This window comes from Kitasatospora sp. NPDC002543 (assembly GCF_053594915.1).
Genome location: NZ_JBSFWR010000005.1, coordinates 115,344 through 162,901 on the forward strand (window position 1 = coordinate 115,344; position 47,558 = coordinate 162,901).

Genomic DNA, 47,558 nt, shown 5'->3' on the forward strand with positions numbered 1-47,558 from the left:
ACCCGGACCTGCTCAGCACCTACGGCGACCGGGGCAACGCCCTGGTCGTGGAGCGCCGGGCCCGCCAGCGCCACCTCAACGTGACCCGGATCGACGTCCGCTCCGACCAGGCGATCCCCACCAGCGGTGACATCTACCTGATCGGCGGCGGCGAGGACCGCCCGCAGCGCCTGGCCGCCGAGCGGCTGCGCGCCGACACCGGTCTGGTCCGGGCCTCCGAGAACGGCGCGATCATCTTCGGCGTCTGCGCCGGCTTCCAGATCATGGGCCACGAGTTCATCAACGACCTCGGCGAGCGGGAGCCGGGTCTGGGCCTGCTCGACGTCTGGACCACCCGCGGCGAGGGCGCCCGGTGCGTCGGCGACGTGCTCGCCGACGTCGACCCCCGGCTCGGCCTGCCGCAGCTGACGGGCTTCGAGAACCACCAGGGCGTCACCCACCTCGGCCAGGGCGTGCAGCCCTTCGCCAACGTCTCCGTCGGCCGGGGCAACGGCACCGGCGACGGCACCGAGGGCGCCTGGCGGGACACGGTGTTCGGCACCTACCTGCACGGCCCGGTGCTGGCCCGCAACCCCGCCGTGGCCGACATGCTGCTCAAGCTGGCGCTGGACGTCAACGCCCTGCCGCCGGCCGACACCACCTGGTACGACGCGCTGCGCGCCGAGCGCATCGCGGCCGCGACGCGCCCCCAGTAGTACATCCGTACGCCCCCGGCCGGGTGCCCGCCATGCGGTCACCCGGTCCGCGGGCGGCCCCGGACGTACCACAATGGGGCTGCCTACTGCACACCCTCCTCGGCAGCAGGCTGCAATTCCGCGCGGGGGCGCCGACGGCGCCGCTCCCGCGTCGGCTCCTGCCCGGCCGGACCAGGGGCCGTATGCTCGACTTCACGGCCGTTTTCGGGCGTTCTGTCCGGATCGGCCGGCCATTCACCCCTCGGCCACCTCCCCGCCACCACGGCGCGGGAGCGCCCCGTTACGGTGACGGCTCGTCGTCCCAGCCTGTAGTCCGGCCGTTCCTCGGTTCTGCTCGGGAGTTGCAAAGCTAATGCGTATTGGAGTGCTGACCAGCGGCGGTGACTGCCCCGGCCTGAACGCGGTGATCCGCTCCGTGGTCCACCGGGGGGTGGTCGACCACGGCGACGAGATCATCGGGTTCGAGGACGGGTGGCGCGGATTCCTGGAGGGCCACCACCGCCCCCTGACCCTGGACTCGGTGAGCGGCATCCTGGCCCAGGGCGGCACCATCCTCGGTTCCTCCCGGGTCCAGCCCAGCCACCTGCGGGACGGCGTCGAGCGGGCCAAGAAGTACTGCTCCGACCTCGGCCTGGACGCGGTCATCCCGATCGGCGGCGAGGGCACCCTGAAGGCCGCCAAGCTGATGAGCGACGCGGGACTGCCGATCGTCGGCGTGCCGAAGACCATCGACAACGACATCGCCGCCACCGACGTGACCTTCGGCTTCGACACCGCCGTCTCGGTCGCCACCGAGGCGCTGGACCGGCTGAAGACCACCGCCGAGTCCCACCAGCGGGTCATGGTCGTCGAGGTCATGGGCCGGCACACCGGCTGGATCGCGCTGAACGCGGGCATGGCGGCCGGCGCGCACGCCATCGTCGTCCCGGAGCGCCCGTTCCACATCGACAAGCTCACCGAGGTCGTCCGCGAGCGCTTCGACCGCCAGAAGAAGTTCGCCATCGTGGTCTGCGCCGAGGGTGCCAAGCCCGAGCCCGGCACCATGCACTGGGAGGAGGGCACCAAGGACATCTACGGCCACGAGCGGTTCACCGGCATCGCCACCCAGCTCTCCCGCGAACTGGAGCACCGCCTCGGCAAGGAGGCCCGCCCGGTGATCCTCGGCCACACCCAGCGCGGCGGCACCCCGACCGCCTACGACCGGGTGCTCGCCACCCGCTTCGGCTGGCACGCCGTCGAGGCCGTCCACAAGGGCGCCTTCGGGCACATCACCGCGCTGCAGGGCACCAACATCAACCTGGTGCCGCTGGCCGAGGCCGTCGCCGAGCTGAAGACCGTCCCGCAGGAGCGCTACCTGGAGGCCGAGACGGTCATCTGACCGCCCCCGCCCTCCCCGAGGGCCCCGGACCGCGCCACGCCGTCCGGGGCCCTCGCGTCCACCGCCTCCGGTGGGCGCCGCCCCGCCCCGCCCGTTAGCGTGTCCGGCATGGAGATCCTCGCGTACGGAGTGCAGGCCGACGAGCGCCCGCTGCTGGAGGAGGCCTTCGCCGGCCGGCACAAGCTGCGCTGCCTCGACGTGTTCCTCAACCGCGACACCGCCCCGCTCGCCGCCGGCTACCCGGCCGTCAGCAGCAGCGTCAACGCCGTCCTCGACGCCGAGACCCTCGCCGTCCTCGCCGCCGGCGGCACCGGGCTGATCGCCCAGCGCTCCACCGGCTTCAACAACATCGACCTCGACGCCGCCGCCGACCTCGGCCTCACCGTCGCCCGCGTCTCCCACTACAGCCCGTACGCCGTCGCCGAGCACGCCTGGACGCTGGCACTGGCCGTCAACCGGCGCCTCACCCGGGCCGCCAACCGATCCCGCGAGTTCGACTTCCGCCTCGACGGCCTCCTCGGCCGCGACATCCACGGCATGACCGTCGGCGTCATCGGCACCGGCAAGATCGGCGAGTGCTTCGCCCGCATCGCCGCCGGCTTCGGCACCGAACTCCTCGGCTGGGACATCGCACAGAACCCCGCCTGCCTCGACCTCGGCATGCACTACACCGAACTGCCCGAACTCCTCACCCGCGCCGACCTGGTGAGCCTCCACGTCCCCCTGCTGCCCGCCACCCACCACCTGATCGACGACGGCGCCCTCGCCCGGATGAAGGACGACGCCATCCTCATCAACTCCAGCCGCGGCGGCCTCGTCGACAGCGCCGCCCTCGTCGAGACCCTGCGCGCCGGACGCCTCTCCGGCGTCGGCCTCGACGTCTACGAGGAGGAGACCGGCGTCTTCTTCACCGACCGCTCCATCCACGGCATCACCGACGACACCCTCGCCCGCCTCGTCACCTTCCCCCAGGTCCTCGTCACCAGCCACCAGGCCTACTTCACCCGCACCGCCGTCGGCCAGATCATCGACGCCACCGCCCGCAACATCGACGACCACGCCGCCGGCCGCACCAACGAGAACACCCTCGTCCCCAAGCGCTGACCCCGGGGCCTCCGCGCACGGGGGTGCGGCCGGCCGGGCCGGTCGGCCGCACCCCCGTCCGGGGCTACAGGGTGCTGGTGAGGCGGTCGGTCAGCAGCCGGGTGAAGCGCGCCGGGTCGGGCAGGTCGCCGCCTTCGGCGAGCAGGGCGCTGCCGTGGAGGAGTTCGGCGGTGTCGGCGAGCGCCGGGTCCTCGGCGTTCGCCCCGTGCGCCTGGCGCAGCGCGATGACGAGGGGGTGGGTGGGGTTGAGTTCGAGGATGCGCTTGACGGCCGGGAGTTCCTGGCCCATCGCCCGGTACATCTTCTCCAGGGTGGGGGTCAGGTCGTGGGCGTCGCCGACCAGGCACGCGGCGGAGGTGGTCAGGCGGGTGGAGAGGCGCACCTGCTTGACGTGGTCGGCCAGGGTGCCCTGGAGCCAGTCGAGGAGGGCGGCGAAGTCCTGTTCGCGCTGGGCCTTCTCGGTCTTCGCCTCGTCGCCGCCGTCACCGTCGGCGTCGCCGTCGAGGTCGACCTGGCCCTTGGCGATGGACTGGAAGCGGTGGCCGTCGAAGGCGGGGATCTGGTCGGTCCAGACCTCGTCGACGGGGTCGGTGAGGATCAGGACCTCGTAGCCCTTGGCGGTGAAGGCCTCCATGTGCGGGGAGTTCTCCACCATGGCCCGGTTCTCGCCGGTCAGGTAGTAGATGGTGTCCTGACCGTCCTTCATCCGCGACACGTACTCGCGCAGCGTGGTCGTCTTCTCCGGGTCGTCGGTCGAGGCGGCGCGGACCAGCTCCAGCAGCGCGTCGGTGTTGTCGCGGTCCTCGAGCAGGCCCTCCTTGAGGACCCGGCCGAACTGCTCCCACAGCGCGGTGTAGGCCTCGGGCCTGTCGGCCTGCGTGCTCTTGAGCGCGCCGAGGACCTTCTTGACGAGGCGCCGGCGGACGGCGGTGATCTGGCGGTCGTGCTGCAGGATCTCGCGGGAGACGTTCAGCGACAGGTCGTGGGCGTCCACGACGCCCTTGACGAAGCGCAGGTAGTTCGGCATCAGCGCGTCGCAGTCGTCCATGATGAACACGCGCTTGACGTACAGCTGCACGCCCCGCTTGGTGTCACGGGAGAACAGGTCGAACGGGGCGTGGGCGGGGATGAACAGCAGCGCCTCGTACTCGAACGTGCCCTCGGCGCGCATGTGGATCGTCTCGGCCGGGGCCTGCCAGTCATGGCTGATCTGCTGGTAGAAGTCGCTGTACTCGGCCTCGGTCACCTCGCTGCGCGGGCGGGCCCACAGCGCCTTCATCGAGTTCAGCGTCTCCAGCTCGCCCGCGGCTTCGTCCGCGCTGCCGGACTCGGGGCCGGACTCCGCGCCGGGTTCGGCGGGCGCGGCGGGCGCGGCGGGCGCCACGGATTCGGCGGCCATCCGGATGGGCCAGCGGATGAAGTCCGAGTACTGCTTGACGATCTGACGGATCTTCCACCCGGCCAGGTAGTCGCCCAGACCGTCCTCGCCGTCGACGGGCTTGAGGTGCAGGGTGACCGACGTGCCCACCGGAAGGTCATCGGCCTCCGCGATCGTGTAGCTGCCCTCGCCGTCGGACTCCCACGCGGTGCCCTGCTCGGTGCCGGCCCGGCGGGTGTGCAGGGTGACCTTGTCCGCGACCATGAACGCCGAGTAGAAGCCCACGCCGAACTGGCCGATCAGGCTCTGCGCCGCCTCCGCGTCCTTGGCCTCCTTGATCTTGGCCAGCAGGCTCGCGGTACCGGACTTGGCGATGGTGCCGATCAGGTCGACGACATCGTCGCGGGTCATGCCGACGCCGTTGTCCCGCACCGTCAGGGTGCGGGCGTCCCGGTCGACGTCCAGCCTGATGTGCAGGTCGGAGGTGTCGACGGCGAGACCGGTGTCGGTGAGGGACTCCAGGCGGAGCTTGTCGAGCGCATCGGAGGCGTTGGAGATCAGCTCGCGCAGGAAGATGTCCTTGTTCGAGTAGATCGAGTGGATCACCAGCTGCAGCAGCTGACGGGTCTCCGCCTGGAACTCCAGCGTCTGGGTCGGGCTGGCCACGACAGGATTCTCCTTCGAGAGGCAGTAGGGGGTTCGGATCGGGTCAGGCCACCGGAGCCGGTCGACGTGCTGCGGCCGGCCCCGGGGACGTTCTCATGCGACGGAGGGGGCCGGTGGGAGTGCCCGGCACGGCAGCGACGGCCGGGAACGAGGCCGGGCCCACCCCGGCCGGGCCGGCGGCCCGCTCACCCATGCCGTCACCTCCGCTGACCGGACACCTGTCGTCGTTCGGGTGACATGGTATCGCGGGCCCCCCGAGGGCAGGCGCTGCCGCCGCGGCCGCCCCCGACGTGCTCCGCCCGCCGCACCGGGAGTCGAATCGGTGAGCGAAGTCGCCTCCCGGAAGCGGGAGTTCCGGCAATAAACCACTGGCCGAGCGCGCCACCCCGGGAGACGCTGAGCGCCATGACAACAACCTTGATCACGGGCGCCAACAAGGGCCTCGGCCACGAGACCGCCCGCCGCCTGATCGCCGAGGGCCACACCGTCTACCTGGGAGCGCGCGACACCGGCCGGGGATCCGCGGCCGCGGCCGCGCTCGGCGCCCGGTTCGTACAGCTCGACGTCACCGAGGACGCCTCCGTCGCCGCCGCGGTGGCCACCATCGAGGCCGAGGGCGGTCTGGACGTCCTGGTCAACAACGCCGGCATCGAGGTGCGGTCGCCGGAGGACGAGATCATCGGTGCCGCGGAGCTGACCGCCGACGTGCTGCGGGAGGTGTTCGAGACCAACGTGTTCGGCCTGGTCCGGGTGACCCACGCCTTCCTGCCCCTGCTGGAGCGCTCCCCCGCCCCGGTCGTCGTCAACGTCAGCAGCAGCCTGGCCTCGCTGGCCATGGGCGGCAAGGGATACCCGGGGGCCGCCTACCCGACCTCCAAGACCGCGGTCAACATGCTCACCGTCCAGTTCGCCAAGGCGTTCCCGCTGATGCGGATCAACGCCGTGGAACCCGGATACACCGCGACCGATCTGAACGGGCACCAGGGCGCGCAGACCGTCGAGCAGGGCGCCGAGATCATCGTCCGGATGGCCGGGATCGGACCGGACGGCCCGACCGGCGGCTACTTCGACGCGGCGGGCAGTCTGCCCTGGTAGTCCCCCGGTCCGGCCCCGCAGTCGGCACCGGTGTCCCGGTCACCGCGGCGGCCGCCGCTGGACGGACGCGCCTGGAACCACGCCGCCGCTGGACGGTTTGCACGTCTGGACCGGCGCGCGGGCGGGCATCCCACCATCACCCCGCCGATGGGCCCGGCTGAGACTCCCCCACGAGTTCAACCGGGCCTCCGGCCGGCGGCCGGGCCCGGGCGCGGCTCCCCCCACGGAGCGGCAACCGGGCCCACACGGTGTTCAACCAGCGACACGCAGCGTACATGCCACATCCACCCAGCGCTACCTCCCGGGGGAACCGCCGTCCGCGACAACGGTCCCGGCGGCCCCACGACCCTGGGGGCCGTCCCGGCCGAGCAGCTCCCGGTACCAGGGGGCGGCCTCCGGGAGGCGGGCCAGCGGACCGGGGCCCGGCGGGCAGTCCGCGAGCCCCCAGATCCGCTCGCTGCGGTACCAGTGATCGCGGGCGACCAGGCCGAACTGCCGCTCGGAGACCCGGCCGGGCACTGCGGCCAGCAGCCGGCGGCACTCCTCCCAGGGAACCGCCGGACCTTCCGGGACGGACAGCAGGCCGAGATCGGCCAGGGCGGCCAGCAGGTCCCCGCAGCGAACCGGTTCGGGGTGGGAGGCGTGGTGGACGCCCCGCGGGGCGACCCGGCCGTCCAGCGCGAGCGCGGTGATCAGCCGGGCCAGGTCGGTGCGGTCCACCATCGAGAGCCGGGCGTCGCCGCCCTCCCAGCGGACCGGCACCCGGCGGACCAGCTCGGCCACCGCGGGCACCACCCAGCGGTCGCCGGTTCCGGTCACCAGCCCGGGGCGCAGCACGCAGCCGCCGGCCGCCAGCGCGTGGCGCTCGCCGAGCAGCCGGGTGCGGCTGGCCTCGGACACCGGGGCGGGCGGCACCTCGTCCACCTCGATGCCCGCGTGGGGGCCCTCGCCGTGGACCGCCGCCGTGGAGAGGTGGACGATCCGCCGCACCCCGGCCCGGGTGGCCGCGGCCATCAGGGTGGCGGTGCCCCGGTCGTTCACCGTCTCGCACTCCTCGGCGCCACCGGCCACCCGGGAGGCGAGGTGCACCAGCGCCCCCGCGCCCGTACAGAGCTCCGTGAGCGCCTCCCGGTCGGCGAGGTCGCCCGCCACCCAGGCGGTGCCCGGCGCGGCCTCCTGCGGCGGTTTGCGGGCCAGCGCGCGTACCCGGACGCCGCGCGCCACCAGGGCCGCCAGCACGCCCGAGCCGATGAATCCGGTCGCCCCGGTCAGTGCGACCACGGGGCGCGCCCCGGGCGCGGGTTCCGCCGCCATCTCCGAGCCTCCCTGCCGACCGGTCGGTCAGTCTAGCCAGCACGAGCCAGGCGGGGAGACACCCGCACGGAGGGGGTGGGGGGTGGCCCGAGGTAAGGCCCGCCTAGGCTGTATGCCAAGCGAAAAGGGGCGAACCGGACCCGCACCGGGGACCACGAGGACGGAAAGCAGGACCCGCCGATGGGCGACGGAATGTCAGGAATGCACCACCACGGCGGGATGACCCAGCTAGGCCCGTTCACCTTGTCGAACGTCTGGACCTGGTCCCCCGACTGGGTGTTCCTGCTCGGCGGGCTGGTCGTCCTGGGGCTCTACGCGGCGGGCGTGGTGCGGCTGTACCGGCGCGGCGACCGCTGGCCGATCGGCCGGATGGTCGGCTGGGCGTCGGGTGTCGCCAGCATGCTGCTGGTCACCTGCAGCGGGCTGAACGACTACGGCATGGCGCTGTTCAGCGCGCACATGATCCAGCACATGGTGCTCTCGATGCTGACGCCGATCCTGCTGCTGCTCGGCGCCCCGATCACGCTGGCGCTGCGGGCGCTGCGCCCGGCCGGCAAGGGCCGTCCGCGCGGGCCGCGCGAGCTGCTGGTGGCGCTGCTGCACAGCCGGTACGTCCGGATCATCTCGCACCCGGCGTTCACCATCCCGATGTTCATCGCGAGCCTGTACGGGGTCTACTTCACCCCGCTGTTCGACTTCCTGATGCAGTACCGCCTCGGGCACATCTTCATGATGGTGCACTTCCTGCTCACCGGTCTGGCCTTCTTCTGGCCGATCATGGGCGTGGACCCGGGCCCGCACCGGCCCGGCCACGTGATGCGGATCATCGAGCTCTTCATGGGAATGCCGTTCCACGCCTTCTTCGGTGTGGCGGTGATGATGGCCGGCCACCCGCTGGTCACGACCTTCACCGTGGAGGGCGCACCACCGGGGACGAACCTGCTGGAGGACCAGAAGCTGGCCGGGGGCATCACCTGGGCGTTCGGCGAGATCCCGACGGCGATCGTGCTGATCGCGCTGGTCTACCAGTGGATGGGCTCCGAGCAGCGGCAGGCCCGCCGCCGCGACCGCTCCGAGGAGCGCACCGGCGACGCCGAGCTGGAGGCGTACAACGCCTACCTGGCCTCGCTGCACAAGCGCGACCAGCGCGCGGGCGCGGCTCCGGCCGCCCCGGCCGCGCCGATCAGCGGCGCCCCGGCGGCCGAGGCCGGCTGAGGCCGCGGCCACCGCGGAACCCCTGTTCCCGGGAACCCCCGTTCCGGTTCCGGAACGGGGGTTCCGCCGTTTCCGGCCGCCCGTCGACGGCCCGCCGCCCCGTCGCGGCCCGCCCCTGCCCGGCCCGGCCCCGGAACGCCGGTTCCACCGGAGGCCGGAACGGTCGTTCCGCCGGATGCGTTCGAACGGATATGCACGTCCTGCTCATCGTCGCCGTCCTGCTCTGCGGGTCCGTCCTGCTCTGGCTGCTCGGCTTCCTCGGCCTGGCGCTGTACCACCACCGCAGTCGGCCCGCGCCGGCCGACTCCGACTACCTGGTGGTCCTGGGCGCCGCGCTGGACGGCTGTGAGCCCGCTCCCCCGCTGGCGGCCCGCCTGGACGCCGCGCTGGAGCGTTTCGCCGCCGAGGAGGCCGCCGGGTACGCCCCGCTGGTCCTGGTGACCGGCGGAAAGGGCCCGCACGAGGAGTGCACCGAGGCCGCCGCGATGGCCCGCTACCTGGTCGACCGGGGCGTTCCGGCCGAGCGGATCCGACGCGAGGAGCGGGCCGTGAACACCGCCGAGAACCTGCGCTTCAGCGCCGCCCTGATGGCCGCCGAGCGCCCCGGCTACCGCTGCACGGTGGTCACCAACGGCTTCCACACCGTCCGCTCCGCCCTGGCCGCCCGCCGGGCCGGCGCCCCCGCCGCCGTGCTCGGCGCGGACGGCCCGCTGGCCCACGGCCCGTACCTCCTGCTGCGCGAGGCCGTCGGCACCGCCCTCGCCCTGCTCGGCCGCGCCTGAGCGCCCGGACCTCAGGATCCGGGCCGGGCAGGATCCGCACGCCGGGCGGGATCCGGGCCCGGGCAGCCCGGAGGCCCCGGGTCCGTTTCCGGACCCGGGGCCTCCGTCAGCTCAGCTCGACCGGTTTCAGCCGAGGTTGGCGAGCGCCTCGTTGAAGGTCTTCGACGGGCGCATCACGGCCGCGGCCTTGGCCGGGTCGGGCTGGTAGTAGCCACCGAGGTCGACCGGCGAGCCCTGGACGGCGATCAGCTCGTCGACGATGGTCGACTCCTGCTCGCTCAGCGTGGCGGCCAGGCCGGCGAAGGCCTGGGCCAGCTCGGCGTCGGCGGTCTGCGCGGCCAGCTCCTGGGCCCAGTACATGGCCAGGTAGAAGTGGCTGCCGCGGTTGTCGATGCCACCGAGGCGGCGGCTCGGCGACTTGTCCTCGTTGAGGAAGGTGCCGGTGGCGCGGTCCAGGGTGTCGGCCAGCACCTGGGCGCGGGCGTTGTCGGTGGTGCCGGCCAGGTGCTCGAAGCTGGCGGCCAGCGCGAAGAACTCACCCAGGCTGTCCCAGCGCAGGTAGTTCTCCTTGACGAGCTGCTGGACGTGCTTCGGGGCGGAGCCGCCGGCGCCGGTCTCGAACAGGCCGCCGCCCGCCATCAGCGGGACGACCGACAGCATCTTGGCGCTGGTGCCCAGCTCCAGGATCGGGAACAGGTCGGTCAGGTAGTCGCGCAGCACGTTGCCGGTCACCGAGATGGTGTCCTCGCCACGACGGATGCGCTCCAGCGAGAACGTGGTGGCCTCGACCGGGGACATGATCTCGATCTGCAGGCCGGTGGTGTCGTGCTCCGGCAGGTACTGCTTGACCTTCTCGATCAGCACCGCGTCGTGGGCACGGTTCTCGTCCAGCCAGAACACGGCCGGGACGCCGGTGGCGCGGGCGCGGGTGACGGCCAGCTTGACCCAGTCCTGGATCGGCAGGTCCTTGGTCTGGCAGGCACGGAAGATGTCGCCCGGCTGGACGGCCTGCTCCAGCACCACGTTGCCCTCGGCGTCGACCAGGCGGACGGTGCCCGCGGCGGCGATCTCGAAGGTCTTGTCGTGCGAGCCGTACTCCTCGGCCTTCTGGGCCATCAGACCGACGTTCGGCACGGAGCCGATGGTCGCCGGGTCGAGGGCGCCGTGGGCGCGGCAGTCGTCGATGACGGCCTGGTACACGCCGGAGTAGCTGCTGTCCGGCAGCACGGCGAGGGTGTCGGCCTCCTTGCCGTCCGGGCCCCACATGTGGCCGGAGGTGCGGATCATGGCCGGCATCGAGGCGTCGACGATGACGTCGCTCGGCACGTGCAGGTTGGTGATGCCCTTGTCGGAGTCGACCATGGCCAGGGCCGGGCCCTCGGCCAGCTCGGCCTCGAAGGAGGCCTTGATCTCGGCACCCAGGTGCGGCACGTTGTCGAGGCCGGCCAGGATGCCGCCGAGGCCGTTGTTCGGGTTCAGGCCGGCGGCGACCAGCACCTCGCCGTACTTGGCGAAGGTCTTCGGGAAGAAGGCGCGGACCACGTGGCCGAAGATGATCGGGTCGGAGACCTTCATCATGGTGGCCTTGAGGTGCACCGAGAACAGCACGCCCTCGGCCTTGGCGCGGGCGACCTGCGCGGCCAGGAACTCGTTCAGGGCGGCGACCCGCATCACCGAGGCGTCGACGACCTCGCCGGCCAGCACCGGCACCTTGTCGCGCAGCACGGTGGTGGTGCCGTCCTCGCCGAGCAGCTCGATGCGCAGCGCACCGTCGGCGGCGACCACGGCGGACTTCTCGGTGGACCGGAAGTCGTTCTCGCCCATGGTGGCGACGTTGGTCTTGGAGTCGGCCGTCCAGGCACCCATGCGGTGCGGGTGGGTCTTGGCGTAGTTCTTGACCGACTGCGGGGCACGGCGGTCCGAGTTGCCCTCGCGCAGGACCGGGTTGACGGCGCTGCCCTTGATCTTGTCGTAGCGGGCGCGGACGTCCTTGTCCTCGTCGGTCTGCGGGTCGTCCGGGTAGTCCGGCAGGGCGTAGCCCTGGGCCTGCAGCTCCGCGACGGCGGCCTTCAGCTGCGGCACCGAGGCCGAGACGTTCGGCAGCTTGATGATGTTGGCGCTCGGGGTCTTGGCCAGCTCACCCAGCTCGGCCAGGGCGTCGCCGATCCGCTGCGCCTCGGTCAGACGCTCCGGAAAGCTCGCGATGATCCGCCCGGCCAGGGAGATGTCGCGGGTCTCCACCCGCACACCCGCGGTCGAGGCGTAGGCCTGGACCACCGGCAGGAACGAGTAGGTCGCCAGGGCCGGAGCCTCGTCGGTGTGCGTATAGATGATGGTCGAGTCAGTCATCGGTACTCCGCTTCACGTCTCCAACGTCTTGACGTCAAGATATCTCGTCACGGGCCTCCCGCTCCACCTCCCCCCGTCTTCGGGCGCGCTCCGGTCCGCCCGGAGGACGCCGGGGCCCTCCCCGCGGGGCGCTCCGGCGGCCGCGGCGCGGCCGCGAAGGGGGCTCGGCCGGGGTGGTCCGAGCGCGCCGGCGGGGGTGGCGACGGGGGGACGCACTCCACGGTCGTCCGGGTCGGGGCCCGGGGCAAGCGGAGCGCTCGACCGGTGGTTTAGTCCACTCGGGTGAGTCGGACGTCAGGAGTGCGTCAACGCACGACCTCATTCGGTCAACGGCGCGTCAGGACCGGCGATGCCCGGGCCGGGCCGTCCTAGCGTCGGGGAAGTAGTTCCGGCAGGCACCACCACTCCACCCGGGAGCATCCGCATGGCCCGCGTCGTCTGGCACGTTCCGGTCACCACCTCCGGCACCGGAAGCACCACCGCACTCCGCCTGTTCCGTCTGCGCGACGGCCGCCGCTGCGCGGTCGGATTCTCCAGCCCCGAGGCCCTCGCCGCCCTGCTCGGGCCCGACCAGGCCCACACCGAGCTCGGCGAGGCCGCGCTCCGCGACCTCACCGCCCCGCTCGGGATCGACACCCTGGTGCTGGACCCGCGTCTGGTCGCCCCCGCCGTCACCACTCCGGCCGGCGCCACCCCGGCCGCACCGCCCGCCCCGAACCCGACCGCCCAGCTCCAGCACCGGTGACCGCCCCGCTACAGCTGGTCCCGGACGATCCGGCCCCGACGGGCCGGGCCCGGCCCGCCCGGGACCTGCACGCGATCGCCCGGATCAGCCACGGCCCGGTCCCGCTCGACTTCGACCGCCTCGCGGCGGAGTTCCCGGCCGTGCAGGGCGGCCTGTGCCTGGCCGGCGAGGCCGATATCGAACTGCGTCTCGCCTGCACCGGCCCCGAGGAGTTGCGGACGATCGCCGCCGCCCTGCACCGCGCGGGCGCCGCCAGGGTGCACATCGACCTCGTCCTGCGCTCCCTCACCCCGGCGCCGGTCGTCCTGCGGCCGGTGCCGTGACCGGCGCCGGCCGCTGAACCCCGCGCCCCGCTCCCGGCCTGGGAGCGGGGCGCTCAGTCCTCCTCCCCGGGCCGGGGGTTCGGGTTGACCGCCTGGCCGTCGATGGGCTGGCCCCAGACGTCGTCCCCGGCCGCGTCGACGCAGTAGCCGCTGCCCTCCACGTGCCCGCCCGCGCTCCGGCACTGGCCGGCGGTGACGTCCCGGCGCCCGGTCGCCGCGGCCGCACCGGCGGTGGCGAGCACGGCCCCGGCGGCGGCGACGAGCAGGAGGACGGAGGCGGTCGCGGCGGCCACCCGGGCCCGGAGTGAGCTGTTCATGCGGACCACCCCAGCACGCCGCCGGGCCCCCGGCGACCACAGGACGCCCGCCCGGGTGGCCACCGCGGCGCGCCGGCCCGCGCTACTCGCGCGCCAGCGCCCCGATGGCCGCGAGCAGCAGCGCCGAGCCCGCCAGCAGGCCCGCCGTCAGCGGCTCGCCGAGGAGCAGCACGCCGATCACCGCCGCGGTCGCGGGCTCCAGCAGGACCAGCACCGCGGCCGTCGCGCCGGGCACGGCGGTCAGGCCGGTGAAGTACCAGCGGTAGGCGAACAGGGTGGGCACCGTACCGAGGAAGAGCAGGGACACCGCGGTCACCACCGGGTCCCCGCCCACCGGCAGAACGCCCTGGAGGCCCTGGACGGCCGCGAGCGGGAGCAGGCAGAGCAGCCCGGTGGTGAAGGCGCCGGCGCCGGCCCGCGCCGAACCGCCGCCCCGGGCCCAGAGGGTGAGGCCGCTCTGGCCGGCACCCGCGAGGACGGCCAGCGCGATGCCGAGGGCCGGGCGCGGGCCCGCCGCCGGGGCGGCCGCCAGCAGGGCCAGGCCGGCCAGGGCCAGGGCCACCGCGGCCGCCGAGCGGCGGGTCAGGCGCTCGCCGAGCAGCAGGTGGGCGCCGAGGCTGGTGAACACCGGGCCGGCGCCGATGGTGATCAGGGTGCCGAGCCCGAGCCCCGCGCAGCGCACGGAGGCGAAGTAGGCGCACTGGCTGACCGCCAGGCCGAGCCCGGTCAGCACGGCGGCGCGCCACCTGGCGGCGCCCCGGGCCGTGCGCGGGGCGGGGCGCCGCCCGCGGGTCGGCAGCAGGGCCAGGCAGAGCGCGGCGACGCCGAAGCGCCAGCAGGAGACGCCCGCCGGGCCGAGCCCGCCGGTGCGCATCAGCAGCGCGGACACGGCGCCGCCCACGCCCCAGGCGACGGCGGCGGCGGAGATGGACAGGAGGCCGCGCCGGAAGGGCACGGCGGCGTACGAGGTCATGCGTCGGTACTCCACGATGAGTTGCCGGTACTGGTCCGCTGGGGTCGCGGGCGGCAGTCATCGCCCCGGCTGCGGGCAGGTCCCGTCGGGCCGGAGTGGGTGGAGGGGGCCGCCCGCTAGCGGGCCGGCGGCGGAAGGATCACGTGACGCACGGGGCCAGCCTACGCGCCCCGCCGTCCCCGTTCGCGATCTTTCCCCCACCCCGGGCGGGGCCGTAGCGTCACTCGGGCCGGGGTTCCCGGCGGAGCGCACCCCTCGACGAGGACGAAGGAGCGGAACGCGATGGACCAGCTGACGTACGACGAGGTCGAGGCCGCCGGGAAGCGGATCGCCGGGCGGGTGCGCCCGGTCGCGGTGGCGCCGGGGGACGGTGGCGGGCGGGCCTGGCTGGCGCTGGAGTTCCTCCAGCACACCGGCAGCTTCAAGGCGCGCGGCGCGCAGAACTTCCTGCTCGCCCACGCCGCGGCGGGCACCCTCCCGGACGCCGGGGTGACCATCGCCTCCGGCGGCAACGCGGGCCTCGCCTGCGCCTGGGCGGCCCGTGAACTCGGTGTCCGGGCAACGGTGTTCCTGCCCCGGACGGCTTCCCCGGTGAAGCTGGCGCGGCTGCGCTCGTACGGCGCCGAGGTGCGGCTGGCGGGCCGGGAGTACGCCGAGGCGCTGGCCGCCTGCGAGGAGTTCGCGGCCGGCAGCGGGGCGCTGTCCTCGCACGCGTACGACCACCCGCTGATCGCCGCCGGTGCCGGGACGGTCCTGGCGGAGCTGCGCGCCGCGGTGCCGGGGCTGGACACGGTGGTGGTGTCGGTGGGCGGCGGCGGGCTGTTCGCCGGGGTGGCGGTGGCGGCCCGGGAGCACGGTGTCCGGGTGCTCGCCGTGGAGCCGACGGGCAGCCGCGCGCTGAACGCCGCGTTGGAGGCGGGCCATCCGGTGGACGTGCCGGTCGACTCGGTCGCCCAGGACGCGCTCGGGGCCCGTCGCGCCACCGCCCTCGCCGTGGACGCCGCCGCGCACCCGGGCGTCCGCTCGGTGCTGGTCGACGACGAGGCGATCGTGCGCGCCCGCCGGCGGCTCTGGGAGGACCGCCGGATCGCCGTCGAGTACGCGGCCGCCACCGCGTTCGCCGCCCTCGACCGGGCCGAGGGCGAGCGCGTCGCGGTGCTGCTCTGCGGGGCCAACACCGACCCGTCCGATCTGGTGGACTGACGCCGCTTCGCTGTACGGAGGTCACTATTCCCATCACCGAATGAACCGCCTATGATGCGCCCCCACACGGCTCGGCCGGAATTCCCGGGAAATCGATCGAATACGTAAGAGACCGAACGCGATCACACCCCCTACCTGCAAGGATGTCCCGAAAAGAATGTAAACATTCAGTAATGAAATCTGTGCAGAGGGCACCGAAAAGTCCTAGTGTGTGGCAACTCTCATCGCTCCGAGCACCCGGAGCCCCCACCCACAGAGAGATCTTTCATGGCTTCCCTCAACCAGATCTCGCCGCCCGACCAGGGCACCGGCTCCGAATCCGGGACCACCCACCGGTCGCTGCGCCGACACGTCGGCCTCATCGGCCTCATGTGGGCCTCGGTCGGCTCGATCATCGGCTCCGGCTGGCTCTTCGGCGCCAAGGAGGGCGTGATGGCGGCCGGCCCGGCCGCCGTCCTGTCCTGGGGCATCGGTACGGTCGCGATCGTGCTGCTCGCGCTCGTGCACGCCGAGCTCGGCAGCATGTTCCCGGTCTCGGGCGGCACCGCGCGCTACCCGCACTACGCCTTCGGCGGCCTGGCCGGCATGTCCTTCGGCTGGTTCTCCTGGCTCCAGGCGGCCACCGTCGCGCCGATCGAGGTCGAGGCGATGATCGGCTACGCCCGGCACTGGTCCTGGGCGGGCGGCCTGCTCAACGACAACAACACCCTCACCGCCAGCGGCTTCGCCGTCTCCACGGTGCTCATGGCGGTGTTCGTCGCGGTGAACTTCCTCGGTGTGCGCGTCCTGGCCCGCACCAACAACATCGCCACCTGGCTGAAGATCTTCGTCCCGCTGCTCACCATCTTCGTTCTGGCCGTGACCAACTTCCACGGCTCCAACTTCACCTCGCACGGCTTCGCGCCGTTCGGCGCCCCGGGCGTGCTCGCGGCGATCAGCACCAGCGGCATCATCTTCGCCCTGCTCGGCTTCGAGCAGGCCATCCAGCTCGCCGGTGAGAGCCGCAACCCCAAGCGCGACATCCCCCGCGCCGTGCTGGGTTCGGTCGTCATCGGCAGCCTGATCTACACCCTGCTCCAGGTCGTCTTCATCGGCGCGCTGCCCGTCAGCGCCTTCGCCAACGGCTGGGACAAGCTCGACTTCCCCGGCATCGACGGCCCCTTCGCGGGTCTCGCCACCGTGATCGGCCTCGGCTGGCTGGCCTGGGTGCTCTACATGGACGCCGTGATCTCCCCCGGCGGCAGCGGCCTGATCTACACCACCTCGACCTCGCGCATCTCCTACGGCCTGAGCCGCAACGGCTACGCCCCCCAGCGCTTCGAGGAGCTCGACAGGAACGGCGTGCCGTGGTTCGGCCTGGTGATCGCCTTCGTCACCGGCGTGATCTGCTTCCTGCCGTTCCCGAGCTGGCAGGAGCTGGTCGGCTTCATCACCTCCGCCAGCGTGCTGATGTACGCCGGCGCCCCGCTGGCCTTCGGCGCGATGCGCCGCCGCCTGCCCGCGCACGAGCGCCCGTACCGGCTGCCGGCGGGCGAGCTGATCTCCCCGGCCGCGTTCGTGGTCTCCAGCCTGATCATCTACTGGTCCGGCTGGCACACCCTCTCGCGCCTGGGCATCGCGATCGTGCTCGGCTACCTGCTGCTCGGCAGCTACGCCGCGTACGCGATCAGGAAGGGGCTGCCGAACGCGCCCCGGCTGAGCTGGAAGTCCGCCCAGTGGCTGCCGCCCTACCTGGTGGGCCTCGGCCTGATCTCCTGGCAGGGCACCTTCGGCGACGGCACCGGCAACCTCCCGATGTGGTACGACATGGCCCTGGTCAGCGTGTTCTCGCTGGTCATCTACTACTGGGCGATCCGGGTCGCGCTGCCCGCCGAGGCGATCGAGCAGGAGATCTCCGACGTCGAGGTGGTCGACGAGGGCGGCCACTGACCGACCCCGGACCGACGGAAGGGCCCGCCGTGCGACCGGCGGGCCCTTCCGCGTCCGCGCCGAGGAGGGGAGGCGGCGGCGGGTGGGTCAGGTGGGTCAGAGGCCCAGGACCGTGCGCAGCACCGTGGTGAGCTCGGCCTGCGCGTCCTGCGCCGGACCGGTCGAGCGCCAGGCCACGAAGCCGTCCGGGCGGACCAGCACGGCGCCCCGGGGGCCGATGCCGTGCAGGGCGGCGAAGTCCGCGCCGGGCTCCGGCGCCAGGTCGTCCTCGGCGCCGTCGCCGATCCGGAAGCCGTCCAGCGGGACGGCCAGCCGGTCGGCCGCGCGCCGGGCGCCCGCCTGCCAGTCGCCGCCCTCGGGACCGGTGAGCAGCACCATCGCCTGCTCGTAGAGGTCCAGCGTGGACAGCCGCACCCCCGCCCGCAGCAGCCACTGGTGCGGGGCCCGGCTGCCCGGCTCGCCCGCCGACTCGAACTGCTCGGGGACCACCGGCCCGGTCCGGTCCGCGCCGACCACCGCGCCCACCGGGTAGCGGTAGCCGAGCGCCACGGCCAGCACCCCGGCCTGCCGGCCGACGCCCGGCACCACCGCGTAGCCGGGGTGGCTGTGCTCGGCGGAACGCGCCGAGGCCCGCTCGCCGGTCACCTGCGCGACCGGGCGGCGCTCCTGCCCGTACGTCTCCAGCAGCCTCGGCCCGGCCCAGCCGCACAGCACGGCGGCGATCTTCCACGCCAGGTTGTGGGCGTCCTGGATGCCGGTGTTGGAGCCGAACGCGCCGGTCGGCGACATCTCGTGGGCGGAGTCCCCGGCGAGGAAGACCCGCCCGGCGCCGTACCGCTCGGCCACCCGCTCGGCGGCGTGCCAGGGCGCGCGGCCGGTGACCTCGACGTCCAGCTCCGGCATGCCGACGGCGGTGCGGATGTGCCGCTCGCAGCGCTCGTCGGTGAACGCCTCCAGGGGCTCGCCGTGCTCGGGGTGCCAGGGCGCGTGGAAGACCCACTCCTCCTGGTTGTCGACCGGCAGCAGCGCGCCGTCCGCCTCCGGGTTGGTCAGGTAGCAGGCGATGAAGTGGCGGTCGCCGACCACCTCGGCCAGCCGCTTCGCCCGGAACGTGATGCTGACGTTGTGGAACAGCTCGCCCTTGCCGGACTGGCCGATGCCCAGCCGCTCGCGGACCGGGCTGCGCGGACCGTCCGCGGCGATCAGGAACTCCGAGCGCACCACCCGACGCTCGCCGGTCTCCCGGCTGCGCAGCACCGAGGTGACGCCGTCCGCGTCCTGCTCGAAGGAGACCAGCTCGGTACCGAACCGCAGGTCGCCGCCGAGCTCGCGGGCCGCCCGCAGCAGCACCGGTTCCAGGTCGTTCTGGCTGCACAGGCACCAGGCGCTGGGGCTGAACCGGGCCAGCCGGCCGCCCGGGTCGATCTCACGGAACAGCCACTCCTGCTCGGCGCCGGTCAGCGAGGGCGCCTGGAGGATGCCGTGGTTGGGGGCCAGGATCGAGGCGGCCTCGCGGATCGCCGGCTCGATCCCGGCCACCCGGTACAGCTCCATGGTGCGGATGTTGTTGCCCCGCCCCCGCGGGTGCCGGGAGGTGTCGGCGTGCTTCTCCACCAGCAGGTGCCCGACCCCGAGCCGCCCCAGGAAGAGTGCGGCCGACAGCCCGACCAGCGAGCCGCCCACGATCAGGACCGGCACCCGGTCGTCAACCTTCGGATTCATCAATTGCTCCGCCCTGTCAGGGGATTCCGCGGCCCGGCGACTGGGCCCGGCACCGCCCTCGACGGACCCGCTCGACCGGGGGCCCCGCTCTTCCATCCCCCGCCGGACGGGGCCCGTGCCGCCCCTTCGCCCGGATGGCCCGCAAATCTCGCGCCGCGCCCGGTGCGCCGCCCACGATCGACCTCAGGCCTGGCGCCGACGTGCCCGGCCGTACCGCCGCCGCACCGCCCTCCCAGGCCGGGCAGCACCCGCCGGGCACGGCCGACACGGCCCGCAGCGTGCGGCCCAGAGCAGAAAGTGGATCATGACAACTCTGTCCGAACCCCAGCCGAAGCAACAGGACGAGGCCGACACCCGGCTGCGGGTGGTGCTGATGCTGGAGATCCAGGACGGCGCCCAACAGCGCTTCCTCGACGTGTACGAGCAACTGCGCCACCAGGTGGCCTCGGTTCCCGGCCACGTCAGCGACCAGCTGTGCCAGTCCATCAACGACCCCCGCCAGTGGCTGATCACCAGCGAGTGGAAGGACCAGGAGACCTTCCTGGAGTGGGTGGACAGCCCGGCCCACCGGGAGATGGTCAAGCCGATGCACGGCTGCGTCAGCGACAACTTCCGCTCGCTGCGCTACGCCGTGCTGCGCGAGACCTCGGCGGCCGGCTCCACCGGCACCCGGGCCCCGATGGAGGTGCCGCCCGGGCTGCCGCGCACCGCGCCCGCCGGGCACGTCGGCCCGCCCAAGGCCGAGCCGGGCCCGGACGGGGTGGTCCGCCACGCGCTGACCTTCACCGTCAAGCCCGGCAGCGAGCCCGAGGTGGCCCGCATCCTGGCCGGCTACGCCTCCCCGCGGGCCGAGGTGGACGAGCACACCCGGCTGCGCCGCACCTCGCTGTTCATGCTCGGCAACCGGGTGGTCCGGGCCGTCGAGGTGGTCGGCAACCTCGGCGACGCGCTGCGCCACGTGGCGATGCAGCCCGAGGTGCGGGCCGTCGAGGAGGCGCTCAACCCGCACCTGGAGGAGGCCCGGCAACTGGGCGACCCGCAGGCCGCCCGGGCGTTCTTCGCCAGGGCGGCGCTGCCCGCCCGGCACCAGGCGATCGCCAGCTCCCCCGCCTCCGCCCGGCTGCACCGGCACGCCGTGCTCTACCCGGTCCGTCCGGGCGGCGGGCAGGACGTGGCCGAGCTGCTGGCCGAACACGACAACCTGGCCACCGCCGACCCGACCGGGCCGGTCGCGGCGGCCACCGTCTTCCACCGCGAGGACGTGGTGGTGCGCCTGGTCGACCTGCGGGTGCCGGCCGAGGCCGACCCGGCGGCCGCCCTCGGAGTGGCCGACGACCGGCGGGCCGCCGCACTCGCCGGACTGCTCGACCTCGGCCCGCACGGCGACCTGCGCACCGTCGCCGGGCTCGGCGCCTTCCTCGCCGCCCGCGCCATGAACCCGGTCACCGACCGCAAGTCCGCCGACCCGATCAACAACTGACGGTCCGTCACATCACGGGAGATCCTCCATGACCACGCAGCCCCCAAGGATCGTCAGCGTCCACGAGGCACCGGAGAACCGCCGCCACGGCGCCGAGCTGCGCACCATGCTCACCCCGACGAGCTGCGGCGCCACCAGCGGCTTCATGGGGCTGGCGATCGTCAAGCCCGGCGAGCGGATCGGCGAGCACTACCACCCGTACTCCGAGGAGTTCGTGTTCGTCGTCTGCGGCGACCTGGAGGTGGACCTGGACGGGAAGCCCCATCCGCTCAAGCCGGACCAGGGCCTGATGATCCCGATCAACATGCGCCACCGCTTCCGCAACGTCGGCGACACCGAGGCCCGGATGGTCTTCCACCTCGGACCGCTCGCCCCGCGCCCCGACCTCGGCCACGTGAGCACCGAGGGGACCGCGGCGGCCGGTCCGCCGGAACACGCCAAGGTGGGCTCGTGACCCGGCGCGTCGCCGTCACCGGGATCGGTGTGGTCGCACCCGGCGGGGTCGGCGTCCCGGCGTTCTGGGACCTCCTGACGTCCGGCCGCACCGCGACCCGGGGCATCACGCTCTTCGACCCCGCCGGGTTCCGCTCCCGGATCGCCGCCGAGGTCGACTTCGACCCGGCGGCCCACGGACTGAGCCCGGAGGACGTCCGACGGGCCGACCGCTACGTGCAGTTCGCGATGGTCGCGGCCGACGAGGCGATCGCCGACGCCGGCCTGGACCTGGCCGCCGAGGACCCCTGGCGGATCGCCGTCTCGCTCGGCACCGCCGTCGGCGGCACCACCCGACTGGAGCACGACTACGCCCTGGTGAGCGCGGCCGGCGCCCGCTGGGACGTGGACCACCGGCAGGCCGAGCCGCAGCTGCACCGGGCGTTCGCACCCAGCACCCTGGCCTCCGCGGTGGCCGAACGGACCGGCGCGCACGGCCCGGTGCAGACCGTCTCCACCGGCTGCACCTCCGGCCTGGACGCGATCGGCTACGGCTTCCAGGCCGTCGAGGAGGGACGCGCCGACATCTGCGTCGCCGGCGCCTCCGACTCCCCGATCTCGCCGATCACCGTCGCCTGCTTCGACGCCATCAAGGCCACCAGCGAGCGCAACGACGACCCGCGGCACGCCTCCCGCCCCTTCGACGCCGACCGCGACGGCTTCGTGCTCGGCGAGGGCGGCGCCGTCCTGGTACTGGAGGAACTGGAGCACGCCCGCCGCCGCGGCGCCCGGATCTACGGCGAGATCGGCGGCTTCGCCACCTTCGGCAACGCCTACCACATGACCGGCCTCACCAAGGAGGGGCTGGAGATGTCCCGGGCGATCGACCACGCGCTCGTCCACGCCCGGGTGGACCGCACCGACGTGGACTACGTCAACGCGCACGGCTCGGGCACCAAGCAGAACGACCGGCACGAGACCGCCGCGGTCAAGCGCTCGCTGGGCGCGCACGCCTTCAAGACCCCGATGAGCTCGATCAAGTCGATGGTCGGGCACTCGCTCGGTGCCATCGGCGCCATCGAGGTCGTCGCCTGCACCCTGGCGCTCGCCCACGGCGTCGTGCCGCCGACCGCCAACTACGAGACTCCGGACCCGGAGTGCGACCTCGACTACGTGCCGCGCACCGCGCGTGAGCTGCCGCTGAGCCACATCCTGTCGGTCGGCAGCGGATTCGGCGGATTCCAGTCCGCCGTCGTGCTCAACAGAACGGGGTGAGTTCCATGACGTCACGTCAGCAGGGCCGCCGGGCGGTGGTCACCGGCCTCGGCGTGGTGGCGCCGAACGGTGTCGGGGCCGACGCCTTCTGGAAGGCCACCAGGCAGGGCGTGAGCGTCCTCGACCGGATATCCCGCGAAGGCTGCACCGGGCTTCCGCTCCGGATCGCGGGCCAGGTGAACGGGTTCGATCCGCAGTCCGCGATCGACAACCGCTTCCTGGTGCAGACCGACCGCTTCACCCACTACGCGATGGCCGCCGCCGACCTGGCGGTGGCGGACGCCGGGTTCCGGCCGGACCCGGAACAGCCCTTCGCGGTCGGCGTGGTGACCGCGGCCGGCTCCGGCGGCGGCGAGTTCGGCCAGCGCGAGCTCCAGCAACTCTGGGGCCAGGGGCCGAGGTTCGTCGGCCCGTACCAGTCCATCGCCTGGTTCTACGCGGCCAGCACCGGCCAGATCTCGATCCGCGGCGGCTACAAGGGCCCCTGCGGGGTGGTCGCCAGCGACGAGGCCGGCGGGCTGGACGCCCTCGCACACGCCGCCCGGGCCATCGAACGCGGCACCGACGCGGTGGTGGTCGGCGCCGCCGAGGCCCCGCTGGCGCCGTACTCGATGGTCTGCCAACTCGGCTACCCCGAGCTGAGCCTGGCCGAGGAGGCCGAGCGGGCGTACCTGCCCTTCACCGAGCAGGCCTGCGGCTTCTCCCCCGCCGAGGGCGGCGCGATGCTGCTGCTGGAGGACGAACAGGCGGCCCACCTGCGCGGCGCCCGGGTCCGGGCCCGGCTGGCCGGCCACGGCGCCACCTTCACCGGGGCGTCCCGCTGGGCGGAGTCCCGGGAGGGGCTGGCGGCCGCGATCCGGATCGCGCTGGACGAGGCCCGCATCGCGCCCGAGGAGGTCGACGTGGTCTTCGCGGACGCCCTCGGGGTCCCGGCCGCCGACCGGGCGGAGGCCCTGGCGCTGGCCGACGCGCTCGGCCCGGCCGCCGAGCGCGTCCCGGTCACCGCGCCCAAGACCGGTACGGGGCGGGCCTACTGCGGCGCCCCGATGCTCGACGTGACCGCGGCCGTGCTGGCCATGGAGGACGGCGTGCTGCCGCCGACCCCCAACGTCACCGAGGTCTGCCACGACCTCGCCCTGGTGACCGGCCGTGCCCGCCCGGCCGAACTGAACACCGCGCTGGTGCTCAGCCGCGGGCTGATGGGCTCCAACTCCGCGCTGGTGGTCCGGCGCGCCCAGCCCTGAACCACCCCGTCACACCATCGAAGGGAAACCCCGTGAGCAACACCCTCAGCTATCCGGAACTCGCCGAGCTGCTCCAGACCCGGGCCGGTGTCACCGTCGACCCGGGCGCGCTGGCGCAACCGGGCGCGGAGTTCGACACCTTCGGCATCGACTCGCTCGGGCTGCTCGGCGTGGTCGGCGAGCTGGAGAACCGGCACAACCTCAAGGTCACCTCGGGCGCCGAGTCGGCCAAGACCCCGGCCGAGTTCCTGGAGCTGGTCAACTCGTCCCTCGCCACGAAGGCCGGTGCCTGACATGCCCGGACACACCGACAACGAGATCGTCATCGCCGCGCCGCTCGACCTGGTCTGGGAGATGACCAACGATCTGGAGAACTGGCCGCAGCTGTTCAGCGAGTACGCCTCGGTGGAGGTGCTGGACCGGCAGGGCGAACTCGTCCGGTTCCGGCTCACCATGCACCCGGACGACAACGGCCAGGTGTGGAGCTGGGTCTCCGAGCGCGAGACCGACCGGGACGCGCTCGCGGTGCGCGCCCGCCGGGTCGAGCCCGGCCCGTTCGAGTTCATGGAGATCCGCTGGGAGTACGCGGAGGTTCCGGCCGGCACCAGGATGCGCTGGGTCCAGGACTTCGCGATGAAGCCGACCGCCCCGGTCGACGACGAGGGCATGACCGGCCACATCAACCGCAACTCGAAGGTCCAGATGCAGCTGATCCGGGAGAAGGTCGAGAAGCGGGCGGCGGAACTGTGACCGGCGCGCACCGGGCGCTGATCGTCGCCCGGATGAAGCCCGAGGCCGCGCCGGACATCGCCGAGGTGTTCGCCGAGTCCGACCAGGGCGAGCTGCCGCACCTGATCGGTGTCACCGGCCGCAGCCTCTTCCAGTTCGGCGACGTCTACCTGCACCTGATCGAGGCCGACCGGCCGCCGGGCCCGGCCGTCGCCAAGGTCGTCGGACACCCGGAGTTCCGGACCGTCAGCGACCGGCTGACCGCCTTCGTGCAGGCCTACGACCCGGCCACCTGGCGGGAACCGAAGGACGCGATGGCGCGGGAGTTCTACCGCTGGGACCGCTGACCCGGCGGCTCCCGATGGGCCCGCCCCCGGCCGTGCGCCGGGGGCGGGCCCACGCGCGTCCGACGGACGGTCCGTGAACGGGTTCACCCGGATCGACCGACCAACCGGGTGAACACTCCCGGGACTCCACCCGAAGGGCTCACCCTGCGCACCGGTGCTGCCACACTCCGGTGGCAGGCCGCCGCACGGTGGATGACGGTGGATCAGGCGCACCCACCGCGAGTCCCCTTGTCCGGCACCGTGTCGGCAGTCGCGGTCCCGTGCGCCGGAAGGATCAACCTCATGCGTTCTGCACGCACGCTGCTCGCCGGGGCGGCCGTCGCCGCCGCACTCACCGTCGGCACCCCCATGGCGTTCGCCGACGGAGCCGCCGACCAGGGCAAGAACCTGACCTGGCAGGAGAAGACCGAGAAGGCCTCCGACAACTCCGGCAGCTCCAAGGCCAACGACGACAGGAAGGGCGGTGCCGCCTCCGAGGAGCGCAAGGGCACCGACGAGCACAAGGGCACCGAGGACCACAAGGGCTCAGACGAGCACAAGGGCACCGACGAGCACAAGGGCGGCGAGGCCAAGGACGAGGACCACAAGACCCCGCACGGCGGCGTGCACACCGGCGGCGGCGGCCTGGCGCTGTCCGGCGGCGGCCTCGCCTCCGGCGCGGTGCTGCTGCTCGGCGGCCTCGGGGCGGGCGCGTACGCCCTGCGCCGCGGCCGCCGGGCCTCCGGCGCGGTCGCCTGACACGCCGGGCACCCTGCTTCCGCCGCCCCCGGGCGCCTCTCCCCGCGGGGCGGGCGCACCGGGGGCGGCGGGCCGTCACGGAACCGGTCGAGCGGAGGACAGGAATGGCGGGCGGTCCCACCCCCGGAATGCCCCGGCTGCTGCGCGCCGGGATGGGCGCGGCAGCGGTCGGGCTGCTGATGATCTACAACTCGGTGGACACCGGGTCGGACACGGACGCGGAGGACGGCCGGCCCGCTCCTCCGGCGGCCGCCGCACCGGCCGTCCCCGGACCGTCGGGCGCGGACGGCGGCTCCCCGGCCGCCGAATCGCGGACGCCGGCGCTCGGGCGTGCCAAGCCGACCCGGCTGCGGATCCCGCAGATCGGAGTCGACGCGCCGTTCACCGAACTGGGCCTCGGCCCGACCGGCCAGCTCGACGCGCCGCCACCGGACGACAAGAACCTGGTCGGCTGGTACCGGGACGGCGCCGCCCCCGGCGAGCGCGGCAGCGCGGTCCTCGCCGGGCACGTGGACACCGCCAAGGGCCCGGCGGTCTTCCTGCTGCTGAGCTTCCTGCTGCCGGGCAACAAGGTCGAGGTGAGCCGCGCGGACGGGACCGTCGCGGTGTTCTCGGTGGACTCGGTGGAGACCTTCGCCAAGAACGCCTTCCCCGACGCGAAGGTGTACGGCAGGACCCCGGACGCCCAACTCCGGCTGATCACCTGCGGCGGCACGTACGACAAGAAGCGGCGGGACTACCTGGACAACGTCGTGGTCTTCGCCCACCTGGAGTCCTCGCACCCGGGCTGACCCGAACCGACCCGACCCGGCTCGGGCCGGGCCGGGCGGGGCGGGGCGGTTCGGGGCGGGTGCACGATCGCCGGCCCCTGGAAGCCAGGGGCCGGCGGTCGTCGTGCGGCGGGGCCGGGTCAGCCGGTCACGACGGCCTCGAAGGCGTGCAGGTAGGGGTTGACCGGGCGGACCGCGGTGACCGTCAGTCCGGCCTCCGCCATCAGCCCCACCATGGACTCCTCGGAGTGCTTGGCGCCGCCCACGTTGAGCATCAGCATCAGGTCCATCGCGGTGGTGAAGCGCATCGAGGGGCTGTTGTCGACCAGGTTCTCCACCACGACGACGCGGGCGCCGGAGCCGGCCGCCTTGACCACGTTGGTGAGGGTGCGGCGGGTGCTGTCGTCGTCCCACTCCAGGATGTTCTTGATGATGTAGAGGTCCGCGCGGACCGGGATCTCCACCCGGCAGTCGCCCGGGACCAGCCGGGCCCGGGCGGAGAAGGCCCCGCCGTCCTGGAGCCGGGGGTCGGCGCCGGCCACCACCTTGGGCAGGTCGAGCAGCGTCCCGTGCAGCGCCGGGTGCTTCTCCAGCAGGCTGGCCAGCACGTGGCCCTGGCCGCCGCCGATGTCCGCCACCGAGTCGATGCCGGTGAGGTCCAGGTATTCGGCGAAGTCCTCGGCGGACTGCCGGCTGGAGGTGGTCATCGCCTTGTCGAAGACCTTGGCGGAGTCTCCCGCGTCGTTGTGCAGGTAGTCGAAGAACTCCTTGCCGAACAGGTCGGGGAAGACGTTGCGGCCGGAGCGGACCGCCTCGTCCAGCTTCGGCCAGGCCTCCCAGGTCCACGGCTCGGTGCACCAGAGGGAGATGTAGCGCAGCGAGTTGGGGGCGTCCTCGCGCAGCAGCCGGGACATCTCGGTGTGCTCGAAACGGTCGTCGCCGGTCTCCGCGAAGATCCCGTAGCAGGCGAGCGCGCGCAGCAGCCGGCGCAGCTGGCGGGGCTCGGTGTCGAGTGCGGCGGCGAGGTCGGTCGCGGTGGTCGGGGTGTCGCCGAGCACGTCGGCGACACCGAGCCGGGCCGCCGCGCGGACGGCGGCGGCGCAGGCGGCACCGAAGACGAGCTCGCGCAGGCGCATCGCGGCCTGGGGGCTGGTGTGGGCGGGTGCGGTGGTCATGGCTGGGTTCCTCGGGTGCTTGGGAGTTCCTGGGGCGGCGGACGGCAGGCGGCGGGCATCGGGCGGCGGGCATCGGGCGGCGGCGAGGGACGGCGGGCGGATGAGTGGCGGGTGGCGAGGGGTGCCGGGGCTCAGCAGCGCCCGGCCGGCTCGGAGCGGTCGCAGGTGTTGCCCGCGAAGGTGTTGTCGGTACCGGAGTCGCGGTCCGCGAGGTCGGCCGGACCGTTGCCGCTCAGCGTGTTGTCGGTGATCACGGCCCGGGCGTTGGAGACGCCGACGACGCTCTTGAAGAGGACGATGCCGCCGGAGAAGTCCGAGGTGCCCGTGTTGTCGCGCACCTCGTTGCCGGTCACCCGGGCGTCCTCGGTACCGGTGAGCACGATGCCGGCGCCCTGGATGGCGCCCAGCCGGGGGTTGGCCGGGCAGAACTTGTTGTTGCCGACGACGGAGTTGCGCCGGACGTCGAGGTCCCCGGCCCGGGGCACGCCCTCGTCGCCGACCACGAAGACGCCCGCGCAGTTGCCGCTGATCCCGTTGTCCTGGACGGCCAGCCCGCGCAGCCGGCGGACGGTGACGCCGACCCGGTTGCCGGTCAGCTCGTTGCCCTCGACCACGGTGCCGCCGGTGTCGGGCGAACCGCCCTCGCGGTAGGCGTAGTTGGCGAGGAAGACGCCGGACTGGCCGTTGTCGGTCGAGCGGTTGCGGCGGATGGTGGCCCGGGTGGACATCTCCTGGCTGATGCCCTGCTGGGCGTTGTCGTGCACGTAGGTGCCGCTGACGGTCAGGCCCGTGGTGCCGCTGGCGTCGATGCCGTTCTTTCGGAAGCCGGTGACGGCGAGGCTCTCGATGGCGACGTCGGCCAGCGGCTGTTCCTCGGTGCCGACCACGCAGATGCCGTGCCCGGCGGTGGCACAGGCGTTCTCGGTGCCGTCCCCGGGGGTGATCACGCTGTCCGGGCCGGCGCCGTGCAGGGTGAGGCCGGGGGTGGTGATCCGGACGCTGCCCCGGTAGGTGCCGGGGAGGAGTTGGATGGTGTCGCCGGGCCGGGCGGCGTCGACGGCCTGCTGAATCGATTCTCCGGGCCGGACGTAGTGCAGCGGGAGGCCGCCGTCGGCACGGGCCGCGGGGGCGGCGGCGAGCGCGGTGAAGGCGGTGGTCAGGGCGGTGGCGGCGGCGGTGGCCGCGGCGAGGTGGTGGACCCGTCGCGTGGGCATGAGTGGTGACCTGTTTCTTTCGGCGCGCGCGGTGTTCGTGCTGGTGTCGTGGTCTCCCGCACGGTCCGGCGGAGTGGGCTGACGCGCTGTGCGCGGGCGGTGGCGGCCGGTGGGGTGCGGCCGTGTCGACGGTATGGGCGGCCGGGTGGGCCCGCCACCAGGGCTGGGCTGCGGGGCTGACGGGGCGTCGACCGGAGGTGGGACGGCCCGGCGTGGCGGGGCTCGGCGCGGCGGGGTGGGGCTCGACGCGGCGCGGCGCGGTGGAGTGGGGTGGGGTGGGGGCGGATACGGCGACGCGCCCGGCCGCGGGAGGCGGCCGGGCGCGTCGGGTGTGTCGGGCGTGTCGGGTTGGGCGGGTGTGTCGGGCCCGGCAGGCGCGCTACGGGGCGGTCGGGCGGGCCGGGTCAGGCCTCGGCCCGGGGGCCCAGGCGGACGGGCAGCGCGGCGAGGTGCCAGGCCGCCGGGTTCGGGCCGCGCTCGACGGCCTCCGGGCCGACCGCGAGGGCCAGCCGCGGGTACGTCCGCAGCAGGGCGCCGAAGGCGGTCACCGCCTCCTGGTGCGCCAGCACCGCGCCCAGGCAGCGATGGGCCCCGTGGCCGAAGCCAAGGTGCGCCTCGTGGTGCCCGGCGCGGTCCGACGCGCTCGCGCGGCAGACGTCCAGGCGTTCCGGCTCGGTGTAGGCCCGCGGGTCGTGGTTGGCCCCGGCCAGGATCGGCATCACCGCCTCGCCCCTGCGGACCAGGGTGCCGGCCAGGGTGACGTCCTCCGTCGCGTAGCGCGGCACCCCGCCGATGGTCGGGCCGCGCCAGCGCATCAGCTCGTCGACGGCGGCGGGCAGCAGGCCCGGGTCGGCCCGGACCAGCGCCAGCTGTTCGGGGTGGGCGAGCAGCGCGGCCGTACCGTTGCCGATCAGGGTGGCCGTGGTCTCGTGGCCGGCCACGACCAGGTTGAGGATCAGCGAGACGGTCTCCACCGGGGCGAGGGTGTCGCCCTCCGCGGCGGCCAGCCGGGAGAGCAGGTCCTCGGCCGGCTCGGCCCGGCGGCGCTCGACCAGCTCCCGGGCGGCCGCCACCATGGCGCGCAGCGCCTCGTCCAGTCCGGGACCGGCGCCCCGGCCGAGATAGGAGCTCCAACGGCGCCACCGCGGGCGGTCGGACTCGGGGATGCCGAGCAGTTCGCAGATCACCGTGACGGGCAGCGGGTACGCGAAGTGCGCGACCAGGTCGACCACGCCGTCCGGGCCGGCGTGCTCGGACAGCGCCCGGGCGTAGTCCTCGGCGAGCCGTTCGATCCGGGGGAGCAGCCGTTCCACCGCGCCGGCCGTGAAGGCGGGGTGCACCAGCCCGCGCATCCGGCGGTGCCGGGCGCCGTCCGCGCCGAAGACCCCGGCTCGCAGGTACTTCGCGCACTCGGGCGGCATGCCGCGGGCGCGCCAGACCTGCTCGGTGCGGTGGGCGGGGGCGTCGGGGCCTTCGGAGGTGTCGGAGGCAGCGGGGGTGTCCGGGCAGAGCGGGCCGTCGGGGGCGGGCCCGTCGACGGCGGCCACGTCGTTGACGAAGCGCGGGTCGGACAGCACGGTGCGGACGTCCTGGTAGCGGACGGCGATCCAGAACGGCTCCACACCGGGGATGGTGGCGCGGGCGAGCGGGGCGCGCTCGCGCAGGTCGGCGAAGGCGGTGAACGGGTCGCGGATCAGGTGGTCGGCGCGCAGGTCGACGGTCTCGACCGGCTCGGCGGTGGTCACGGCTGCCTCCTCAGGAGTCGCGAGGTCCCTCTGGTCACGGATCGTGACGGAAGCGGGGGTGCGATCCGGGGTCTTCGAGGCGGATTCACTCGATCGAGCACAGAGGATCGTTTCTTCCGGTCATCGGGAGCCGAACCTTCCGACCTGCCGGCCCTCCGCCGGCTCCCTGCGGGCCCCTGTTGCGCCGCGGTCGGCCCCGGCGAGGCCCGACCGCGGCCCGGGCAACGGCCGGGCCCGGGCGCGTGACATCCTCGGGGTCATGACCACCGTGCCCGTACCGTCCGTCGCCGCCCTCCGCAACCCGATCGGCGCCCACGTCCCGGTGGCCGGTCGCGGGCTGGCCGGCACCGGTCTGGCGTACGCGGGCCGGGTCGGCGCGGAGACGGTCCAGGTCTTCGTGGCCAACCCGCGCGGCTGGGCCACTCCCCCGGGCAACCCGGCCCAGGACGAGGAGTTCCGCGCCGCCTGCGCGGAGCGGGGCGTCCCGGCCTGGGTGCACGCCCCGTACCTGATCAACTTCGGCTCGGACAACCCGGCCACCCGGGAGCGCTCGGCGGACTCGCTGCGGCACTCCCTGCGCCGCGGCCACGCCATCGGCGCGCTCGGCGTCGTCCTGCACACCGGCTCGGCGGTCGGCACCGCGCCCGGCGGCGGTTCGCGCCGGGCCGAGGCCATGGCGCAGGTCCGGGCGGACGTCCGGCCGCTGCTGGAGGAACTGGACGGGCTCGGCGACGACGCGCCCTGGCTGCTGCTGGAGCCGACGGCGGGCCAGGGCAGCTCGCTCTGCTCCCGGATGGAGGAGCTGGCCGAGTACGTGGAGGCGCTGGACCATCACCCGAAGGTGGGAGTCTGCCTGGACACCTGCCACGCCTTCGCCGCCGGGCACGACCTGGCGGAGCCGGGCGGGGTGACGGCCGCGCTGGACGCCCTGGCCGCCGCGGCCGGTCCGGGCCGGCTGCGGCTGATCCACGCCAATGACTCCGAGGACGTCGTCGGGGCCCGCAAGGACCGGCACGCGAACATCGGCGCGGGCATGATCGGCGCCGAACCGTTCCGTGAGCTGTTCGAACACCCGGAGACGGCCGGGGTGCCGCTGCTGGTGGAGACCCCGGACCGCAAGCACGGCGGGGACGGCACCGGGCACGCGATGGACATCGCGGTGCTGAAGGAGCTGCGGGAGCGGGCGACGGTCCGCGGTCCCGGCGGCCGCCCGGCGGACCGGCGGGAGCCCGCCGGCGCGGGACGGCCGTGACCCGGAAACCACCGAGCAGCGGTGGGCCCGGGAGCAGCGGAAGGCCGGGGAGCCGCGGTGGGCCCGGGAGCCGCGGGGCAGCACCGAGCCCGGAGGCCGAGGAACGGCCTCCGGGCTCGGGCACGAAGACGAGGGGGATCAGCAGCCGCAGTCGCTCTCGCCGTGCTCGGCGTAGTTGAACCAGGAGGCGTGCGGGCCGAACAGGCCGACGCCCGCGGTGCCCGACTCCAGGCTCTGGCCCTCCGACTGCGACGGAGCGAAGCCCCCCGCCATGGCCGAGGTCGGGACCGCCACCACGGCACCGGCCACGGCGACGATCACGGCGAGCTTGCGGATCTTCCCACGAAGCGACATCTGATGTCCTTTGGTTCGTCTCTGGTCCTCAGCCCGCGCCCCGACCGGCCGGTTCGGCCGTCCGACGGGCCGGGCGGCGCCCCACCGGGGAGGCGCCGCGCCCACGTTTGCACACGAACGCGCGGCTTCCGGCGCGCGCCGCAACCGGGCTGAGGCATTCGGGTGAGACAACTCCCCCGGCCGGACGAATCCGGTCGTACGTCCGTGAATCGGGTCGAACAGCCGGGCGGAGGGCGCCGGACGAGTACCCGTCGGATCGCCCCTCGACCGAAAGTCTTGCGGTGACGGACCCGACGAACGGAACAAATCCCGTCGATTTGGAGCGGGGTGCCGCCCCGCCGGAGCATGAACGGTCGCTCCATGTCGCTCCACCGAGCGCGCGCACCGGCTGCCGGAGCAGCACCACGAAAGGCGCACCACCCTCATGCAGACCAGTCCCGCCGCACCCCGGCAGGAGTTCCGACCGGGTGCCCCGGAGACCCCGGGGCCGATCGGCTCCGCTCCCCCGGCCCGGACGCCGAAGCCGAACGGCCGCCGCTTCGGGCTGGCGACCGCCACCGCCCTGGTGATGGGCAACATCATCGGCGGCGGCATCTTCATGATCCCGGCCGCCGTGGCCCCGTTCGGGACGGTCAGCCTGGTCTCCTTCGCGGTGCTCACGGTCGGCGCGATCGCGCTGGCGCTGGTCTTCGGGCAGCTGGCCCGCCGCAATCCGCGCACCGGCGGGCCGTACGTCTACGCCCGCGAGGCCTTCGGGGACTTCGCCGGCTTCCTGTCCGCCTGGTCGTACTGGATCACCACCTGGGTCAGCAACGCCGCACTCGCCGTGGCCGCCGTCGGCTACCTGGACGTGCTGCTGCCGCTGCACCACTCCGTCCCGCTGGAGATCACCGCCGCACTGGCCTTCCAGTGGCTACCGGCACTGGCCAACCTGGCCGGCACCCGCTTCGTCGGGGCGGTCCAACTCGTCTCCACCGTACTGAAGTTCATCCCCCTGCTGGTGGTCTCAGTGGGCGGCCTGTTCTTCTTCGACCCGAAGAACCTCGGCCCCTTCGACGGCACCGGCCACGGCTGGGCGGGCGGCATGTCCGCCGCCGCGGCGATCCTGCTGTTCAGCTACCTGGGCGTGGAGTCGGCCGCGATGAGCGCCGGCCAGGTCCGCGACCCGGAGCGCAACGTCGGCCGGGCCAGCGTGCTCGGCACCACCGGTGCGGCGGTGGTCTACCTGCTCGGCACGATCGCGGTGTTCGGCACCGTGGCGCACCAGCAGCTCGTCCACTCCACCGCGCCGTTCTCGGACGCCGTGGACGCCATGTTCGGCGGCACCTGGGGCGGCACCGTGATCGCCGTCGCCGCGCTGGTCTCGATGGCGGGCGCCCTCAACGGCTGGACCCTGCTCTCCGCCCAGGCGCCGTACGCGGCCGCCAAGGACGGCCTGTTCCCGGCCGCCTTCGGCAAGGAGCGGCGCGGGGTGCCGACCTTCGGCGTGCTGGTCGGCGTCTCGCTGGCCTCGGTGCTGACCGTGCTCAACTTCGCCAGCGGGGCGAAGGGCGCCTTCGAGATCCTCGTGCTGGTCACCACCTTCACCGCCACCGTGCCGTACCTGCTCTCCGCCGCTGCCCAGCTGTACTGGCTGGCGCGCGGGGCCGGCGAGAAGGTCGACCGCGGGCGGCTGGTGCGTGACGCGATCCTCGGCCTGGGCGCCTTCGGCTTCTCGCTCTGGCTGGTGGCCGGGGCCGGCTACGCCGCCGTCTACCAGGGCGTCCTGTTCCTGTTCGCGGGCGTGCTGGTCTACGTCTGGATGGCGGGCCGCCGCCGCGACTGAACTCCCCGCCGCGGCCTCGGCGCAAGCCCCGCTCGGCATCCCGGCCGACGTCCCGACCGGCATCCCGCTCGACATCCCGGCCGACTCCTCGACGGCAGTCGGAAAACCGGACACATCATCCTGAACCACCGTGACGCGCACCGGACTTGTCCGGTGCGCGTCCAATGTGCACGAGGATTTCACTTCCCGCGTCTACCCGCGTAGGTGACGGGCTCGCCACACTGGCGCACGCAATTCAGCAGTTCATCCGATCTGATGATGGAGCGTCCGCCATGGCCCCCACCACACCCGTGCGCCGGTTCCTGTCCTGCATACCGGCCGCCGCCGCGCTCGCCGCCGTGACCGTGGTCACCGCCGGCACGCCCGCCCAGGCAGCCCTGCCGACCCCGATCTCCGCGGCCACCGCCCGGAGCTACCTCGCCGCGATGCCCGCCACCGCCGAGACCCACGGCGACACCTACGACCGCACGCTGTTCCCGACCTGGATCACCATCAGCGGCACCTGCGACACCCGCGAGTGGATCGTCAAGCGGGACGGCAGCAACGTCGCCACCGACACCTCCTGCAAGGCCACCAGCGGCAACTGGTCCTCCCCGTACGACGGCGCGACCACCACCAACGCCTCCTCCTTCGACGTCGACCACCTGGTGCCGCTCTCCGAGGCCTGGGCCTCCGGCGCCTGGGCCTGGACCACCGCCCAGCGCCAGGCCTTCGCCAACGACGTCACCCGCCCCCAGCTGCTGCTGGTCTCCGCGAGCAGCAACCGCTCCAAGGGCGACCGCGACCCGGCCGAGTGGCTCCCCCAGGCCTCCTACCGCTGCACCTACGCCCGCGCCTGGGTGCAGGTGAAGCAGTACTACGGCCTGGGCGTGGACAGCGCCGAGAAGAACGCGCTCACCGGCATCCTCGACAACTGCTGAACCCGGAGGACACCGCGGCCCGGCGCCCACCCCCCGCCGGGCCACAGTGCCGGGCCCGACCGGGCGCGGCGACCTGCACACCGGTCCACGGTCCGCGGCACCCGCGAACCGCGCCTGCGGACCGCGTCTGCGGACCGCGCCCGCCGGGCAGTCCGGCCGGGCGGTTCCGTCGGGCGGTTCAGTCGGTCGAGTCCGGCGGGAAGGCGACCGGGTAGGGCTCGGCGAAGTCGGCCGAGCGGGCCACCTCGCGCCACTTGCCGTCCTCCTCGAGGAGCCGCCGGTCCATGGCGATCGAGCCCTCCGCCGCGTTGACCCCGAGCGGCAGGTGGTGGGGGATGTCGCGCCGCTTGGCCACCCGGACCAGGATCTCGGCGGCCCGGACCGGGTCGCCCGCGGCGCCGGCGCCGCCCTGCCGCATCCGCCGGTTCATGGCGCCGACCGTCTCCCGGTAGGCCTCCGGCACGTCGTGGACGACCATCGAGGAGCCCGCCCAGTCGGTGCGGAAGCCGCTGGGCTCGACCACCAGCACCCGCACGCCGAACGGCTCGGTCTCGGCGCGCAGCACCCGGCTGAAGCCGTCGATGGCGAACTTCGCCGCCTGGTACGAGGCGATGCCCGGGGAGCCGCCGACCCGGCCGCCCATCGAGGAGAACTGCACGACCAGCCCGCCCTTCTGCTCGCGCAGCAGCGGGAGCGCGGCCTTGGTGACGTGGTAGACGCCCCAGAAGTTGGTCTCGAACTGGGCGCGGAAGTCCGCGTCCTCGGTGGTCTCGATCGGCGACACGTTGGCGTAGCCGGCGTTGTTCACCAGTACGTCGATCCGGCCGAAGGCGGCCCGGGCCTCGGCGAGGGCCGCGCGGGCGGCCGCCGGGTCGGTGACGTCCAGCGCGATCGGACGGATCCGGTCGCCGAACTCCTCGACGAGGTCGGTGAGTTGCTCGGGCCGGCGAGCGGTGGCCGCCACCCGGTCGCCGGCTTCGAGGGCGGCACGGACGAGTGCGCGGCCGAAGCCGCGCGAGCTGCCGGTGATGAACCAGGTCTGTTCGCTGTTCCCCTGCGTTTTCTGCTCCATGCCGCTAGTAAAACACCGTTGCGTTATTACCGCAACGCCGTTGCACTAATACGGCAACGACGTTGCCTTACCATGGGAAGGTGGATGACGCATCGGAGTTCCAACGGGCACGCTCGCCCGAGGCCAAGCGCCGGCGCGAGGCCGCGATCCTGGCGGCGGCCCGGTCGCTCGGCGGCGAGCACGGCATCAGGGACATCACCCTGACCGACATCGCGGCGGCCGTGGGGATGCACAAGTCGGCGCTGCTGCGGTACTTCGAGACCCGCGAGGAGATCTTCCTGCGGCTGACCGCCGAAGGCTGGGCGGAGTGGTCGGAGGCGCTGACCACGCGGCTGCGGGACACCGCGGAACCGGGCCCGGCCGCCGTCGCCCGGGCGTTCGCCGCCACCCTCGCCGACCGCGGGATGTTCTGCGACCTGCTCGCCCACGCCCCCCTCAACCTCGAACGCAACGTCTCGCTCGACGCGGTGCGCGCCTTCAAGCTCGCCACACTCGCCGCCCGCCAACCGATCAGCGCGGCCGTCCGCGAGCAGCTGCCCGCCCTGGACGAGCAGGACGTCGTCGACCTGGTCGCCACCGCCGTCTCGCTGGCCGGCGCCATGTGGCAGATCGCGAACCCGGGCACCGAGGTCGCCGCCCTCTACCGCAGCGACCCCCGGCTCGCCCACGCCGTCATCGAGGTCGAACCCCGGCTCGCCCGCATCCTGACCGCCACTCTCACCGGACTGCTCGCCGGGCGGGGCTGACTGCCGGACGCCCCGTCGGCGCGCCCCTCCACCCGTGCACTCGGATGGATCATCTGACGTGCCGCACAAGGGATTTGACCCTACGGTGCGGTGCCAGGGGGTCATCCGAGCGGAAGGCTGTTTCTGGCATGGCTGGAAAGTTCGAGCTGTACATGGACGAGGGCGGCATGCACCGGTTCCGGCTCAAGGCGAGCAACGGGGCGATCGTGGTGACCGGCGACCCGCACGAGAGCAAGGACGACTGCCTGAAGAGCATCGAGTCGATCCGCAAGCTCGCGCCGTACGCGGAGCTCAAGGAGACCGCCGGGTCGGTCTGACGGACCTGGCTCCGGGACGGGCGCGGGTCGGCGGTGCAAATCGCCGACCCGCGTTCGCCTGTACGACAGATCCCTTTGGCCGGGTGCATGCCGGACGCGGACAGAACACTGGCATGCGCGTCGTCATCGTCACCGAATCCTTCCCGCCCGAGGTCAACGGAGTCGCCCACAGCGTGCTGCGGACGGCCGAGCACCTGGTCCGCCGGGGCCACCAGCCCCTCGTCGTCACCCCCGCGCCGGCCCGGGGCGCCGCATGCCCGCCGGAGACCTTCGGCGGCGCCGCGGCGGACGGGATTCCCGTGGTGCGCATCCCGTCGGTGCCGCTGCCGGGGTACCCGCAGGTCCGGATCGCACTGCCCAGCCGGCAGCTGGCGGCCGCGATCGCCGGGCACCGGCCGGACCTCGTCCACCTGGCCAGCCCGTTCGTGCTCGGCGCGCGCGGGATGCAGGTCGCGGCCCGGCTCGGGGTTCCCGCCGTGGCCGTGTACCAGACCGACCTCGCCGGGTACGCCCACGCCTACCGGGCCGGGCGGGGCCTCGGCGAAGCCGCCGCCTGGCGGCGGATCCGGGCCGTGCACCGGGCGGCCGTCCGCACCCTGGCCCCCTCCACCCCCGCCGCCCAGGACCTCACCGCCCACGGGGTGCCGCGGGTGCAGCTGTGGCCGCGCGGCGTGGACTCGGTGCGGTTCCACCCCCGCCACCGGGACGAGGCGCTGCACCGGGCGCTCGCCCCGGGCGGGGAGGTGCTGGTCGGGTACGTCGGCCGGCTGGCGCCGGAGAAGCGGGTCGACCTGCTCGCGGCGGCCTCGGCGCTGCCCGGGGTACGGGTCGTGGTCGTCGGGGACGGCCCCTCGGCGCCCGGGCTGAAGGCCTCGATGCCGGGCGCCGTGTTCCTCGGCCGCCGCACCGGCGACGAGCTCGCGCGCTGCTTCGCGACCCTGGACGTCTTCGTGCACACCGGCCCGCTGGAGACCTTCTGCCAGACCATCCAGGAGGCGATGGCCAGCGGCGTGCCGGTGGTCGGCCCGGCGGCGGGCGGCCCGCTCGACCTCGTCGCCCACCACCGCACCGGCCTGCTGGTGCCGCCCCGGGACGCCGCGGCGGTGGCCCGGGCGGTCGCCGAACTGGCCGCCGACCCGGTACGGCGGGCCGCGTACGGGCGGGCCGGGCGGGCCGAGGTGACCGCGCGCACCTGGGAGGCCGTCGGGGACCTGCTGCTGCGGCACTACGCCGAGGTGCTGGCCGAGTTCCACGGCGTGCCGCTGCCGCCCGCCGCCCCGGCGGCGGCCGTGCCGGTGGCGCCCGTCCTGCCCGAGGAGCTGCCCGCATGACCGCCGCGCCCTCCGAGCCCTCCGAGCCCTCCGGCCGCTCCTTGCCCTCCCCGCCCTGCCTGCCCTCCCTGCCTTCCCCGCCTTCCCCGCCCTTCCTGCCCGACGACCGGGCGCTGACGCCCGACGGGACGACCGCGAGCGGTGCGGCTCCTCCGCCGGACGGGGCCCTGACGATCGTCCGGCTCGCCAACTTCGTCACCCCGGTCTCCGGCGGGCTGCGCACCGCGCTGCGCCACCTGGGCGCCGGGTACCGGGCCGCCGGGCACCGCCCCGTGCTGATCGTCCCCGGCGAGCGGCGCTCCGAGGAGGAGACCGAGCAGGGCGTGGTGGTCACCCTGCCCGGCTCGGTGCTGCCGGCCAGCGGCGGCTACCGGCTGCTCACCGACCGGCGGGCGGTGGCCGCCGAGCTGACCAGGTTCTCCCCCGACCGGCTGGAGGTGTCCGACCGCACCACGCTGCGCTGGACCGGCGCCTGGGCGCGGCGGCACGGCGTGCGCTCGGTGATGGTCTCGCACGAGAGCGCCTCCGGGCTGCTGCGCACCTGGGGCCTGCCCGGCCCGTTGGCGGGCGCGGCGGCCGACCGGCTCAACGCGGCCACCGCCCGCGCCTACGACTCGGTGCTCTGCACCACCGACTGGGCGGCGGCGGAGTTCCGGCGGATCGGCACCCCGAACCTGGTCCGGGCCCCCCTGGGGGTGGACCTCGACGCGATGCGCCCGCTGCCGTCGGCCGTACGGGCCGCCCAGCGGGCCCGGTACGCGGCCCCGGACGAGCCGCTGCTGGTGCTCTGCTCGCGGCTCTCGGCGGAGAAGCGGCCCGAGCGGGCGCTCGAGGCGCTGGCCGCCCTGCGGGCCCGGCGACGGCCCGCGGTGCTGGTGGTGGCGGGCACCGGCCCGTTGCGGGAACGGCTGGCCGCCCGGGCCGCACGGCTGCGGCTGCCGGTGCGCTTCCTCGGGCACCTCGGCGGGCGCGCGGAGCTGGCCCGGCTGCTGGGCTGCGCGGACGTCGTGCTCGCGCCCGGACCGGTGGAGACCTTCGGCCTGGCCGCGATGGAGGCGCTGGCCTGCGGGACCCCGGTGGCGGTCAGCCGCTCCTCCGCGCTGCCCGGCCTGGTCGGGCTCGCCGGGGTGGCCGCCGTCGACACGGGTGCCGGATTCGCCGCCGCGGTGGGGCAGTTGCTGGACCGGCCGGAGCGGACACGGCGGGCCGCCGCCCGGGCCCAGGCCGAACGGTACGGCTGGCCGGCGGCGGTGGCGGCGTTCCTGGCGGCGCACGGCGTGCGCCACGGCCGGGCGGCGGACCGCGTACGCGGGCACGAGGCAGCGCGCGGACCACTCGACGACGACGCGGCGGACGGGGGTCGGGATGAGCATGCTGGACGCCGGGCGTGACCGGGCGGCGGAGGATCACCCCGCGGCGGGCGAGCTGCTGCGCTTCGTCGCGCTCGGGGACTCGCTCACAGAGGGGGTCGGGGACCAGGTCGGCGAAGGCTGGCGCGGCTGGGCCGCCGTCCTGGCCGGATCACTGGCACCGGAAGGCCGGCAGGTCGAGTTCACCAACCTGGCGTACAGCGGGGCACTCACCAGTGAATTGACGAATCGTCAGTTACCGGCGGCGCTGGCGCTGCGACCCCAGCTGGCGGCGGTGGTGGTCGGCGGCAACGACACCCTGCGGACGGGCTTCGACATCCGGCGCACCACACGGGAGTTGGACGCCACGATGGGTGAACTCTCCGGCCAAGGCGCCGGATTGCTGACCGCCTGCCTGCCCGACCCCGGCAGCCTGCTCCGGCTCCCGGCACCGCTCGCCCGGCCGCTGGCACGCCGGATGCGGGCGGTCAACACCGTGGTGCACGCCCTCACCGAACGCCACCGGGCCGTACACCTGCACATCGCCGAGCTGCCCTGGCTCGCGGAGCGCCGACTGCTGAGCGTGGACCGCCTGCACCCGAGTGCCGAGGGCCACCACCTGATCGCCCGACGGTTCCACGGCCTGCTCACCGAGGCCGGGCACCCCCTCGGCCCGCCCCCGACCACCGCCCCCGCCGAACCCCCACCGGGACCGGCCGCCGACCTCTGGTGGATGGCCACCCAGGGCACCCGCTGGCTCGCCGCCCGCAGCACCGACCTGCTGCCGGGCCTGCTCGCCCTGGCCGCCGCCGAGGGCGCAGCCCGCCTGCGCGGCGGCAGCGCCCGGCACGACGAGCAGATGGCACGGGCCGCCGCCCAGGCGCTGGCGTCACTCGGGTGAGCGGCCGCCGGGGCGGCGCCCGAGGCGTGGCCCCGCCCGATCGGGCGCACCGCGCCGGGGTCCGCCCGATCGTGGGGGTCGGCGGGGGCGCCCGGTGGGAACCATCGGGGTGACCCGGGTTGTCGTGTCCGGGGAGAGCGCGACGGAGGGAGCCGGGGTGGACGCAGCCGGAGCACAGGGAGCCGGGGTGGAGGAAGTCGCGGTGGAGGAAGTCGGGGTGGAGGAAGTCGGGGTGGAGGAGGCGGGCACGGCCGGCCGGGAGGTGATGGCGGCGGCGGGAGTGCTGTTCCCGGACACCGCCGGGCGGGTGATGGTGGTGCGACTGCCGTACGACCGGAAGCATCCGGTGGCGATCCCGGGCGGCGGCTGGGAGCCGACGGACCGGTCACCGCGGGAGACCGCCCTGCGGGAGATCCGCGAGGAGCTCGGGTTCACGCCCCGACTCGGGCCGCTGGCCGGGGTGGACTGGGCGCTGCTGCGGGACGGCGACCGCCCGATCGTCGTCTACCTGTACTGGGCCGAGCCGCTGACGGCCGAACAGGTCGCCGCGTTCCGGCCCGACGCGGCGGAGGTCGGCGGCTGGACCTGGCTGACCACGGAGCAGGCCGGGCACGCCCTGCCACCACGACTGTCCCGCCGGATGACGGCCTGTCTTCGGGCGCCGCGCGAGGCCGGGCCACTGGAGCTGGAGGACAGCCGACCGGTCGGACACACGCTCGACTGGCTGCCCGCCGACCCGCCGGTGCCCGCCTACGACGGACTCGCCGCGGCCCCGGGGCTGACGCCCTCGACCGAGGAACGGCCGGAGCCGCCGATGGACCGCGAGACCTACTACGCCACCCGGCCGCGCATCCGGACGAAGGCGCGGGCGCTGTTCACCGACGCCGCCGGGCGGGTGCTGCTGGTACGGCTGCGGCCGTGGGACGGGCCGCGCGGGCAGGTGCCGCACTGGACACTGCCGGGCGGCGGGGTCGAGGCGGACCGGGAGATGCCCCGGGCTGCGGCCCGGCGGGAGATCCGCGAGGAACTCGGCTGGGAGGTCGAGCCCGGGCCGCTGCTGACGCTGGACTGGCAGCCCGGCACGGCCGCCGACCCGACCGCGGACCCGGCGACCGGACAGGACACCGCCGTCCTGGTCTACGTGTTCGACGGGGGCACGGTGACGGAGCGGATGCTCGACGCGATCGCTTTGCCGGAGCAGGAGTTGGTGGAGTGGAGACTCTGCGATCTGGAGGAGGCGCGGGCACTGCTGACCGGACCGTCCTGGGACCGCACGGCCGCCGCGCTGGGCGCGCGGGAGCGGTCGCGCGGACCGGTCGAGCTGGTGCGCGGACGGGCCGTCGGGCCGGACCTGCCGCAGGAGTGAGGCCTCGGGGGCGGAGCCCGGCGGGGCGCCTGGGCCTCCGCCGGGGCCTCGTCCACGGACCCGGGCTCCTCCGCGAGCCCGACCTCCTCCACGGACCCGACCTCGTCCGCGAACCGGACTCGTCCGCGAACCGGACTCGTCCGCGACCGGGTGTCGGAGCGGCCCTTCGGGGCCGCGTGTCAGACCTCCAGTTCGCCCTCGATCCGGCTCAGCTGGTGGCGGGCCATCGCGAGGTTGGCGCGCGCCTTGTCCAGCGCGAGGTAGAGGAACAGGCCCTTGCCGGTGCGGCCGGTGAGCGGGCGGATCAGGTGGTACTGGCTGGTCAGGGTGATCAGGATGTCCTCGATGCCGTCCTGGAGCCCGAGCATGTCCATGGTGCGCATCTTGGCGCGGACCACGTCGGTGTTCCCGGCGGCGGCGACGTTGAGGTCCAGGCCGCCGGGGCCGTCGAGGGTGGCCAGCGCCATGCCGCTGTTGTAGTCCACCAGGGCCGCGCCGATGGCGCCCTCGATGCTGGTCATGGCCTGCTTGAGCGCGCCGGCTGCGTCGGTCATCTGGGTAACTCCCTTTCGGTGGTGGGTGGTTCGTCGGATTGTCGGTTCTGCGGTGCGGTGGAGCGGTGGGGCGGTTGAGCGGTGGCCGGTCGGCCCCGGTCAGCCCGCGTCACGCGGATCCTTGGGCAGCAGGGCGTCGTTGAGCAGCCCCGCGATGCGCTGGGCGCTGCGACGGGCCTCCAGGTGCAGCCGGCCGACGTTGACGTCCGGGTGCGCCAGCAGGGTCAGCACGCAGCTGCCGCCGGCCGCGTAGGTGGCGACGTAGCCGTTCTCGCCGCGTACCAAGGACTCGCGGAACTCACCCTGGCCGGTGGTGTCGGCGAGCCGTTGGGCCAGCGAGAGCGAGGCCGCCGTCATCGCGGCCAGCCCCGAGGGCTCGGTGCCGTGGGTGTCGTGTGCGATCAACAGGCCGTCCACGCTGGCCACCAGGCCACCCGCGAGGTGCGGGACGCGATGCTTGACGGCACGCAGTTCGGCGAGCAACTCGGTCTCCAAGGCGATCAGTTGTCTCCTTCCGACACGCTGCTTGAGTGCCCGCCTCATGGCCGGAACAACGGGGTCGCGGGCGGGGAGTGGGTCAAAGTCGGGCCTCCAGAAGGTCTCGGATCCGGGTCAGCAGCGCGACGTCCGGATCGGGGACGGCCAGCGGGTGGGCCGCTGCCGTGGCGGGCGGGTGTTCGGAGCGCGTGGGGGCTTCGGTCCCGGCGGGGGTGCCGGCCGGAGCCCCGGTGCGGGCCGCACCGGGGGCGGAGGCGGGGCCGGGGGCGGGGCCGGGGGCGGAGGCGGGGCCGGCCGCGACCGGGGTGCCGGAGAGGCCGGCCTCCCGGAGGCTGGCGCCGGGGATCCTGCGGTGCAGCCCGCCGGCCGGTCTGCTCGCGGCCGGTGGGGCGGTTACGGGCGCAGGAGCGGTCGTCGGCGGCTCGCCGGGCACCGGAGTCACCGTCGGCGCGACGGCCGGGCCCTGCGACGCGGCGGCCGGGCCTCGCGAGGCGCCCGACGGGCCCGGGGGGACCTCCGACGGGCGGCGCGGGGCGTCCAGCAGCCCGGCGGCGGCGAGCCGGCGGACGTCGGCGGTGACGCCGAAGCCGGAGCGGCCGAGCAGCCGGGCCAGGTCCGCCGGGGTCCGCCGGCCGTCCGCGTGGTCCAGCAGCTCGCGGCGTCGACGGCCGGACGGGCGATGGGCCGGCCGGCGGCCGCACTCGGTCGGCCGCACGGGGGCGGTGTCGAGCTGCCCCCACGGCCAGATCCCGTCGAGCAGCCGTCGGCGGCGTTCGACCTCGCGGCGGATCCGGGCCGGGTCGACCTCGGCGACCGGTCCGAGCCAGTGCCGGGCGTCGGCCTCGAACCGCCAGGCGCCGCCGCCCGGGTCGGCGAGGACGAAGAACGCGGCGTCGAACAGCGTTCCCAGGTGGCCGAGTTCGAGCTCTCCCCGGGTGAGCAGTCCGCGTTCGACGAGCGCCTCACTGACCCTCGACCGCGCGCCGTGCTCCCGGAGCAGCTCGGCCCAGCCCTCGGGGGTGATCCGGCCGCAGCCGATGAGCAGGTCGGCCAGGCCGGGCGCGCGGGGGGACTCGGCGGCCGCCACCCGGCCGTCGACCAGGTACAGGCTGCCGAGCGGTCCGTGCAGGGCACCGGTGGCCCGGCGGTCGGCGAGCAGGGTGAGCGCCTCGCCCGGGGTCCTCGGAGTGGCGGACTCCGCGGGCGGCGGCGCGGTGCCGGTCGCGGCGGTCACGCGCTCACCCCAGCACCAGCTCCTCGGTGAGCGCCTGGAGGCGGAAACGGGCGGCGGCGAGGTTGCCCTCCGCGCGGTCCAGCCAGAGGTGCAGGACGAGCCTGCTGTCGAAGGCCGTGTCGATGAAGCGGATCAGGTGGTAGCTGCGGCCGGCGGTGACGATGATGTCCTCCAGCGGGGCCCGCGGATCCTCCGCCGCGGTGAAGGTCTGGCTCTCGACGGCCGCTCGCACCAGGTCGGTCGCCTCCGCGGCGGAGGTCTCGTGCTCACCGGTCGGGCCCTCGCCGAGGCTGCCGAGCGCGAGCCCGCTGCTCCAGTCGACCAGGCTCGCGGCGCGGGCCCCCGGGATCGCCATCGCTCCGGAGAGGCATTCGTCGATACCGGGCACACCGGCTCCTTCGCGGGGTCTGGGCGGTCGGGCGCAGCGCGGCACCGATCCGATTCACCACCAACAGTGGCTAGTTCGCCACGGAAGGCTACTGCCGGATTCCGTACGACGAACATTCCAATGGCATATTCACATCAGCAGCGGCCAGTTCCAGCCAAGAACTGACAGCACATCAGGTCGTGGGCGAGGGCGGCGGCGCTGGTGGACCAGGGGCGTTGGAGCGTCGTTCACCGGCCACCTGGCGCGGCACCTTGGCCGGTTCCGGGCCGCACGGGTGCGTTTCGAGGCTGAAAATGCGATAAGAGGACTCATTTGCGCGGCACGGACCCGGAAGGACCTCGGGCCGGGCCGACGGCACCGCCGACCCACCCGCACCCGCCGACCCACCCGCACCCGCCGACCCGACCGCACGCGCCGGCCCGCCCGGCCCCGCCCGCCCAGCGGAGCCCGTCAGCCCAGCAGCGCCCGGTAGCCCCCGATCAGGGCGGTGAGACCGAGTTCGAAGGCGCGGTCGGCGCGCTCCCGCCCGGCGGGGACGGCGTCCAGAGCCCCGGCCAGTCGCGGGGTCGCGGCACGGTCGACGGCGTCCACCATGACGTCGGGGGCCACCAGGTCCAGCGCCGACCCCAGGACGAAGCTCTCCAGGGCGGTGATCAGGCCCATCACGTCCCGCGCGGCGAAGCCGGCGTCCTCCAGGGTGGTGACGGCGCGCTCGTACAGCTCGTGCATGAACGATTCGGCCAGCGGCGCGGTGGCGAGCAGCCGGACGATGCCGGGGTGTTCGGCGAAGGCGTCCCGGTAGGCGTGCGCCCAGGTGTGCAGCGCGGCGTCCCAGGACTGGTCCCACATCGACTGCTCGCCGATCGTGCGCACCAGTTCGGCGCGCATCAGGGCGACGATCTCGGCCCGGCCGGCCACGTGGTGGTAGAGCGCGGAGGGGCTCACCTTGAGGGCGCCGGCCAGCGCGGGGATGGTCAGGTCCCCGGCCTCGTCGACCAGCCTCAGCGCGGTGTCCACGATGCGCTGCCGGTCCAGCAGGGGTGTGCGCGGCCTGGGCATGCCCGGTTCCTCACCTTCGCGGCCGCCGGGCGGCCCGCCGGCCCGTCGGCTCGTCGGCCCCCGACAGACCAAGATCGTCGTTATCCAAGCGTTACTGAACGGCTTTCAGTAAAACCCTTCCGCACCCGGCGGTGCCGCGCCTACGGTAACCGAACCCCATTCGGTTAGGCAGGCCGCGCACGCGCCGGCCCGCCCTGCCCCGGAGAGGACGCACACCCCCGCATGCGTGCCGAAACGATCTTCACCGGCGGCCGGATCCACACCGGAGACCCCGCCCTCCCCCGCACCCACGCCCTCGCCGTCAGCGCGGGACGGATCACCGCCCTCGGCGACGCCGCCCTCGCCCTGCGCGACGACGGCACCGAGACCGTCGACCTGGACGGCGGCGCCCTGCTGCCCTCCTTCGGTGACGGCCACGTCCACCCGCTGATCGGCGGCATCGGCCTGCGCGGCGTACCCGTCCGTGACTGCACCAGCCAGGAACAGGTCGTGGCCGCCGTCCGCGACTGGGCACGGCGCCACCCCGAGGCCGAGTGGATCACCGGCGACGCCGTCGACCCGTGGCTGGCCGAGGGAGGACTGTTCGACGCCCGGGTGCTGGACGCCGCCGTACCGGACCGGCCCGTGCTGCTGCGCACCATGGACCACCACACCGGCTGGGCCAACAGCGAGGCACTGCGCCGCGCCGGCTACGGGCCGGACACCCCCGAACCGGTGGGCGGCGAGATCGTCCGCCGCCCCGACGGCAGCCCGCTCGGCACCCTGCGCGAGTTCGGCGCGCTCAACCCCGTGCTCGCGCTCGTCCCGCCGCCGCCCCTGGCCGAACAGGTCTCCGCACTGCGGGAGAGCACCGCCGCGCTCGCCGCCGCCGGGCTCACCTGGATCCAGGACGCCTGGGTCGAGCCCGCCCAGGTGGACACCTGGCTGGCGGCCGTCGCCGGGGCGGGCCTGCCGGTCCGGGCCGGGCTCGCGCTGCTGCTCGAACCGGACGGCTGGCGCGAACGGCTGCCCCGCCTGGTCGCCGACCGCGACCGGGTGGAGGCCGCCGGGCAGGGCCGGCTCACCGCGCGGGCGGTCAAGTTCTTCGCCGACGGCGTCATCGAGTCCGGTACGGCCGCGCTGCTGGAGCCGTACAGCGACTGCCCGCACTCCCACGGCGTCGCCAACTGGACCGGCGCCGAACTGGCGGAGGCCGTCACCGCGGTGGACGCGCTGGGCTTCCAGCCGCACATCCACGCGATCGGCGACCACGGCGTGCGGATCGCGCTGGACGCCGTCGAGGCCGCCGTCCGCCGCAACGGCACGCGTGCCCGCCGGCCGGTGATCGCCCACGTCCAGCTGGTCCACCCTGACGACCTGCCGCGGTTCGCCGAACTCGGGGTGATCGCCAACTTCGAACCGCTGTGGGCGCAGACCGACCCGCTGATGACCGAGCTCACCCTGCCCCGGATCGGCCCGGAGCGCGGCTCCCGGCAGTACCGGATCGGCGCCCTGCTGCGCGACGGCGCCCGGATCTCCTTCGGCAGCGACTGGCCGGTCACCCGCTACGAACCGCTGGCCGGGCTGGCCACCGCCGTCACCCGGCAGAACCCGGACGGCCTGCCGCAGGGCGGCTGGCTGCCCGAGGAGCGGATCGGGCTCACCGAGGCGCTGGCGGCGTACTCGGCCGGCGTCGCGCACCAAGCCTTCGAGGAGGCCGAGTGGGGTGTGCTGCGGCCGGGGATGCGGGCCGACCTGGTGCACCTGGCCACCGATCCGTACGCGGTGCCGGCCGGTGAGCTGGCCTCGATCGAGGTGTCCGGCACCTGGCTCGGCGGGCGGCGCACCCACGGCGGGCCGCCCGCCGACGGCGACCGCGCGACGTACTGAGCCGGCGCGGTCGGCCCGGTCGGCCGGGCCGACCTGCCCGCTCGGCGTTCCCGGCCGGTTCCGGCCGTCCCCCACGGCGGCCACGCCTCGTTTCCCGGTCGGGGGGCGCGCCGGGGGGGGGGCCCCCCGCCCCCCCCCCCGCCCCCCCCCCCACCAAAAGACACCCCACACAAAACACCAACACCC

The 47,558-nt window shown here is 74.2% G+C and carries 45 protein-coding genes (1 of these 45 only partly in view); 29 read left to right on the plus strand and 16 right to left on the minus strand.

The window, feature by feature from the left end; genetic code table 11:
• The 3 genes from ACWD4P_RS04205 to ACWD4P_RS04215 all read left to right on the plus strand — a co-directional run.
• Positions 1 to 695, plus strand: partial view of a type 1 glutamine amidotransferase gene (locus tag ACWD4P_RS04205; protein ID WP_359817641.1) — the 3' portion only. Its footprint begins 34 nt before the window's first position; only the last 695 of its 729 coding nucleotides appear in the window; its start codon lies beyond the left edge, outside the window; its stop codon occupies positions 693 to 695.
• A 352-nt stretch (positions 696 to 1,047) separates the two neighbouring features.
• Entirely contained in the window at positions 1,048 to 2,073 is a 1,026-nt protein-coding gene (locus ACWD4P_RS04210; RefSeq protein ID WP_359817643.1) for a 6-phosphofructokinase, read from the plus strand.
• 108 nt (positions 2,074 to 2,181) lie between these two features.
• Positions 2,182 to 3,177 (plus strand): 2-hydroxyacid dehydrogenase, encoded by a 996-nt coding sequence (locus tag ACWD4P_RS04215; RefSeq protein WP_449778499.1) that lies wholly within the window; start codon positions 2,182 to 2,184, stop codon positions 3,175 to 3,177.
• Positions 3,178 to 3,241: 64 nt separating this feature from the next.
• On the opposite strand, the gene htpG is transcribed toward ACWD4P_RS04215, so the two are convergent.
• On the minus strand, positions 3,242 to 5,221 hold the full coding sequence (gene htpG, locus ACWD4P_RS04220) for a molecular chaperone HtpG (protein ID WP_449778500.1): 1,980 nt from the start codon (positions 5,219 to 5,221) through the stop codon (positions 3,242 to 3,244).
• 405 nt (positions 5,222 to 5,626) lie between these two features.
• Here htpG and ACWD4P_RS04225 point away from each other — a divergent pair, with 405 nt between their 5' ends.
• On the plus strand, positions 5,627 to 6,316 hold the full coding sequence (locus ACWD4P_RS04225) for an SDR family NAD(P)-dependent oxidoreductase (RefSeq protein ID WP_359817649.1): 690 nt from the start codon (positions 5,627 to 5,629) through the stop codon (positions 6,314 to 6,316).
• Positions 6,317 to 6,610: 294 nt separating this feature from the next.
• Here ACWD4P_RS04225 and ACWD4P_RS04230 read toward each other — a convergent pair whose 3' ends face one another.
• On the minus strand, positions 6,611 to 7,630 hold the full coding sequence (locus ACWD4P_RS04230; protein WP_449778501.1) for an NAD-dependent epimerase/dehydratase family protein: 1,020 nt from the start codon (positions 7,628 to 7,630) through the stop codon (positions 6,611 to 6,613).
• 201 nt (positions 7,631 to 7,831) lie between these two features.
• Here ACWD4P_RS04230 and ACWD4P_RS04235 point away from each other — a divergent pair, with 201 nt between their 5' ends.
• Both ACWD4P_RS04235 and ACWD4P_RS04240 read left to right on the plus strand, forming a co-directional pair.
• On the plus strand, positions 7,832 to 8,845 hold the full coding sequence (locus ACWD4P_RS04235; protein ID WP_449778502.1) for a cytochrome c oxidase assembly protein: 1,014 nt from the start codon (positions 7,832 to 7,834) through the stop codon (positions 8,843 to 8,845).
• 191 nt (positions 8,846 to 9,036) lie between these two features.
• Entirely contained in the window at positions 9,037 to 9,627 is a 591-nt protein-coding gene (locus ACWD4P_RS04240; protein WP_449778503.1) for a YdcF family protein, read from the plus strand.
• 126 nt (positions 9,628 to 9,753) lie between these two features.
• Here the strand turns inward: ACWD4P_RS04240 and ACWD4P_RS04245 are convergent, their stop codons facing one another.
• A complete protein-coding gene (locus ACWD4P_RS04245; protein ID WP_449778504.1) occupies positions 9,754 to 11,976 on the minus strand; it encodes an NADP-dependent isocitrate dehydrogenase in 2,223 nt (740 codons plus the stop codon).
• Between the two features lie 424 nt (positions 11,977 to 12,400).
• On the opposite strand from ACWD4P_RS04245, the gene ACWD4P_RS04250 reads away from it, so the two are divergent.
• On the plus strand, positions 12,401 to 12,721 hold the full coding sequence (locus tag ACWD4P_RS04250) for an SAV_915 family protein (RefSeq protein WP_449778505.1): 321 nt from the start codon (positions 12,401 to 12,403) through the stop codon (positions 12,719 to 12,721).
• Complete coding sequence (locus tag ACWD4P_RS04255; protein ID WP_449778506.1) at positions 12,718 to 13,044, plus strand: hypothetical protein; 327 nt, start codon at positions 12,718 to 12,720, stop codon at positions 13,042 to 13,044. The genes ACWD4P_RS04250 and ACWD4P_RS04255 overlap by 4 nt, the downstream gene beginning before the upstream one ends.
• A gap of 53 nt (positions 13,045 to 13,097) precedes the next feature.
• Here the strand turns inward: ACWD4P_RS04255 and ACWD4P_RS04260 are convergent, their stop codons facing one another.
• The gene (locus tag ACWD4P_RS04260; RefSeq protein ID WP_449778507.1) at positions 13,098 to 13,361 is read right to left on the minus strand and encodes a hypothetical protein; all 264 of its coding nucleotides are present in this window, start codon (positions 13,359 to 13,361) and stop codon (positions 13,098 to 13,100) included.
• A gap of 82 nt (positions 13,362 to 13,443) precedes the next feature.
• Positions 13,444 to 14,334, minus strand: coding sequence for a DMT family transporter (locus tag ACWD4P_RS04265; protein ID WP_359827773.1), 891 nt, complete (start codon positions 14,332 to 14,334; stop codon positions 13,444 to 13,446).
• A gap of 282 nt (positions 14,335 to 14,616) precedes the next feature.
• On the opposite strand from ACWD4P_RS04265, the gene ACWD4P_RS04270 reads away from it, so the two are divergent.
• Both ACWD4P_RS04270 and ACWD4P_RS04275 read left to right on the plus strand, forming a co-directional pair.
• Positions 14,617 to 15,537 carry a serine/threonine dehydratase gene (locus ACWD4P_RS04270; RefSeq protein WP_449778508.1) on the plus strand — a complete coding sequence of 307 codons (921 nt, stop codon included), beginning with the start codon at positions 14,617 to 14,619 and terminating at the stop codon, positions 15,535 to 15,537.
• Positions 15,538 to 15,804: 267 nt separating this feature from the next.
• Positions 15,805 to 17,466 carry an APC family permease gene (locus ACWD4P_RS04275; RefSeq protein ID WP_449778509.1) on the plus strand — a complete coding sequence of 554 codons (1,662 nt, stop codon included), beginning with the start codon at positions 15,805 to 15,807 and terminating at the stop codon, positions 17,464 to 17,466.
• A gap of 96 nt (positions 17,467 to 17,562) precedes the next feature.
• Here ACWD4P_RS04275 and ACWD4P_RS04280 read toward each other — a convergent pair whose 3' ends face one another.
• On the minus strand, positions 17,563 to 19,284 hold the full coding sequence (locus tag ACWD4P_RS04280) for an FAD-dependent oxidoreductase (RefSeq protein ID WP_449778510.1): 1,722 nt from the start codon (positions 19,282 to 19,284) through the stop codon (positions 17,563 to 17,565).
• Between the two features lie 208 nt (positions 19,285 to 19,492).
• Between ACWD4P_RS04280 and ACWD4P_RS04285 the strand changes: the two genes are divergently transcribed.
• From ACWD4P_RS04285 to ACWD4P_RS04325, 9 genes are all read left to right on the plus strand, one after another.
• Positions 19,493 to 20,668, plus strand: coding sequence for a SchA/CurD-like domain-containing protein (locus ACWD4P_RS04285; protein WP_359827767.1), 1,176 nt, complete (start codon positions 19,493 to 19,495; stop codon positions 20,666 to 20,668).
• 28 nt (positions 20,669 to 20,696) lie between these two features.
• The gene (locus ACWD4P_RS04290; protein WP_359827766.1) at positions 20,697 to 21,122 is read left to right on the plus strand and encodes a cupin domain-containing protein; all 426 of its coding nucleotides are present in this window, start codon (positions 20,697 to 20,699) and stop codon (positions 21,120 to 21,122) included.
• A complete protein-coding gene (locus tag ACWD4P_RS04295) occupies positions 21,119 to 22,375 on the plus strand; it encodes a beta-ketoacyl-[acyl-carrier-protein] synthase family protein (protein WP_359827764.1) in 1,257 nt (418 codons plus the stop codon). Before ACWD4P_RS04290 ends, ACWD4P_RS04295 begins: the two co-directional genes overlap by 4 nt.
• A gap of 5 nt (positions 22,376 to 22,380) precedes the next feature.
• Positions 22,381 to 23,619: a beta-ketoacyl synthase N-terminal-like domain-containing protein gene (locus ACWD4P_RS04300; RefSeq protein WP_359827763.1), complete on the plus strand. Its 1,239-nt coding sequence runs from the start codon at positions 22,381 to 22,383 to the stop codon at positions 23,617 to 23,619.
• 32 nt (positions 23,620 to 23,651) lie between these two features.
• Entirely contained in the window at positions 23,652 to 23,912 is a 261-nt protein-coding gene (locus tag ACWD4P_RS04305) for an acyl carrier protein (protein ID WP_359827761.1), read from the plus strand.
• Position 23,913: 1 nt separating this feature from the next.
• A complete protein-coding gene (locus tag ACWD4P_RS04310) occupies positions 23,914 to 24,369 on the plus strand; it encodes an SRPBCC family protein (protein WP_359827760.1) in 456 nt (151 codons plus the stop codon).
• Positions 24,366 to 24,695: a TcmI family type II polyketide cyclase gene (locus ACWD4P_RS04315; protein ID WP_359827759.1), complete on the plus strand. Its 330-nt coding sequence runs from the start codon at positions 24,366 to 24,368 to the stop codon at positions 24,693 to 24,695. Before ACWD4P_RS04310 ends, ACWD4P_RS04315 begins: the two co-directional genes overlap by 4 nt.
• Before the next feature lie 282 nt (positions 24,696 to 24,977).
• Positions 24,978 to 25,433 carry a hypothetical protein gene (locus ACWD4P_RS04320; RefSeq protein ID WP_449778511.1) on the plus strand — a complete coding sequence of 152 codons (456 nt, stop codon included), beginning with the start codon at positions 24,978 to 24,980 and terminating at the stop codon, positions 25,431 to 25,433.
• 104 nt (positions 25,434 to 25,537) lie between these two features.
• Positions 25,538 to 26,224 (plus strand): class F sortase, encoded by a 687-nt coding sequence (locus tag ACWD4P_RS04325; RefSeq protein ID WP_449778512.1) that lies wholly within the window; start codon positions 25,538 to 25,540, stop codon positions 26,222 to 26,224.
• Positions 26,225 to 26,343: 119 nt separating this feature from the next.
• On the opposite strand, the gene ACWD4P_RS04330 is transcribed toward ACWD4P_RS04325, so the two are convergent.
• The 3 genes from ACWD4P_RS04330 to ACWD4P_RS04340 form a co-directional block, all read right to left on the minus strand.
• Positions 26,344 to 27,378: a methyltransferase gene (locus tag ACWD4P_RS04330; RefSeq protein WP_449778513.1), complete on the minus strand. Its 1,035-nt coding sequence runs from the start codon at positions 27,376 to 27,378 to the stop codon at positions 26,344 to 26,346.
• A gap of 131 nt (positions 27,379 to 27,509) precedes the next feature.
• On the minus strand, positions 27,510 to 28,592 hold the full coding sequence (locus ACWD4P_RS04335) for a right-handed parallel beta-helix repeat-containing protein (RefSeq protein WP_449778514.1): 1,083 nt from the start codon (positions 28,590 to 28,592) through the stop codon (positions 27,510 to 27,512).
• Between the two features lie 404 nt (positions 28,593 to 28,996).
• Positions 28,997 to 30,337, minus strand: a complete 1,341-nt coding sequence (locus ACWD4P_RS04340) for a cytochrome P450 family protein (protein WP_449778515.1) — start codon at positions 30,335 to 30,337, stop codon at positions 28,997 to 28,999.
• Between the two features lie 259 nt (positions 30,338 to 30,596).
• On the opposite strand from ACWD4P_RS04340, the gene ACWD4P_RS04345 reads away from it, so the two are divergent.
• Positions 30,597 to 31,589 carry a deoxyribonuclease IV gene (locus tag ACWD4P_RS04345; protein ID WP_449778516.1) on the plus strand — a complete coding sequence of 331 codons (993 nt, stop codon included), beginning with the start codon at positions 30,597 to 30,599 and terminating at the stop codon, positions 31,587 to 31,589.
• Positions 31,590 to 31,727: 138 nt separating this feature from the next.
• Here the strand turns inward: ACWD4P_RS04345 and ACWD4P_RS04350 are convergent, their stop codons facing one another.
• Positions 31,728 to 31,943: a hypothetical protein gene (locus tag ACWD4P_RS04350; RefSeq protein ID WP_359827311.1), complete on the minus strand. Its 216-nt coding sequence runs from the start codon at positions 31,941 to 31,943 to the stop codon at positions 31,728 to 31,730.
• 424 nt (positions 31,944 to 32,367) lie between these two features.
• Between ACWD4P_RS04350 and ACWD4P_RS04355 the strand changes: the two genes are divergently transcribed.
• Complete coding sequence (locus ACWD4P_RS04355; protein ID WP_449778517.1) at positions 32,368 to 33,768, plus strand: amino acid permease; 1,401 nt, start codon at positions 32,368 to 32,370, stop codon at positions 33,766 to 33,768.
• A gap of 272 nt (positions 33,769 to 34,040) precedes the next feature.
• Positions 34,041 to 34,688, plus strand: coding sequence for an HNH endonuclease family protein (locus tag ACWD4P_RS04360; RefSeq protein ID WP_359827313.1), 648 nt, complete (start codon positions 34,041 to 34,043; stop codon positions 34,686 to 34,688).
• Between the two features lie 178 nt (positions 34,689 to 34,866).
• Here ACWD4P_RS04360 and ACWD4P_RS04365 read toward each other — a convergent pair whose 3' ends face one another.
• Positions 34,867 to 35,760 carry an SDR family NAD(P)-dependent oxidoreductase gene (locus ACWD4P_RS04365; protein WP_359827315.1) on the minus strand — a complete coding sequence of 298 codons (894 nt, stop codon included), beginning with the start codon at positions 35,758 to 35,760 and terminating at the stop codon, positions 34,867 to 34,869.
• Between the two features lie 80 nt (positions 35,761 to 35,840).
• On the opposite strand from ACWD4P_RS04365, the gene ACWD4P_RS04370 reads away from it, so the two are divergent.
• The 6 genes from ACWD4P_RS04370 (at position 35,841) to ACWD4P_RS04395 (ending at position 41,770) form a co-directional block, all read left to right on the plus strand.
• Positions 35,841 to 36,506 carry a TetR family transcriptional regulator gene (locus tag ACWD4P_RS04370; protein WP_449778518.1) on the plus strand — a complete coding sequence of 222 codons (666 nt, stop codon included), beginning with the start codon at positions 35,841 to 35,843 and terminating at the stop codon, positions 36,504 to 36,506.
• Between the two features lie 128 nt (positions 36,507 to 36,634).
• Complete coding sequence (locus tag ACWD4P_RS04375) at positions 36,635 to 36,823, plus strand: YegP family protein (protein ID WP_359827317.1); 189 nt, start codon at positions 36,635 to 36,637, stop codon at positions 36,821 to 36,823.
• A 113-nt stretch (positions 36,824 to 36,936) separates the two neighbouring features.
• Entirely contained in the window at positions 36,937 to 38,154 is a 1,218-nt protein-coding gene (locus tag ACWD4P_RS04380) for a glycosyltransferase family 4 protein (protein WP_449778519.1), read from the plus strand.
• The gene (locus ACWD4P_RS04385; RefSeq protein WP_449778520.1) at positions 38,151 to 39,545 is read left to right on the plus strand and encodes a glycosyltransferase; all 1,395 of its coding nucleotides are present in this window, start codon (positions 38,151 to 38,153) and stop codon (positions 39,543 to 39,545) included. Before ACWD4P_RS04380 ends, ACWD4P_RS04385 begins: the two co-directional genes overlap by 4 nt.
• Positions 39,520 to 40,404 carry an SGNH/GDSL hydrolase family protein gene (locus tag ACWD4P_RS04390; protein ID WP_449778521.1) on the plus strand — a complete coding sequence of 295 codons (885 nt, stop codon included), beginning with the start codon at positions 39,520 to 39,522 and terminating at the stop codon, positions 40,402 to 40,404. Before ACWD4P_RS04385 ends, ACWD4P_RS04390 begins: the two co-directional genes overlap by 26 nt.
• A 187-nt stretch (positions 40,405 to 40,591) precedes the next feature.
• Positions 40,592 to 41,770: an NUDIX domain-containing protein gene (locus ACWD4P_RS04395; protein WP_449778522.1), complete on the plus strand. Its 1,179-nt coding sequence runs from the start codon at positions 40,592 to 40,594 to the stop codon at positions 41,768 to 41,770.
• Between the two features lie 179 nt (positions 41,771 to 41,949).
• On the opposite strand, the gene ACWD4P_RS04400 is transcribed toward ACWD4P_RS04395, so the two are convergent.
• The 5 genes from ACWD4P_RS04400 to ACWD4P_RS04420 all read right to left on the minus strand — a co-directional run bounded on the left by ACWD4P_RS04400 (position 41,950) and on the right by ACWD4P_RS04420 (position 45,503).
• The gene (locus ACWD4P_RS04400; RefSeq protein ID WP_359827324.1) at positions 41,950 to 42,324 is read right to left on the minus strand and encodes a hypothetical protein; all 375 of its coding nucleotides are present in this window, start codon (positions 42,322 to 42,324) and stop codon (positions 41,950 to 41,952) included.
• A 99-nt stretch (positions 42,325 to 42,423) separates the two neighbouring features.
• Positions 42,424 to 42,819 carry a roadblock/LC7 domain-containing protein gene (locus ACWD4P_RS04405; protein ID WP_359827325.1) on the minus strand — a complete coding sequence of 132 codons (396 nt, stop codon included), beginning with the start codon at positions 42,817 to 42,819 and terminating at the stop codon, positions 42,424 to 42,426.
• Between the two features lie 82 nt (positions 42,820 to 42,901).
• A complete protein-coding gene (locus ACWD4P_RS04410) occupies positions 42,902 to 44,056 on the minus strand; it encodes a hypothetical protein (RefSeq protein WP_449778523.1) in 1,155 nt (384 codons plus the stop codon).
• A gap of 4 nt (positions 44,057 to 44,060) precedes the next feature.
• Positions 44,061 to 44,444 carry a hypothetical protein gene (locus ACWD4P_RS04415; protein WP_449778524.1) on the minus strand — a complete coding sequence of 128 codons (384 nt, stop codon included), beginning with the start codon at positions 44,442 to 44,444 and terminating at the stop codon, positions 44,061 to 44,063.
• A gap of 450 nt (positions 44,445 to 44,894) precedes the next feature.
• On the minus strand, positions 44,895 to 45,503 hold the full coding sequence (locus tag ACWD4P_RS04420; protein WP_359827330.1) for a TetR/AcrR family transcriptional regulator C-terminal domain-containing protein: 609 nt from the start codon (positions 45,501 to 45,503) through the stop codon (positions 44,895 to 44,897).
• A gap of 222 nt (positions 45,504 to 45,725) precedes the next feature.
• Between ACWD4P_RS04420 and ACWD4P_RS04425 the strand changes: the two genes are divergently transcribed.
• Positions 45,726 to 47,372, plus strand: a complete 1,647-nt coding sequence (locus ACWD4P_RS04425; RefSeq protein ID WP_449778525.1) for an amidohydrolase — start codon at positions 45,726 to 45,728, stop codon at positions 47,370 to 47,372.
• Positions 47,373 to 47,558 lie beyond the last annotated feature (186 nt).

What these genes read in the sequence shown, in the direction of transcription:
- ACWD4P_RS04210 (WP_359817643.1), top strand. Translation starts at nt 1,048, where the DNA reads ATGCGTATTGGAGTGCTGACCAGCGGCGGTGACTGCCCCGGCCTGAAC.
- ACWD4P_RS04215 (WP_449778499.1), top strand. Translation starts at nt 2,182, where the DNA reads ATGGAGATCCTCGCGTACGGAGTGCAGGCCGACGAGCGCCCGCTGCTG.
- ACWD4P_RS04225 (WP_359817649.1), top strand. Translation starts at nt 5,627, where the DNA reads ATGACAACAACCTTGATCACGGGCGCCAACAAGGGCCTCGGCCACGAG.
- ACWD4P_RS04230 (WP_449778501.1), bottom strand. Translation starts at nt 7,630, where the DNA reads ATGGCGGCGGAACCCGCGCCCGGGGCGCGCCCCGTGGTCGCACTGACC.
- ACWD4P_RS04235 (WP_449778502.1), top strand. Translation starts at nt 7,832, where the DNA reads ATGCACCACCACGGCGGGATGACCCAGCTAGGCCCGTTCACCTTGTCG.
- ACWD4P_RS04240 (WP_449778503.1), top strand. Translation starts at nt 9,037, where the DNA reads ATGCACGTCCTGCTCATCGTCGCCGTCCTGCTCTGCGGGTCCGTCCTG.
- ACWD4P_RS04245 (WP_449778504.1), bottom strand. Translation starts at nt 11,976, where the DNA reads ATGACTGACTCGACCATCATCTATACGCACACCGACGAGGCTCCGGCC.
- ACWD4P_RS04250 (WP_449778505.1), top strand. Translation starts at nt 12,401, where the DNA reads ATGGCCCGCGTCGTCTGGCACGTTCCGGTCACCACCTCCGGCACCGGA.
- ACWD4P_RS04260 (WP_449778507.1), bottom strand. Translation starts at nt 13,361, where the DNA reads ATGAACAGCTCACTCCGGGCCCGGGTGGCCGCCGCGACCGCCTCCGTC.
- ACWD4P_RS04265 (WP_359827773.1), bottom strand. Translation starts at nt 14,334, where the DNA reads ATGACCTCGTACGCCGCCGTGCCCTTCCGGCGCGGCCTCCTGTCCATC.
- ACWD4P_RS04270 (WP_449778508.1), top strand. Translation starts at nt 14,617, where the DNA reads ATGGACCAGCTGACGTACGACGAGGTCGAGGCCGCCGGGAAGCGGATC.
- ACWD4P_RS04275 (WP_449778509.1), top strand. Translation starts at nt 15,805, where the DNA reads ATGGCTTCCCTCAACCAGATCTCGCCGCCCGACCAGGGCACCGGCTCC.
- ACWD4P_RS04280 (WP_449778510.1), bottom strand. Translation starts at nt 19,284, where the DNA reads ATGGAAGAGCGGGGCCCCCGGTCGAGCGGGTCCGTCGAGGGCGGTGCC.
- ACWD4P_RS04285 (WP_359827767.1), top strand. Translation starts at nt 19,493, where the DNA reads ATGACAACTCTGTCCGAACCCCAGCCGAAGCAACAGGACGAGGCCGAC.
- ACWD4P_RS04290 (WP_359827766.1), top strand. Translation starts at nt 20,697, where the DNA reads ATGACCACGCAGCCCCCAAGGATCGTCAGCGTCCACGAGGCACCGGAG.
- ACWD4P_RS04300 (WP_359827763.1), top strand. Translation starts at nt 22,381, where the DNA reads ATGACGTCACGTCAGCAGGGCCGCCGGGCGGTGGTCACCGGCCTCGGC.
- ACWD4P_RS04310 (WP_359827760.1), top strand. Translation starts at nt 23,914, where the DNA reads ATGCCCGGACACACCGACAACGAGATCGTCATCGCCGCGCCGCTCGAC.
- ACWD4P_RS04320 (WP_449778511.1), top strand. Translation starts at nt 24,978, where the DNA reads ATGCGTTCTGCACGCACGCTGCTCGCCGGGGCGGCCGTCGCCGCCGCA.
- ACWD4P_RS04325 (WP_449778512.1), top strand. Translation starts at nt 25,538, where the DNA reads ATGGCGGGCGGTCCCACCCCCGGAATGCCCCGGCTGCTGCGCGCCGGG.
- ACWD4P_RS04330 (WP_449778513.1), bottom strand. Translation starts at nt 27,378, where the DNA reads ATGACCACCGCACCCGCCCACACCAGCCCCCAGGCCGCGATGCGCCTG.
- ACWD4P_RS04335 (WP_449778514.1), bottom strand. Translation starts at nt 28,592, where the DNA reads ATGCCCACGCGACGGGTCCACCACCTCGCCGCGGCCACCGCCGCCGCC.
- ACWD4P_RS04345 (WP_449778516.1), top strand. Translation starts at nt 30,597, where the DNA reads ATGACCACCGTGCCCGTACCGTCCGTCGCCGCCCTCCGCAACCCGATC.
- ACWD4P_RS04350 (WP_359827311.1), bottom strand. Translation starts at nt 31,943, where the DNA reads ATGTCGCTTCGTGGGAAGATCCGCAAGCTCGCCGTGATCGTCGCCGTG.
- ACWD4P_RS04355 (WP_449778517.1), top strand. Translation starts at nt 32,368, where the DNA reads ATGCAGACCAGTCCCGCCGCACCCCGGCAGGAGTTCCGACCGGGTGCC.
- ACWD4P_RS04360 (WP_359827313.1), top strand. Translation starts at nt 34,041, where the DNA reads ATGGCCCCCACCACACCCGTGCGCCGGTTCCTGTCCTGCATACCGGCC.
- ACWD4P_RS04365 (WP_359827315.1), bottom strand. Translation starts at nt 35,760, where the DNA reads ATGGAGCAGAAAACGCAGGGGAACAGCGAACAGACCTGGTTCATCACC.
- ACWD4P_RS04375 (WP_359827317.1), top strand. Translation starts at nt 36,635, where the DNA reads ATGGCTGGAAAGTTCGAGCTGTACATGGACGAGGGCGGCATGCACCGG.
- ACWD4P_RS04380 (WP_449778519.1), top strand. Translation starts at nt 36,937, where the DNA reads ATGCGCGTCGTCATCGTCACCGAATCCTTCCCGCCCGAGGTCAACGGA.
- ACWD4P_RS04385 (WP_449778520.1), top strand. Translation starts at nt 38,151, where the DNA reads ATGACCGCCGCGCCCTCCGAGCCCTCCGAGCCCTCCGGCCGCTCCTTG.
- ACWD4P_RS04390 (WP_449778521.1), top strand. Translation starts at nt 39,520, where the DNA reads ATGAGCATGCTGGACGCCGGGCGTGACCGGGCGGCGGAGGATCACCCC.
- ACWD4P_RS04400 (WP_359827324.1), bottom strand. Translation starts at nt 42,324, where the DNA reads ATGACCGACGCAGCCGGCGCGCTCAAGCAGGCCATGACCAGCATCGAG.
- ACWD4P_RS04420 (WP_359827330.1), bottom strand. Translation starts at nt 45,503, where the DNA reads ATGCCCAGGCCGCGCACACCCCTGCTGGACCGGCAGCGCATCGTGGAC.
- ACWD4P_RS04425 (WP_449778525.1), top strand. Translation starts at nt 45,726, where the DNA reads ATGCGTGCCGAAACGATCTTCACCGGCGGCCGGATCCACACCGGAGAC.